Annotated in this window: 47 protein-coding genes (1 of these 47 cut by a window edge); 41 read left to right on the top strand and 6 right to left on the bottom strand. The window is 37.4% G+C overall.

Annotated features, from left to right (window positions below; translation table 11 throughout):
- The 33 genes from AACZ87_RS14825 to AACZ87_RS14985 form a co-directional block, all read left to right on the top strand.
- On the top strand, positions 1 to 2,323 hold the 3' portion of the coding sequence (locus tag AACZ87_RS14825) for a leucine-rich repeat domain-containing protein (RefSeq protein WP_339868339.1). It extends 158 nt beyond the left edge of the window; only the last 2,323 of its 2,481 coding nucleotides appear in the window; the start codon falls outside the window, past its left edge; it ends in the stop codon at positions 2,321 to 2,323.
- A gap of 576 nt (positions 2,324 to 2,899) precedes the next feature.
- Positions 2,900 to 4,426 carry a hypothetical protein gene (locus AACZ87_RS14830; protein ID WP_339868340.1) on the top strand — a complete coding sequence of 509 codons (1,527 nt, stop codon included), beginning with the start codon at positions 2,900 to 2,902 and terminating at the stop codon, positions 4,424 to 4,426.
- Positions 4,414 to 6,000, top strand: a complete 1,587-nt coding sequence (locus AACZ87_RS14835; protein ID WP_339868342.1) for a hypothetical protein — start codon at positions 4,414 to 4,416, stop codon at positions 5,998 to 6,000. The genes AACZ87_RS14830 and AACZ87_RS14835 overlap by 13 nt, the downstream gene beginning before the upstream one ends.
- Complete coding sequence (locus AACZ87_RS14840) at positions 5,997 to 7,202, top strand: hypothetical protein (RefSeq protein WP_339868344.1); 1,206 nt, start codon at positions 5,997 to 5,999, stop codon at positions 7,200 to 7,202. Before AACZ87_RS14835 ends, AACZ87_RS14840 begins: the two co-directional genes overlap by 4 nt.
- 260 nt (positions 7,203 to 7,462) lie before the next feature.
- Complete coding sequence (locus AACZ87_RS14845) at positions 7,463 to 7,816, top strand: four helix bundle protein (protein ID WP_339868346.1); 354 nt, start codon at positions 7,463 to 7,465, stop codon at positions 7,814 to 7,816.
- 147 nt (positions 7,817 to 7,963) lie between these two features.
- Entirely contained in the window at positions 7,964 to 8,470 is a 507-nt protein-coding gene (locus AACZ87_RS14850) for a winged helix-turn-helix domain-containing protein (RefSeq protein WP_339868347.1), read from the top strand.
- Between the two features lie 53 nt (positions 8,471 to 8,523).
- The gene (locus AACZ87_RS14855; protein WP_339868348.1) at positions 8,524 to 9,351 is read left to right on the top strand and encodes an ABC transporter permease; all 828 of its coding nucleotides are present in this window, start codon (positions 8,524 to 8,526) and stop codon (positions 9,349 to 9,351) included.
- 319 nt (positions 9,352 to 9,670) lie between these two features.
- Complete coding sequence (locus AACZ87_RS14860) at positions 9,671 to 9,946, top strand: GIY-YIG nuclease family protein (RefSeq protein WP_339868349.1); 276 nt, start codon at positions 9,671 to 9,673, stop codon at positions 9,944 to 9,946.
- 184 nt (positions 9,947 to 10,130) lie between these two features.
- On the top strand, positions 10,131 to 10,790 hold the full coding sequence (locus AACZ87_RS14865; RefSeq protein WP_339868350.1) for a GNAT family N-acetyltransferase: 660 nt from the start codon (positions 10,131 to 10,133) through the stop codon (positions 10,788 to 10,790).
- A gap of 306 nt (positions 10,791 to 11,096) precedes the next feature.
- Positions 11,097 to 12,026: a glycosyltransferase family 2 protein gene (locus AACZ87_RS14870; protein ID WP_339868352.1), complete on the top strand. Its 930-nt coding sequence runs from the start codon at positions 11,097 to 11,099 to the stop codon at positions 12,024 to 12,026.
- Positions 12,027 to 12,521: 495 nt separating this feature from the next.
- Complete coding sequence (locus AACZ87_RS14875) at positions 12,522 to 13,616, top strand: AAA family ATPase (protein ID WP_339868354.1); 1,095 nt, start codon at positions 12,522 to 12,524, stop codon at positions 13,614 to 13,616.
- Positions 13,617 to 14,018: 402 nt separating this feature from the next.
- Positions 14,019 to 14,708, top strand: a complete 690-nt coding sequence (locus AACZ87_RS14880; RefSeq protein WP_339868355.1) for a class I SAM-dependent methyltransferase — start codon at positions 14,019 to 14,021, stop codon at positions 14,706 to 14,708.
- Positions 14,709 to 14,715: 7 nt separating this feature from the next.
- The gene (locus tag AACZ87_RS14885) at positions 14,716 to 15,717 is read left to right on the top strand and encodes a glycosyltransferase (RefSeq protein WP_339868356.1); all 1,002 of its coding nucleotides are present in this window, start codon (positions 14,716 to 14,718) and stop codon (positions 15,715 to 15,717) included.
- On the top strand, positions 15,714 to 16,604 hold the full coding sequence (locus AACZ87_RS14890) for an NAD-dependent epimerase/dehydratase family protein (RefSeq protein WP_339868357.1): 891 nt from the start codon (positions 15,714 to 15,716) through the stop codon (positions 16,602 to 16,604). Before AACZ87_RS14885 ends, AACZ87_RS14890 begins: the two co-directional genes overlap by 4 nt.
- A gap of 214 nt (positions 16,605 to 16,818) precedes the next feature.
- Entirely contained in the window at positions 16,819 to 17,430 is a 612-nt protein-coding gene (cysC, locus tag AACZ87_RS14895; RefSeq protein ID WP_339868358.1) for an adenylyl-sulfate kinase, read from the top strand.
- A gap of 174 nt (positions 17,431 to 17,604) precedes the next feature.
- Complete coding sequence (locus AACZ87_RS14900; protein WP_339868360.1) at positions 17,605 to 18,474, top strand: FkbM family methyltransferase; 870 nt, start codon at positions 17,605 to 17,607, stop codon at positions 18,472 to 18,474.
- A 79-nt stretch (positions 18,475 to 18,553) separates the two neighbouring features.
- Positions 18,554 to 19,345 carry an FkbM family methyltransferase gene (locus tag AACZ87_RS14905; protein ID WP_339868361.1) on the top strand — a complete coding sequence of 264 codons (792 nt, stop codon included), beginning with the start codon at positions 18,554 to 18,556 and terminating at the stop codon, positions 19,343 to 19,345.
- Positions 19,346 to 19,517: 172 nt separating this feature from the next.
- A complete protein-coding gene (locus tag AACZ87_RS14910; RefSeq protein WP_339868362.1) occupies positions 19,518 to 21,242 on the top strand; it encodes a hypothetical protein in 1,725 nt (574 codons plus the stop codon).
- Between the two features lie 310 nt (positions 21,243 to 21,552).
- Entirely contained in the window at positions 21,553 to 22,830 is a 1,278-nt protein-coding gene (locus AACZ87_RS14915) for a polysaccharide ABC transporter ATP-binding protein (protein ID WP_339868447.1), read from the top strand.
- Complete coding sequence (locus AACZ87_RS14920; RefSeq protein WP_339868365.1) at positions 22,827 to 23,570, top strand: FkbM family methyltransferase; 744 nt, start codon at positions 22,827 to 22,829, stop codon at positions 23,568 to 23,570. The genes AACZ87_RS14915 and AACZ87_RS14920 overlap by 4 nt, the downstream gene beginning before the upstream one ends.
- The gene (locus AACZ87_RS14925; protein WP_339868366.1) at positions 23,567 to 24,280 is read left to right on the top strand and encodes a glycosyltransferase; all 714 of its coding nucleotides are present in this window, start codon (positions 23,567 to 23,569) and stop codon (positions 24,278 to 24,280) included. The genes AACZ87_RS14920 and AACZ87_RS14925 overlap by 4 nt, the downstream gene beginning before the upstream one ends.
- A 4-nt stretch (positions 24,281 to 24,284) precedes the next feature.
- Positions 24,285 to 25,262, top strand: a complete 978-nt coding sequence (locus AACZ87_RS14930) for a glycosyltransferase (protein ID WP_339868368.1) — start codon at positions 24,285 to 24,287, stop codon at positions 25,260 to 25,262.
- On the top strand, positions 25,259 to 26,047 hold the full coding sequence (locus tag AACZ87_RS14935) for a glycosyltransferase family 2 protein (RefSeq protein WP_339868370.1): 789 nt from the start codon (positions 25,259 to 25,261) through the stop codon (positions 26,045 to 26,047). Before AACZ87_RS14930 ends, AACZ87_RS14935 begins: the two co-directional genes overlap by 4 nt.
- Positions 26,037 to 26,939: a glycosyltransferase gene (locus tag AACZ87_RS14940; RefSeq protein ID WP_339868372.1), complete on the top strand. Its 903-nt coding sequence runs from the start codon at positions 26,037 to 26,039 to the stop codon at positions 26,937 to 26,939. Before AACZ87_RS14935 ends, AACZ87_RS14940 begins: the two co-directional genes overlap by 11 nt.
- A 6-nt stretch (positions 26,940 to 26,945) precedes the next feature.
- Positions 26,946 to 27,650 (top strand): acylneuraminate cytidylyltransferase family protein, encoded by a 705-nt coding sequence (locus AACZ87_RS14945; RefSeq protein ID WP_339868374.1) that lies wholly within the window; start codon positions 26,946 to 26,948, stop codon positions 27,648 to 27,650.
- On the top strand, positions 27,628 to 28,272 hold the full coding sequence (locus AACZ87_RS14950) for an HAD hydrolase-like protein (protein WP_339868375.1): 645 nt from the start codon (positions 27,628 to 27,630) through the stop codon (positions 28,270 to 28,272). The genes AACZ87_RS14945 and AACZ87_RS14950 overlap by 23 nt, the downstream gene beginning before the upstream one ends.
- A gap of 67 nt (positions 28,273 to 28,339) precedes the next feature.
- Entirely contained in the window at positions 28,340 to 29,002 is a 663-nt protein-coding gene (locus AACZ87_RS14955; RefSeq protein WP_339868378.1) for a glycosyltransferase family 29 protein, read from the top strand.
- Complete coding sequence (locus tag AACZ87_RS14960) at positions 28,977 to 30,251, top strand: DUF6056 family protein (RefSeq protein ID WP_339868380.1); 1,275 nt, start codon at positions 28,977 to 28,979, stop codon at positions 30,249 to 30,251. The genes AACZ87_RS14955 and AACZ87_RS14960 overlap by 26 nt, the downstream gene beginning before the upstream one ends.
- Positions 30,241 to 31,404 carry a glycosyltransferase family 4 protein gene (locus tag AACZ87_RS14965; protein WP_339868382.1) on the top strand — a complete coding sequence of 388 codons (1,164 nt, stop codon included), beginning with the start codon at positions 30,241 to 30,243 and terminating at the stop codon, positions 31,402 to 31,404. Before AACZ87_RS14960 ends, AACZ87_RS14965 begins: the two co-directional genes overlap by 11 nt.
- Positions 31,391 to 32,548: a glycosyltransferase family 4 protein gene (locus AACZ87_RS14970; protein WP_339868384.1), complete on the top strand. Its 1,158-nt coding sequence runs from the start codon at positions 31,391 to 31,393 to the stop codon at positions 32,546 to 32,548. The genes AACZ87_RS14965 and AACZ87_RS14970 overlap by 14 nt, the downstream gene beginning before the upstream one ends.
- A 120-nt stretch (positions 32,549 to 32,668) precedes the next feature.
- Positions 32,669 to 33,754 (top strand): glycosyltransferase family 4 protein, encoded by a 1,086-nt coding sequence (locus tag AACZ87_RS14975; RefSeq protein WP_339868386.1) that lies wholly within the window; start codon positions 32,669 to 32,671, stop codon positions 33,752 to 33,754.
- Positions 33,755 to 34,558, top strand: coding sequence for an FkbM family methyltransferase (locus AACZ87_RS14980; protein WP_339868388.1), 804 nt, complete (start codon positions 33,755 to 33,757; stop codon positions 34,556 to 34,558).
- Positions 34,559 to 34,582: 24 nt separating this feature from the next.
- Positions 34,583 to 35,773 (top strand): glycosyltransferase, encoded by a 1,191-nt coding sequence (locus tag AACZ87_RS14985; protein WP_339868390.1) that lies wholly within the window; start codon positions 34,583 to 34,585, stop codon positions 35,771 to 35,773.
- Between the two features lie 166 nt (positions 35,774 to 35,939).
- On the opposite strand, the gene AACZ87_RS14990 is transcribed toward AACZ87_RS14985, so the two are convergent.
- Positions 35,940 to 36,080: a hypothetical protein gene (locus AACZ87_RS14990; RefSeq protein ID WP_339868392.1), complete on the bottom strand. Its 141-nt coding sequence runs from the start codon at positions 36,078 to 36,080 to the stop codon at positions 35,940 to 35,942.
- Here AACZ87_RS14990 and AACZ87_RS14995 point away from each other — a divergent pair.
- Together AACZ87_RS14995 and AACZ87_RS15000 are read left to right on the top strand one after the other, a co-directional pair.
- Complete coding sequence (locus AACZ87_RS14995; RefSeq protein ID WP_339868394.1) at positions 36,066 to 37,181, top strand: hypothetical protein; 1,116 nt, start codon at positions 36,066 to 36,068, stop codon at positions 37,179 to 37,181. The genes AACZ87_RS14990 and AACZ87_RS14995 overlap by 15 nt on opposite strands.
- Positions 37,182 to 37,221: 40 nt before the next feature.
- On the top strand, positions 37,222 to 38,205 hold the full coding sequence (locus AACZ87_RS15000) for a polysaccharide deacetylase family protein (RefSeq protein ID WP_339868397.1): 984 nt from the start codon (positions 37,222 to 37,224) through the stop codon (positions 38,203 to 38,205).
- 1,758 nt (positions 38,206 to 39,963) lie between these two features.
- Here AACZ87_RS15000 and AACZ87_RS15005 read toward each other — a convergent pair.
- Positions 39,964 to 40,902 (bottom strand): GNAT family N-acetyltransferase, encoded by a 939-nt coding sequence (locus tag AACZ87_RS15005; protein WP_339868399.1) that lies wholly within the window; start codon positions 40,900 to 40,902, stop codon positions 39,964 to 39,966.
- A gap of 546 nt (positions 40,903 to 41,448) precedes the next feature.
- Between AACZ87_RS15005 and AACZ87_RS15010 the strand changes: the two genes are divergently transcribed.
- The 4 genes from AACZ87_RS15010 to AACZ87_RS15025 all read left to right on the top strand — a co-directional run bounded on the left by AACZ87_RS15010 (position 41,449) and on the right by AACZ87_RS15025 (position 50,410).
- Positions 41,449 to 42,267, top strand: coding sequence for a polysaccharide biosynthesis/export family protein (locus AACZ87_RS15010; protein WP_339868401.1), 819 nt, complete (start codon positions 41,449 to 41,451; stop codon positions 42,265 to 42,267).
- A gap of 5 nt (positions 42,268 to 42,272) precedes the next feature.
- Positions 42,273 to 44,732, top strand: coding sequence for a polysaccharide biosynthesis tyrosine autokinase (locus tag AACZ87_RS15015; protein WP_339868402.1), 2,460 nt, complete (start codon positions 42,273 to 42,275; stop codon positions 44,730 to 44,732).
- A 104-nt stretch (positions 44,733 to 44,836) separates the two neighbouring features.
- Positions 44,837 to 45,565, top strand: a complete 729-nt coding sequence (gene kdsB / locus AACZ87_RS15020) for a 3-deoxy-manno-octulosonate cytidylyltransferase (protein WP_339868404.1) — start codon at positions 44,837 to 44,839, stop codon at positions 45,563 to 45,565.
- Between the two features lie 504 nt (positions 45,566 to 46,069).
- Positions 46,070 to 50,410, top strand: coding sequence for a PAS domain S-box protein (locus tag AACZ87_RS15025; protein WP_339868406.1), 4,341 nt, complete (start codon positions 46,070 to 46,072; stop codon positions 50,408 to 50,410).
- Positions 50,411 to 50,427: 17 nt separating this feature from the next.
- On the opposite strand, the gene AACZ87_RS15030 is transcribed toward AACZ87_RS15025, so the two are convergent.
- The 4 genes from AACZ87_RS15030 to AACZ87_RS15045 all read right to left on the bottom strand — a co-directional run bounded on the left by AACZ87_RS15030 (position 50,428) and on the right by AACZ87_RS15045 (position 52,348).
- A complete protein-coding gene (locus AACZ87_RS15030; RefSeq protein ID WP_339868407.1) occupies positions 50,428 to 51,138 on the bottom strand; it encodes a LytTR family DNA-binding domain-containing protein in 711 nt (236 codons plus the stop codon).
- 2 nt (positions 51,139 to 51,140) lie between these two features.
- On the bottom strand, positions 51,141 to 51,464 hold the full coding sequence (locus AACZ87_RS15035) for a hypothetical protein (RefSeq protein WP_339868409.1): 324 nt from the start codon (positions 51,462 to 51,464) through the stop codon (positions 51,141 to 51,143).
- Positions 51,465 to 51,486: 22 nt separating this feature from the next.
- Entirely contained in the window at positions 51,487 to 51,873 is a 387-nt protein-coding gene (locus tag AACZ87_RS15040; RefSeq protein ID WP_339868410.1) for a hypothetical protein, read from the bottom strand.
- Between the two features lie 61 nt (positions 51,874 to 51,934).
- Positions 51,935 to 52,348 carry a response regulator gene (locus AACZ87_RS15045; RefSeq protein WP_339868412.1) on the bottom strand — a complete coding sequence of 138 codons (414 nt, stop codon included), beginning with the start codon at positions 52,346 to 52,348 and terminating at the stop codon, positions 51,935 to 51,937.
- Positions 52,349 to 52,727: 379 nt separating this feature from the next.
- On the opposite strand from AACZ87_RS15045, the gene AACZ87_RS15050 reads away from it, so the two are divergent.
- Both AACZ87_RS15050 and AACZ87_RS15055 read left to right on the top strand, forming a co-directional pair.
- Positions 52,728 to 56,315 carry a PAS domain S-box protein gene (locus AACZ87_RS15050; protein ID WP_339868414.1) on the top strand — a complete coding sequence of 1,196 codons (3,588 nt, stop codon included), beginning with the start codon at positions 52,728 to 52,730 and terminating at the stop codon, positions 56,313 to 56,315.
- A 588-nt stretch (positions 56,316 to 56,903) separates the two neighbouring features.
- A complete protein-coding gene (locus AACZ87_RS15055) occupies positions 56,904 to 57,449 on the top strand; it encodes a pyridoxamine 5'-phosphate oxidase family protein (RefSeq protein ID WP_339868416.1) in 546 nt (181 codons plus the stop codon).
- Positions 57,450 to 57,671: the final 222 nt, after the last annotated feature.

Raw genomic sequence — 57,671 nt, forward strand, 5'->3', positions numbered from 1 at the left:
GGTTCGCTTCTTGGAATACCTGCTTAACACCATTGGCTCAGCTGAAACCCAACCTAGGGACAAGGATGTGGTTATCCGTGAAAGCTACCTGAAGATTTTCCGCGATGGGGAAGTGCAGGTGGAAGATGATCTCCTGCTTGATAGAAAAGTAGTGACAAACAAAAATGTAACTGCCTATCTGAAAGACATTGAGTTTTTTTACAAGGATGTCAACTTCAAATTCAAAATACGAGAGGTGAAACCTCATCAGAAAGACAATGGAGACGTCTATTTTACAGCATCCCTAGATCGTACGATCACTGCCACAGGCATCAACAACGAAAAAATCACCAATACCAAACCCCGTTTTGTTGAGGTGAATTTGGATCCTAAAACCCAAGAGCTCAAAATCGCCAGCGTCTACACTACCAAAGTCAGCCGCGATGAGGAACTTGCAGAATGGTGGTCCGTACTAGACCCGCACTGGCAGAGTTACTTCAGAGATCGATTTGCCTTAACTGCATACGATTCTGTTAGTTTGGATCAGCTTTATAGATTTGTTGAAGTAGATTCTCTGGATATCTCCGGTACAGACTCCCTTTTGGATCTCAGCCCTATGGAGGCCATGCGCAGTCTCAAATATGTGAATCTCAGCAACACCCAGATTACTGAATTAGGCCCTATTTCCAATGTGACCTTTTTGGAATACTTGGACGTATCCAATACGCCAACTTCTGACATTCAATTTATTAAGTACTCAGACCGACTGAAGCACCTTGATATTTCTAACACCCAAATCAGAGATATCAGCGAGCTGGTAAACCTGAAATCAATCAGGTCCCTCCGAGTGGAAGAAACTCCAATCATGAGCTTTGCCGTTCTGAATGAATTCGATAGCCTTCAAAGTCTATATATTTCCAAAAGTGGGTTTAATAATACAGAGAACATCAAAGACCTGTCAAATCTGGAAAACCTTGATCTAAGCAATAATTATTTGGTCAACTTCAGTCAGCTTTCGGACTTGACTTCCATCAAGACACTGAACTTATCAGCTACCAATATTCAGGATCTAAGTCCGCTAGCAGAGCTCAAAAACTTGGAGGTGTTGGACATTACAGGTACAGAAGTATCAGATATCACCGCATTGAACGGAAAACCAGAATTGAATAAGGTCTTGGCCGATGAGACCAAGCTGTCTGTAATGGCCTCGGATAATTTCATCAGAAATAATCCAAAAGTCCTCCTGATACATCATGTGAAAGATTTAGAAAGCTGGTGGGCAGGATTGTCTGATGCATGGAAGTCTAGTTTGAAAAAAGCCAATCCAAGAATCACTACCGATAATCCAAGTGTGGAAATTCTTACCAGTACTATTGGTTTGGAAGAATTAGATCTGAGCGGGGCAGGAGTGGAAAGCTTAAATCCTATCACAAGATTTGTCAAACTCACAAAGGTGGATTTTTCAGACAACCCAATTTCTGATGTGATTTCCCTTAGCGAAGTGAAAACTTTGGAAGAAATCACAGGGAAAAACACACAGGTGAAAGATATTTCCCCTCTGAAATCAAATGAGGAATTAGTAAGAATTGATCTGGACGGAAGCCCGGTTTCAAGCATTATGGATGTTGTGAGTCTTCCTAATCTGACCTACTTGAATGTCAACGCATCGGGGATTTTCCCGGAGGAAGTTCCTGAAATACTTATCCAAAAGCCAACCTTGACAATTATCTACCGAACAGATGAGCTGAATACCTGGTGGTCAGAGCTAGACGTTTCCTGGAAGGAAATTTTCAGAAAGCAGTTTTCCTTACCTGAAGAGCCTTCTAATGAGCAACTTCATGCCATGACAGAAAAGTCTTCCCTGTCCTTCGAGCGAGTTTCAATCGGTGATATTTCTGCAATCACTGCTTTTGTGAATCTACGTTCCCTAGTGATTTTCGATGCTCCCTTAGGTAATATAGCGCCTTTAGGAGAACTCAAACTTCTGGAGAAAATCAAAATATCCCAGGTTCCAGTTGTAGATTTCTCCCCATTGAGAAGTCTCAATAAGCTGAAAGAACTCGATATCAGCAACTCTGGAATAGAAGATCTGGATCCACTTGCTGGGTTGATAAATCTGAAAACATTGAATATCTCAGGCACAAACCTGAAATCCCTGAAAGGACTGGAAGGATTAGTCAATCTGCAGGAATTGGATGTAGCAAGCACCAACTTGAGGAGCCTCAGACCTATAGAAGGCCTACCAAACCTTAAAAAGCTTTCCTGCTTCAATACAAGGGTGAATAGTAGATCAGTGGATAGTTTCAAAGACTCCAACCCTGATTGCGAGGTTAGATATTATTAGAATTGTTCCTCAACAAAACCCACATCAATAGGCCAGGGTTTTAACCCTGGAAACTAGGATTTTAACCCTAGGAATCAATAGGCCAGGGTTTTAACCCTGGAAACAAGGATTTTAATCCTAGGAATCAATAGGCCAGAATTTTAACCCTGGAAACTGGGGAATTGGGAATAAAAAAAAGGGATTAAAAAATAATATAAAAAATCCCTTTAATATTTTCTTAGAAAAAGTAGTGCTTGAAAAGTTGCTTAATCACCCTGACATAAAGGTATATAGTCGATCTCGTAAAAAAATACCCTGTACAGGGTATTTTTTTGTTTTATCTAGCTAAAGTTTTCCACAAAATATACTTTTTATAAGTAATGGTTGACTTATTCTTATTTTCTTATTAAAGAATACGTGCAAATAAAATTTCAAACCATACAATAAACCGAGAGATTCTACCGAAAACATGTACAATGACCCTACTTCATCCTGTCCCATCCTCCGACCACTGATTTCTATTGGGACAACCAACAACCAAAAATTATAACTCTCCGCACCCTTAAGGCTAATCATATTAAGTATTTTGCATCTGTCTTGAGCAAATCCCTAGCAACATTCACCTTATTATCCCTTTTATTGATCCTGTTGGGAATCAATCGTGGGTTTGATATCTCTGACGAAGGGCTTTATGCCTTGCTCGCAGTCCCTGCTCAGGAAAATATAGCCGGTATATTCAATTATGATTTATTCTTTAAGTTTTTTTATAAGATCTCAGGAATAGAGTTTGGGTTGGTTGGGCTGAGACTACTCCGCCTGTTTCTTTATTTTCTTGCAGGCGCCGCTTTGACAGTCTTTTGGGGAAATCTATCAGGCACAAAAAAGTTTTCTAGCAATCATTTTCTTATCGCCACCCTAGGTCTATTTGCTGGCTATGGATTTTTACCCCAGACACTTTCCTATAACTCACTCACAGTGGTGCTGGCCTGTTTCTGGTTAGCAGTAATCTCTACCCAGAAAAAAAATATGCTACAATATTTCCTTTTGGGCTTCCTACTTTCCTGCTTTGCTTATGTTAAAATCACGGCTTGTCTAGGATTGGGATTACTAACCCTGCTTTGGATGCTAAATAATAAAGAGATAAAGTTCAATCGCATGCTGGGTTTAATCATTCCTTTCATGATGATCGAACTTCTGATGTATTTATGCTTAGGTGATTTTGCGTTTTCAAGAATGATTGAAGCCAAGGAATTAATGGGCAACCGCAGCTCGTACTCGCTTTTATTCCTGGCAAAGTATGAGTTGGTAGGAGGGTTTTGGATTTTCTTAGCGGCAATTCCTTTTTTTTTAGCTGGATCACTTTTCCATTCTTCACCAAAATTGAAAATTGCAATTCTACTTACTGGAGTACTCGCCCTGAGCTACATAGCTTATTTTACTTCAATCACGCAGGAGTGGAACCATGTCATATTGTTAGTGACGGCAGCACTAGTTGCTTATTATATTCCAAAATTTCAGTTCACTACCACCTCACCCAATCAGCGCTTCCTTTTCCTGTCCTTATTTATTTTACCCTTCGTACTCCATTTCGGAAGTAATGTTTATTGGCTCCGCCTGGGAATTCACTTTTGGGTATTTTGGATATTTGCAATCTTATTTGTTTTTGATTCCATTCAGTTGAAGTTCAGGAATGCAATCCATTTTGCAGTAGGGGGGCTCAGTTTTCTCTTAGTACTTAATGGAATTTGGGTGCATCCTTTCGAGCAGGAATCTTTATGGAATGCAACGGAAGAGTGGAGCTACGGCAATGGAAACAAGCTCTTGCTTTCTCCTGCTCAGCTGGATTTATTAAATACCCTCAAACCATTTGTCCAGAATAGGAAAGAACTCTTGGCAGTTTATAGAATCCCCGGAATCCCTTACCTATTCAATAAAACCTCCCCCAAGACGCCAGGCTTTTGGGATAGAAGCCAAACAGACTATTTTTTTCCTTCGGATTTTCAGACTGACCTGCTTATATATTACCCCCTTGATTCCTTACCTTCCTTAGTGAAAGATGATTTTTCTGTAAAATATGCCCAGCTCCCTGATGGCAATAAAATTCAGATTTTATGGAAAAGGTAAAATCTAATGCTTTCCTTTTATTCTGGTCTTTACTTGGATTAGCAGCTATCATCATCATATGGTTTCTCCCTTGGAGATTCCAGGTAAATGATGATGTGATTATGATGTGGCTGGTTTCTGGGGCATATACTGGGGAACCTGAGCCCTATGCGGTGTTTATTCACCCTATTTTGAGTTGGGCTTTTTCCAAACTCTATATTTTTTACCCAGGATTTAATTGGTATGGTGCTACTTGGTTTTCAAGCATCTTTTTAAGCTATATACTATTGCTAAATAGAATTGTATCCACCAGATTCTCTCTACAGTGGAAATGTTTTTTTTCTTTATTGATTCTGATTATTTCATTACACTTCTCTTATTTCCCTCAATTCACACTAGTGGCAGGGTTTCTAGGCTTATCAGGTCTAATGACTCTATTCTATTCCTCTTATAAAAAATTTGATGTGAATTTATATTTGGGAATAATGGCTATTACCCTTTCCCTAGTCATAAGAGTTGAATCATTTGTGCTGGTTGGGTTGGGGTTCTTTTTGGGTGAGCTAATATTCTCTCAGAAGGCAACCATATCCAGCTACAGGACTAGATTCTTACTAGTGATGTTAATTTTTATCTGTTGTATAGCTAGTAAAGGGATTTACGAAAAGAACTCGTCATATGCCGATTACTTGGATTTCAATCAGTTTAGATCAGCAGTAATTGATCACCCTGCCTTTTATGATTTGGAAAGAAATAATGGTTTTGAGAAAGAGGGTGAATGGTTTTACTTTTCCCGCTGGATGTTTGAAGAGGAGGGAATCACAATTTCTGATCTGAAGAAAAAAACAAGTGAACTGAACCAATCATATTGGTCTATTGACCATTTTCTAAATTCAGTAGAAAGATTATGGTTGATTCAGCGAACAGAAATGTTTAAAAGTATGCTTATCCTATTGCTCATATTCTTGTTGTTTTGTAGTAAACCAAATGCCGTAAAACTAATCTTATATGCATCGGTATGGAGCATATTCTTCTTATTTTTTAATACTTATTTTTTGATCTTGGGTCGTGTCATTTTCTTGTTCTTTTTGGTCTTGATTTCATTGGTTATTAACTACGGTCACTATAAAAAGCAAAATTTCTTAGCCTATGGGCTAACCGCTTCTATCTTAATTTTTTTCTTTATACATACCACTAATTTTTTGAAGGAAGCAGAAGGTAGAAGAAAGATGAATTTGGAGTTAGCAGAAATGCAGGCTCTATTACCGGTAGGGGTACCTTTATTCCTAGAAGGGTTCTTTGAGTACAATCTCCCCTCAGTCTATAATTGGAATAACCCGATTCCAATGCTGACGTATGGCTGGATCTCCCGAAGTCCCTTCCAGGAAAAAGCCTTCCAGCGTTTTGGGTTTGATAAACTTTCTCAGCTAGAGAAATATTATTTCATCGGGATAAAGATTCCCGAGCCGCTTGTTTTTCCCGAGTATATTGAATCATTAGCAGGCCGTTTTGACCAAAAAGAACTCTCCAACTCATCATCTTTTGTTCTGTTTGAATTTACGAAGCAAACGATGGTGCAAAACAGCTCAGTTAAATGACGAGTAAGTCTAAAGAGGATTTATTAGTAGCAAAGTCGAGAAAGGCTTGGTGGATATTGTTGATCATTACTTCCATTTTAGTACTAGCAATAGGTATTGGTCTAATTTACTATATGGCAAGAAGGTGGGTTTTCTCTGATTATTGGGGACATATAGAGTTGTATGCTCTTTTTAATCAATACGATGAGATAATTTATCCTCCTCTATATTATTGGGTTTACGATTTGTTTGACAAACTCTTTTGGTATAAATATGATTTTGTTCTCAGTACCATTTTAATTCTGAGTTGTTCTATTCTTAGTAAGTACTTGCTTACCTATAGGTATTTAATTCACCCAAAGGTTAACTACAGTTCTTTAACTTATTTCATTCCATTGGGACTTTTAGTATTTTACCCAATCTACCTCTTTAATTTCGAAGGGAAATATCAATACCTGGGTAAATTCACTTCCAGTATTTGGCATAATTGCACCAGTACCTTTGTTTGGCCAATTTGTATTCTTCTCTTCCTTTTCACCATACGTTGGATTAAAAGTGAGGGCAATCAACACTATATACTCCTTTGGATACTTGGGCTGCTAATCTTCTTGGCTAAGCCTAGTTTTTTATTCGCTTATATACCTTCCTTACCTATTTTATTATTAGTCCAGCGAGTGCAGAAAGAAAAACTGTTCTATGCTTTAGGTTTGGTTTTAGGCCTCCTTATATTGGTGGGTGGAGCCAAGTTGATGGTTTACGACTTTGGCAATATGGATACGGTGATCATTTCCGGCGCAGAAAAGAATGCTGTGATTATTGATTTTTTTGGAGTTTGGAACCACTACTTAGAATACCCTCTTTTAGATGTGTTGTCGAGCTTTGCCTTTTTGATTTTTGCTATACTTGGATATTATAAGCATTTGGTGGCTCACCTGGAATTTAGATTCGCATTGATATTAGCATTTGTTGGCCTTTCAGTTTTTTTTGTGCTGGCTGAATCAGGTTATAGATATGGAGATATGAATTTTTATTGGCAAGTACCGCTCACCCTGTACATCCTCTATATGGTTGTTCTAAAAATTATGATTGAATCCAAAATTTTATGTCCTAGGAATTCATATGAAAAAATCAAACTCTCATTCCTAATGCTTCTTTTTTTAGCTCATGTCGCTTCGGGCATTTACTATATCCATAACTATTTTCTTACAGGCTATTACTTGTAATGACTGATAGAGTAGCTTTTGTGTGGCAAAAAAGCCATAGCATATTTGCATTCCTTTATTATAAATCTAAATTTGTTCAACTGAGTAAAAAAACTACTCAGTCAGCTAGTTTCCAAAAGTGGGAGTGACCGAGCATCGCTATTAAGAATTTGAAATGAATAATTACTTAATAGTAACTTCTATTGTTTCTAACTTTAATCGAATAATGGATTAATTACTAATTTTAAATTTTCCATTTTTTCATTTTAAATTCTTTCACTATGGCAAATATTATTGTTGACAAAACTTTCAAATTTGCTCAGGAAATAATCACTGTTTATCTGGATTTAAGAGAGAAAGGGCACTATAAACTTGCTGATCAACTAGTAAAATCCGGAACATCCATTGGAGCAAATGTAGAAGAAGCTCAGGCGGCACACTCCAAACTTGACTTTATCGCAAAACTCACAATTTCAAATAAAGAGGCACGAGAAACTAGGTATTGGCTATGTCTTCTAGACCGAAAAGAGCTGCTGCTAGAGCATGCTTCAATGCCTTATCTGAGATCAGAAATCGAAGAAATAATCCTGTTACTCAATTCTATTATCAAGAAATCCCGCGAAAACCTTAAATAGCTAATCTATTATCAGAAGCCAATAAAATTCGCCCCATTTTAAATTCTAAATTTTACATTTTACATTCTCCATTCCTCCATTATCAATTTTAAATTCCTAATTCTTTCATTTTAAATTTTACATTATTAATTCATTTTAAATTATTAAGTGCTCGAATCCCTCGTCACCTCCAAAACCCGCATCAAACTTCTCCTGAAGTTCTTTTCCCATGCCAATTCAGGCTACCTGCGTTCACTCGCTAAGGAGTTTGATGAGTCTACCAATTCCGTTAGGGTTGAGCTGAACCGTCTGACCGAAGCCGGATTGCTGGTGTCGGAAGATGAGGGCAAAACAAAAATGTATAAGGCCAATACCAATCACCCCTTCTTCGAAGAAATCAAAGGGATGGTTTCCAAATTCCTGGGACTAGATGACCTCATGGAACGTATTGTCAAAAGAATGGGGGAGGTAGACAAAGCTTATATCATAGGAGATTATGCCAAAGGAATTGACTCAGGCACCATTCAGATGATACTTATCGGAAAGGACCTGGATAGAGAATACTTGGACTTCATAAAAGAAAAAACCTACGAAAAAGTCCAACGAAAAGTAGAAGTTTCTATCCTCACCACCGACCCCGGTGATATTCAAGGTATTCTGGTTTACGGGAAGTGAACATTCCCCTCCCCAACCAACAACAACAAACAACCAACAACCAACAACCAACCGTGTCCCCAAAAGACAACATAAAAATCATCCAACCCACCTCAGGCTGGCAACTCATAGATTTCAAGGAACTCTGGCGATATAAGGATCTACTCTATTTCCTGACCTTAAGAGGAATCAAAGCCCGCTATGCCCAGTCAGTTTTGGGGGTAGCCTGGGCTATTATCCAACCCCTTTTTACTACTGTAGTATTTACAGTAGTCTTTGGCAACTTAGCTGATGTGGATTCAGACGGCATTCCTTACGCCCTGTTTTCCTATTTGGCCCTCTGGCCATGGAATTACTTCTCCGGCACTTTGACTGAATCGGCAAACTCCCTGATCCAAAATGCCAACATGATTACCAAAGTCTATTTCCCGAGAATGGTGCTACCCCTAAGTTCCATACTGTCCAAACTTCTAGACTTTCTCATTGCCTTTGTAGTAGTGATTGGGATGATGATCTATTATCAGATCACTCCAGGTTGGGGTTTGCTAGTTTTGCCTTTATTGATCATCCAACTCCTCATGTGCAGCCTAGGCGTGGGCATGATGCTTTCTGCCATGGCTGTGAAATACAGAGACGTGAAGCATGCGTTGACTTTTGTAGTTCAGCTTTTACTCTATGCAGCCCCGGTAGTTTACAGTACCACTGCAGTGCCTGAAGTTTACCAGAAATTCTATATCCTCAATCCCATGGTTGGAGTCATTGAAGGATTCAGAGCCGCATTCCTCGACCGTCCCATGCCCTGGGAATGGATCTGGCCAGGTTCTATCGTAGCCTTGGTCTTATTTATCTTCGGCATGATGTATTTTCGTAGGATGGAACGCATATTCGCCGATGTTGCTTAACCTCACCCCCAGCCCCTCTCCTAAAGAGAGAGGGGAGCGTTTCCGTTAGGTTGTTCTCTTTATAGGCTTAAATAAGCGATAGTCCTCTCGACGTTTTACGTTGTCATTTCGAAGGAGCTGCAAAATTGTTATTTGAAGAAAAGATAATTAAGCGACTGAGAAATCTCATTCATGATTAAATCCAGGTTTCTCCCCCTTCCCAATGAATTGGCCAGGCTGTACCTCATCTCGACGACCAAAGGGAGGAGAACCAAAACAGCTTCATTCAACGTCATTTCGACCAGCGGGAGAAATCTCATTTACTTACCGTGAACACATTATGTTCGTCTATATTCTAACAAACAAGACAAAGTCAACACTTTACATAGGTGTGACTAATGATCTTCAAAGAAGATTGTATGAACATAAAACTGCTATTGGATCAGCTAATTCTTTTACATCAAAATACAAGTGCTATTTCTTGGTATATTTTGAAGAATTTGCTTCCCCTAAAGAAGCCATCAGTAGAGAGAAGGAATTGAAAAAGTGGAGAAGGGAGAAAAAGAATAAGCTAATTGAGCTTGAAAATCCTAATTGGGAGTTTTTGGATATATAGGATAACTAATAACATTCGGTCATTTCGAGCGAAGCATGCGAAGAGAGAAATCTCACTATAGCAAATAGAGCTGACAATTGAGATTTCTCCTCTTCGAAATGACTCTATTCTCCATTTTAAATTCATCATTCTACATTTTCAATTCTCCATTTTAAATTCATCATTTTAAATTCTACATTAATAATTGATCTTCCCCCTTCCTTTCGACACCTCCCTCTTCAACTACCCAGTTGGTAAAATCACCATAGAAGATGATTGGAATGAACAAGAGTTCTTGAAATCAGCAAAGGATTTTCAGCTAGTCTATCTTTTCACTGAAGAGCCATTAGGGTTTTCCAGCCCTAGTATTAAGTTGGTAGACACTAAAATTACATTTCAAAAAAATCTATCTCCCTTAGATCAAATTGAAGATATTCGGAAGTTTAATAAACCTGCACTGAATGATGAGCTAATTGAATTGGCTTATTTAAGTGGTATATATTCCCGATTTAAAACTGACCCCAGACTCCAAAACCAAGAATTTGAAAAACTCTACAAACTCTGGATCAATAAAGCATTTGAAAATCAGGAGATATTAATAGCCCCTGAGCAGGCTGGAATGGTCACATACTCCGTGGATAAGGATATGGGAGCCATTGGTCTGATTGCAGTCTCCGAAAATCATCAAGGAAAAGGCTGGGGACGGAAATTGGTCCAGGCTGCAGAAAACAAAGCCCTTCATGCAGGAGCGAAAAAGATGCAAATCCCAACCCAAGAAACCAACATCCCCGCCTGCAAACTCTACCAATCCCTAGCTTATACCCCCGCAGAAATAGCTTATGTACATCACTGGTGGAAAGGATAAGTGTTCAGTAGACAGTCTCCAGTCTCAGTAGACAGTCTCCAGTCTCAGTAGTCAGTCTCCAGTCTCAGTAGTCAGTATGCAGTCTCAGTAGTCAGTATGCAGTCTCAGTAGTCAGTATGCAGTGGTCAGCTTGACAACCAACAACCATTTTAAATTCATCATTTTACATTTTAAATTCATCATTCATCATTCATCACCCATCATTCTCAATTCCTCATTTTAAATTTTTCATTTTAAATTCTCAATTCTTCATTTTAAATTTTTCATTTTAAATTCTCAATTTTTCCATTTTAAATTAAAAAAAAAGTGCTCCTCTCCATCATCTCTCCAGTTTACCAAGCCGAATCGCTTCTGCAGGAACTTGTAGAAAGAATTCGTCAGGCAGTTTCCGGAATTACCGATTCCTATGAAATTATTCTAGTTGAAGATGCCAGCAAGGACAATTCCTGGAACAAAATCGAAGAATTAGCATCTAGATTTCCCGAAATCAAAGGAATCAAGCTTTCCCGCAACTTCGGGCAACACTATGCCATTACCGCAGGTCTGGATGCGGCAAAAGGGGAGTGGATAGTCGTTATGGACTGCGACCTGCAGGATAGACCAGAGGAAATTCCAAATCTTTACCAGGAAGCCCAAAAAGGATTTGATGTGGTGTTGGCTAAAAGAGAAAACAGGCAAGATGGATTTTTCAAAAGACTCTCTTCCAAGGTTTTCTACAGGACTTTGGCTTGGCTTACAGGGTCCAAACAGGACGAGAGTATAGCCAATTTCGGAGTCTATCACCGCAAGGTGGTCAATGAGATCATAGGAATGCGGGAGTCCATCCGGTATTTTCCCACCATGGTGAAATGGGTAGGTTTTCGGCAAACAGCTATTCCGGTGGTCCATGCTGAAAATGGAGATAGAGGAAGTACCTACAACCTTAAAAGGTTGTTTAACCTTGCCTTGGATATCATGCTGGCATATTCTGATAAACCTATTCGACTAACTGTCAAACTTGGAATGCTGGTAGCCCTCACAGGATTCCTTTTTGCCCTCTATACCCTGTATAGATATTTGGATGGGAATATCATTGTGGCCGGTTATGCTTCCCTAATTATCTCCCTCTGGATGCTTACAGGCTTTCTATTAATTACCCTAGGAATGGTAGGCCTATACATCGGTAAAACCTTCGAAGGAGTGAAAAACCGACCGATTTATATTGTGGAGAAAAGAATTTCAAGAGATAAGACCTAAGACATAAGACTCAAGACATAAGACATAAGACAGAAGACATAAGACAGAAGACATCAGACAGAAGACAGAAGAGATAAGACAGAGGAAGAAGACACTAGAGATAAGACACAAGAATCAAGACCTGTTCTCAGCAACGTATCGCTATCCATTTTATATTCATTTTATTTTACATTTTAAATTCATCTTCCCCAACACCCAACCAACCAACACCCAAGACCCAACAACAAACAACCAACAACTAACAACAAACAACCAACAACTAACAACAAACAACCAACAAACAACCAACAACCAACAACCAACAACTTACAACTAACATCTAACAACCCCCAACCATCCAAAAAACGTACACCATAATGTACAATAATTCTATATATTTGTACATCATGATAAACAATAATGCAAGTCCTCTACGAACTCTATAGAAAACTTCTCACCAAAACAGACTAAGGTTTTCAAAGAAGTCTTATAGAAGATATTCATTGGAACAGACGTTTGATTGGAATTACTGGCGCAAGGGGAGTTGGTAAAACCACCTTAATTCTCCAATATTTAAAAAATGAATTTTTGGGTAGGGAAGAGCAATCCCTCTATGTATCACTAGATCATATTTGGTTTGCTACCAATTCCTTAATCGATCTTGCAGATCAATTTTCCAAGCAAGGAGGAATACAATTGGTACTGGATGAAGTTCATAAGTACCCCAATTGGTCCAAAGAAATAAAAAATATCCATGATTTTTATCCTGAGATAAAGCTAATATTCACAGGTTCATCTTTGTTGGAGATACTTAATGCTTCGGCAGATCTAAGCAGAAGAGCCTATATCTATAAGATGCAAGGACTTTCATTTCGGGAATATGTGAATCTGGAGACAGGATTAAAAATTCCCAGAATCAGCCTAGAGGAACTATTCACTAATCATGCAGCATTAGCAAGTAACATATCCAGTCAAGTTAGGCCTTTACAATATTTTCCAGCCTACCTAGAAAATGGATATTACCCATTCTACCGTGAATTCGATGACTTTACAGCTCATCAGATTAGAGCTGTAGTTAATTTAATCCTGGAAGTAGAACTTCCCCAACTAAGAAAATTTGATATAGCTTACGTTCCAAAGATCAAGCAAGTACTAAGTATCATTTCAGACTCAGTTCCATTTATTCCCAACGTATCTAAGCTAAGTCAGAAAATAGGTATCAATCGTACCACACTGCTTACCTATCTGAACTACCTGCATGAAAGCAAGTTGACCACTAATTTATATTCATCTAGTACAGGGATTTCTCTTTTGCAAAAGCCCGAAAAACTCTACCTGGAAAATACAAATTTAGCTTACTCGCTAGGTAGCAACGTCGATATCGGCAACCTTAGAGAAACATTCTTTTTGAATCAACTGACACATAGCCATTCAGTTACTCTGCCAGCAGACGCAGATTTTAGAATAGATCAAACCTGGACAGTGGAAGTAGGAGGGAAAAACAAAAAATTGCCAGATTTAAGTTTAACTGATCATTATATCGCTGCAGAGGGTATTGAAATAGGTCTTGGTAAAAAAATCCCCCTTTGGTTGTTTGGGTATCTATATTAAATCAGCTAGAATGGAGAACTAAGAATCAAGATCCAAGAACCATTGAATCAGTTGTTAGTTTTATATCGTCAGTAACCCGAGATCAACCACCAACCAACACCTATCCGCCGTGGCAGAACCAACAACTAACAACTAACAACTAACAACTTACAACTTACAACAACCACCAACCCCCAACTAAAAACCAATAAAATTTGCGAATCCAACCCAACCGAGTAAATTTATTACTCAGTCAACCCCTAGCCCCTAAAATGGGAGCTATTGGCAAGGAATTAACGAGAACTCTAATATTAAGTGGGAGTGAAAGGGCGAAGCTGTGATCGAATGCCCCCTTTAGGGACTAGAGAGGTATTTTTGAAATCATATAAATTAAATGCGGACATTTTTAACGTTTACAATAACTTGAAAAATTCAGAATTTGATAAATATGCTGAAGATTACAGTGCTAATCTGGGGAAAAGCACCCAAATTTTCGGAGAGGAGATTGATTTTTTTGCAGAGTATAAGGTTCGGGATTTAAATGAATTTATTTTAAAAAATAATAGGAAGAAGGACTTAATTCTAGATTTTGGATCGGGGATTGGAAATTCAATTCCTTGGTTCCGCAAGTATTTTCCAGAATCAAAATTGATATGTTCGGACGTTTCAAGTAAGAGCTTAGAATATTCTGAGAAGAGATATCCAGGGAAGGAAAATTATCTGCTTATTGAGGATAGATTTGATTTAGCCGAAAATTCTATAGACATAATTTTTGCCACTTGTGTCTTTCATCATATCCCAGAAGATGAACATATGTACTGGCTTGGTGAAATGAAAAGAGTTTTAAAAGAAGATGGAGTACTTTGTGTCTTTGAACATAACCCTCTAAATCCTCTCACTCGAAGAACAGTTAATCAATGCCCTTTTGATGAAAATGCAGTATTGATTTCTAAAAATGATTTCGTGCAAAAACTGCAAAATGCAGGGTATAATAAAATTGAATATTCCTATAGGTTGTTTTTCCCAAATCAATTAGCTTCTTTGAGACCCTTGGAGAAGTACATGAAACGATTTTTTCTTGGTGCTCAATATTCAGTTATAGGATTGAAATAATAGCTATATGATTTATTTAAGCACGGTTACCCCTGTATATCAAGGCGCTGAATTTTTGGAAAAGTTGGTTTTGGAAATTGCTAAAGTAAGAGATGAGTTGGAGTCTATTGATGCCCCAATTCGAATCCTTGAAAGCATTTTTGTAGATGATGGTTCTACAGATGGTAGCGATTTAGTTCTTGAAAAATTATCCAATACCTATCCTTGGTTGGTTGTAATCACCTTATCAAAAAATTTCGGACAACACCCTGCCACCACTGCGGGGATTTTGCATTCCAGCGGTGATTGGGTTATTACATTAGACGAAGACTTACAGCATCACCCTAAATTCATCGCCACCTTATTAAAAACAGCTGTATTTAATTCCTCAGATGTAGTTTATGCAAATCCTGAAGAATCTGTACATGAATCAAAATTCAGGGATTATTCATCAAGGCAATTCAAAGTTTTGATTTCAAAGCTCACCAGAAACCCCTCTATAGTGATGTTTAATAGTTTCAGATTGATGAGGGGAAGTATTGCAAGAGCCGCAGCCGCTATTTCTATTGATCAAACCTATTATGATATTGCACTAGGTTGGTTTACAAATCGAATAAGTCAAATTTCCTTGCCCTTAAAAGATGATAGATTTATTAAATCTAAATCTAGTGGCTATTCTTTGATCAAATTGCTATCCCATGCTAGAAGACTTGTCCAAAGCTCTGAACTTAAAATACTTAGGGTAGGAACAATTCTTGGTCTTTCTGCCACAATTTTCGGATTGTTCTTTGCCCTTATCGTGATCTTTGTCAAAATCTTTTATCCAGAAGTAATAGGGGTACAGGGCTGGGCTTCAGTGATAATATTGACTTCTATACTAGGAGGTATAAATGCATTATTAATTGGCCTAGTCTTAGAACATATTTCAATTCTCTTGATGCAATCTCATGGAAAACCTAAGTTTTTTGAGGTGGAAAGAAAAGATGATAGCATCATTTTAGAATGGTTTAAATTGAAAGATTACAAGTGATCTTACTAAAACCAGAAAATAGCAATAAGTTGATTGTTGTAATTGGTTTGGGCCTAATAGGGAATGCTATCTTATCGAGATTTAAAAAGTTAAACTGCGTAATTCAGGATCAACAAAAGGTAAATTGGGAAGACAGCAGTTTTTTTAAGATTGAATTTTTGAACTGGATTTCTGGTAATTTAAATCCTACTATCAAAAATTTGGACATAGTTTGGTCTGCCGGAAAATCTGGGTTTGGATCTACTGAGCAGGAATGTTTATTGGAAAATCTTCACTTTAATAATTTCCTTGAATCACTTGAAGAACTTAAATCAAAGGCTTCAATTGATCTCAAAATTCTTTTGATCAGTTCGGCAGGAGCCCTTTTTGAGGGACAATTGGGAGTTAATTACTCATCCAAGCCTAATCCCAAAAGACCTTATGGATTTGCCAAACTCGTCCAAGAACAGCTTCTCGCTTCTAAATTCCCAAATTCCTATTGTATCTATAGACCATCCAGTGTTTATGGCCATGTTCAACTAGGTAAAAGATTTGGATTACTAAGCCGAATGGTGGAAAGTATCTATCAAAATACCGAGATTAAAATTTTTGGAGGAATAAGCACTTTAAGGGATTTTATTTGGGTAGATGATGTTGCAAGGCCAATTGTTGAAAATGTAGTATTGAAGTCATATGAAAAAAATCAAATTATTTTTTTGGTTGCCGCTAAGCCAACCTCTATTTTGGAAATAAGTAGATTAATAACCAAGGTGACAGGTAAAAGGGTTTTATATAGTTTTCAAAGCAAACTTGATTTTACTTCTATGAGTTTTTCTAATCAAGTAAAAACTAACCCTACAATTAATCTTGAGTTGGGAATTAAATTTATTGCTATTAGTAATAAATGAATAGATTAAACTTGATATTGGGTATAAATTAAAGTCATATGAAGAATTTAAATTTTATCCTGATAGCTTTCGAAAACCCATCATTTTAAATTCATTTCATTTTAAATTTTCCAATCTTCACTGCTCACGACAACTGTACGGGAGGCGCAGAGCTCGGAAAGTAGGATCGTAAAAGTCTATTCAAAGCACCAAACAACTAATTTCAAATTCTCTCTTGTCTCAAAAAAATCACATCTACCCCAGCGCTCCCAGGATCACCAAGGAAGAAAGAGTGCAACTTATGGGGCAGAAACCTTTTTTGGTATGGTTTACAGGCTTATCCGCCGCTGGGAAATCTACCTTGGCAAACCATCTGGAAGTAGCATTGCATCAAAAAGGTTATAAGACGTACTTGTTGGATGGGGATAATTTACGAATTGGTTTAAATCGGGACTTGGGCTTCTCCCAAAAAGACAGAGATGAGAATATCAGAAGGGTAGGGGAAGTCGCCCGTTTGATGATGGATGCTGGTCTCATAGTGATTACTGCCTTTATTTCACCAATGGAAAAGGAAAGAGAGTTCCTCCGTAAACTAATCGGTGCAGACGATTTTTTTGAAATCCATGTTGACTGCCCAATAGAGGTATGTGAAGCTCGTGATCCGAAGGGGATTTATAAAAAAGTAAGAGCAGGTCAGATTCAAAATTTCACTGGGATTGATTCCCCTTACGAAGTGCCTTCAAAACTGTTTTTATTAGTAGATACAGAAAAAGAGTCTCTATTAGAGTCCGTAAATAAAATCAAACAGGGACTTAAATCTGTTCTGTTATCAATTTCTAATTCCTGAATTTTAAGTACTTTCAACTAATAATTAAAATCTACCTGCCTAGCCGAAAACTGGTACGCCATGGCGGAATTAATAACCAAAGATTGCTTGTCAACTCTTTCACCTTCCTGAATCTCCTGCCCATACTTTTAATATTATAATGTTTTCTAGAAAAGAAAAACTTGATGTACTGAGGTGATTAAATTCGCCAAACCTGAAGAGTTACTAGAAAGAATTATTGCCACTGATTTACAAAAAAAAATATTTTGCATTTCAATTGTACTTAAAAACAGGTTTTCTAAAAAAAAATCTCTGATTATGAAGCAACTAATAATTAAGAGCTTAAAGAAACTTGGATATAAACTAGCTAAGGCACCAATCATGCTTAATGAATTGGAAGTAAAGTATGACTTTATTCCAAAGCATCGTTGGATTCTTAACTATAAATTCTCCTTTATAATAGATGTTGGAGCAAATAGAGGCCAGTTTGCGGCTAGATTTCGAGCGCTTTTCCCAGAGGCAATTATCTATTCATTTGAGCCTATTCCAGAAGTTTATGATCAATTATGTAAACGATTTGAAAAGGATGCTAATTTCAAAGGTTTCAATTTGGGGTTAGGCAAGGAATCTGGTGAAATAAATTTCTTTCAAAATGAGTTTTCCGATTCTTCAAGTGCATTGCCAATGAAGAATTTGCACAAAGAAAATTTCCCTAAAACTACTAACGAGAAGCAGATTGAAATAAAGGTAGAATGTCTCGACACAGTAATGAAATCAATTTCTATATCTCATCCCTTGCTGATTAAAATTGATGTTCAGGGATTTGAAGAAATGGTGATAATAGGAGGGGAAAAAACGATTAGATCCGCTTCAGTTGTAATTGTAGAAGTTTCATTTCGTGAACTATACGAAGATCAAGTCTATTTCAAAACTATTTATGATCATATGCAAAGACTTGGCTTTTCATACAGTGGGAATTATGGCCAATTACTTTCACCGATTGATGGAAGTGTGCTACAGGCAGATTCAATCTTTATCAATAATAATTTGGCGACAGAGCATTAGCGAAAATAGATTATTTAAAATTTCTCTTAAATGTTTATGAAATCCTATTCCTAACTGCCATAAGATTAAAACTATATCTATGCTCAAAAGAATAAAAAAGTCTATCTACCATTGGATCACAAATAATCGCAATAACCGTATTGGTAAACTACTTTACTCTTTTAGTTCTACTATTAATGAAGCATTAGAAAACAAAAACAATGACTTCAATACCAATGGAGAAAAGTGGTTAATCGATAGTTTAGATGCTAATCAATCCCTGATCGTATTCGATGTAGGAGCCAATATTGGGGATTGGACAAAGCTTGTTCACCATAAAAATTGTCAGGCACAAATTCATTCCTTTGAGCCGATACCAACTATATTTGAAAGGTTGGCAAATAATACCAAAGAGATAGTTCAAATAAAGATAAATAATCTGGCTTTGGGTGAGTTTTCTGGAATTATACAAATGAACTATTATCCTCAAGCTCCGATATTCTCTTCCTTCTATAATCATCCACTAGGCAAAAATATGGGGAAAGTAACTAGCGTAGAAGTAATGACTGGTGACGAGTACTGCCAAATAAATCATATTGAATATATTGATTTTCTTAAGATTGATGTGGAAGGCTTTGAGTCTAAAGTTCTTTTAGGCTTTGACAAAATGTTTTCAGAACAAAGAATAAGGATGATCCAATTTGAGTATGGTGATTTAGTTTTAAAAACTGGGTTTTTATTAAAAGATTTCTACGAGTTTTTTGAGAAAAACAACTATAAAGTTGGTAAGCTTTTCCCAAGGTTTATTGAGTTTGGAGACTATAATTATAAAAAAGAAAATTTCTTACCTTCTAATTTTGTGGCTGTTTCCAATTCTGAATTTGCTCTATGATCATATTACATTTTGTGTAATATAATAGAGAAGTAGACGGCTAGGATCCAGCATAGTAATTGCTTCTTACCTCTTATACCAAATGTATCTTTTTCCTACAGAGATATATTTAAGTGATTTATAATATTTCAAAAAGTCTCATTATGTTGTATGTTATTAATAAAAAAATAAATTGGAGATTGTACTAGCATTTTTCGTTTATTTTTTAATTGTATTTGGGATTTGTTCTATACAGTTTAGAAACGGCGGGAAGTTCGAAAATATAATTATTGTTTATATTTTTTTTATTTCAATTTATGCTATTTTAAAAACAAATGGAGAGAGTTTGTACTGGGCCCCATTTGTTTTGATAATAATCTCAATATTCAAATTGGATTTAAAATTTAAACTATCTTATCCAAAAATAGATGATATTGTTTCCTCAATTGTTATCTGGGGATTGTTTTTTGGTTTATATTTTGTCCTTAATAATTTTAAATTCGGTGTGTTTCATGAAGATTATATTATTTATTCAAGAATTGCTCATTACAATGATGTGATTGGAGTTGAAAATACAAAATCAATATATAATGTTTTTCAATCTGATATAAGTAATGAGGTTTACCATTTCTCGGAATTATGGGGCATTGCTATACTTAGGTGTTTCACATCTCTATCATTATTAGTTAATTATGTTTTTGTATTAGCCCCTATCTTTTCATTTATTATTTATTTAGGTTTTAAGGATGTTTTCCCATCTTCTAATTTTTGGATAGCATTACTTGCTATTATAATTTTACTATTCGTATCGTCTCCTTATGATAAATTAGTGCGATTGTTTGATATGAATTTGCCAATGTTGGGTGTTGGTGATTCTATACTTACAATTAAAAACATATTTATAATTCCAATTTTTTTGTATTTATTTATTTCATTAAGAATTGATAACTTTAATTTTTTAAAACTTTCTATTCTTATATTTATGTATCCTTTGGTTATTCCTGTTGTTGTTCCATCTATTTGCATATACTTTTTGGTTGTTAACAAATATCCTATTAAATATTATTGTTATCCAATTTTTGTGATTCTATTCTTCTTTGTATATAGTTTTATTTTTTCCTCTGGAGCACAGCTTTTAAATATTAGCAATTTTTTTAATTATAGTGTTTTAGCTAAAGTTTTTTTTATTGGTTTATGTGTTGGATCATCAATATTTTTTATTAATTGGAAATTATTTAATAGTGATAAAGAAGATAAGGACTATTATTTTATTTCAATTATAATTATTATCATCTCTCTTTTACTTTGGGTTTTGTTTTATCAAAATATTAATTCTAATCAATTTTTCCGCAATACTTTTCATTCTTTAATCTGTATTCAGATTACATATATAATAGTAAATAATCTCTTTAGAATGAAATACTTAGTATCTGTTTTGTTAATTGTTGTTTTTATTGTGCCTTTTGTTTTCAATGATTTTAATTTTGTTGTTGATTCGCTTGCAGAAGAAAATATAGATATTTCATCTCTTACCAAGAATTCTAATATTGTATTTATTCCTGATATTAATAAGGAGCAGTCTATTTATGACTATATTGATTACATGTATAATGATTTAAATACTTTTTATTTTCATAATGAATATTTAAATATTTTAAGTGTTTCAGGTTCTTTTCCAATTAGTGAAAAAATAGATTCGAGAATTGAACTAGATTTGTTGTCTTACTATCGTGGATTCTCTCCTTTTTTTAATACTTGTGGAGAATTAAGTTTAAATAACTTAAGTTGTCTAAGAAGTTTTTGTTTAGATCATAATGTTGAATTCATTATTTCTAATATCAAAAATGGTCCACTGGAGATAAATAACCCTAAGATTTTTCTTGGTCAATATTATATTTATAATGTGAAAAATTTTTAATGTTGATTAAACATATAGTTTTATTTTGTGTATATTCTAATTAATTGATTTTTTTAATAAGTTTTTGTGTATATAATTTAAATTTATTTTAAAATAATTAGATTAAAATATTTCCTTCTTTCATATGTTATAAGATTTTATTGGAAAGCTGATAGGAATTAATTTTGAATCTATAATCTCCAGTTTAATATAGAGTTAATTTGTATTTTGGTAGCTGGTTGATTCCGAAATTATTAGGTTATAGTTCAATGAGATTATTTTGTTAACCCCTTATCGTTTAATTGGTTTATTACATCATTAAATTAATTCAATAGTGAATGCAGTAATTAAGGTCTCTAATTTGTCCAAGAGGTACCGTCTAGGACTTAAAGAAAAAACAGATAAAACTCTGATTAATCGGATTGGTACTGCCTTAATATCGCCTTTTAAGAATTATAAGATGTTACGTCAACTTAGTCATTTCGGGAAAAATGATGAGTCGATATTTTGGGCATTAAAAGATGTTAATTTTGAGGTAAATGAGGGTGAGGTATTAGGGATCATTGGTAATAATGGAGCGGGGAAATCCACTTTATTGAAGATCCTTTCTCAGATCACAGAACCTACTTCTGGTAAAATTGAAATTAAAGGAAGGGTAGCATCATTACTTGAAGTTGGAACTGGATTTCATCCCGAACTTTCTGGTAGAGAAAATATCTACATGAATGGAACAATTCTCGGGATGACAAAGCGGGAAATAGATTACAAATTGGACGAGATAATTGATTTTTCAGGGATAGATAAATTTATAGATACTGCTGTTAAATTTTATTCTTCAGGGATGAAAGTCCGATTGGGATTTTCTGTAGCTGCGCACCTAGAGCCTGAGATTTTGATTATAGATGAGGTACTTGCAGTAGGAGATTATGAGTTTCAAGCAAAATGTTTGAGGAAAATGGAGTCTGTGGCTGGACTTGGTAGGACAGTTTTATTTGTTAGTCATAACTTAGAGGCAGTTAAGTCTCTTTGCAATAGATGTGTTGTTCTTAATAAAGGTCAGATTAGTTTTAATGGATCAGTTAAGCTAGCTATTCAAAATTATTTAAGGTCGGACCTTATTAAACCTACTAACAGTATTGATTTAAAATCTCATCCTGAAAAGAAAGATCCAGAATTAGGTATTGTTGGAATGAAAATTTATATAGATGGGGAAAAAGGGAATGAAATATATGCTGGTCAAGAGTTAAAAGTTTCTATAGATTATCAAGTGTCTTTTGATCATTTGGGTATTCCTATGGACGTGGGTTTTGGCTTGTTTGATCAAGAAGGAAAAGGAATACTAGCTTTTAATAATTCAAACTTTAAGAAAAAAGTTATTTTGAGTAAAAACAAAGGCTCTATTGATATCATTATTTCTCATTTTCCTCTATACAGATCAGAACAACTTAATTTTCATTTGTATTTTGGTTATTTAGGAGATTACTATGAAGTATTATCTAGAGTTGCCATGATCTCCTGCCTTCAAAATGATTTTATAAATTCGGGAAATCGCTTAAATGAAAGTTTAAATACTGTATATATATCAGATGTAAATTTTATTTTAAATTGAAAATATTACGAAAAATTTCTATTCCCATAATAAATCTACTTCCGATTAATTTTAAATGGAAGCTTTATTCAACATCTTTTTTTAGGAGAAAACTTCGAGTTAATTTTAATTTGACTCGATCAAATGTACTTACTGGATATTCAAAAATTATTGTGGTTGGAGGAAATGACGGTTTAAGCTTTGATGATTTATTTCAGTCCTTAGATCCGAAATTAATAAAAGGAGTTGTTATTGAGCCATCTGAAAAGTATTTCAATCAATTGAAATTTAATCTAAAAGAATTTACCGGCCTTAAGTTTTTAAGATGTGCTATTTATAAGGAGAATATAAAATTAAAGCTTTTTCAACTAACAGATGCTGGTCTTAAAAAATTACCAGATTGGGGGCAAGGTTTGGGATCTTTTTCTAAAGATCATCTTTTGAAATATAAGGGAATTATTGAAGAAGATATAGAATTTGAATATGTTGAGGGGGTGTCCTTTCATTCTGTAGTAGCCAAATATTCTTTAGATCAAGTGGATTATTTGCAAATTGATACAGAAGGGTTTGATGGTGAAATTTTAAAAATGATTGATTTTAATAATTTTCAATGCAAAATAATTAAATTTGAAGTTGCTAATTTAAATAAATTTGAAATTAATGAGGTTGCTAATAAACTCGATGATTTTGGGTTTAAACTTAATAAAATAAAGGGGGATATGATGGCTTATTCTAAAAACGTAAATCCTATATTTTATTGATACCTAAGATTATACATTATTGCTGGTTTGGTAATGGTGAATTATCATCATCGGAAATTTGTTGTATTGAATCATGGAGAAAATTTTGCCCGGATTTTGAAATTAGACTGTGGAATGAAAGTAATTTTGATATAAATTTTTGTGAATTTACTAAAATAGCCTACAAACAAAAAAAGTATGCTTTTGTATCTGACGTAGCTAGGATTTACGCATTGTATTCAGAAGGAGGAGTATATCTGGATACAGATATGTTACTTATTAACCAATTGCCAGAAAAATTTTTAAGTTTTAATTTGTTTTTAGGGAAAGAGTCTAAAAGTTTATATAATGCAGCAATTTTAGGGTCTGCAAAAGAGAATATTATACTAAAGCAGATGCTTAATTATTATATTAATTCAAGTTCATCTATCTTTCAAAATCAGTTAATACCTCAAATTATTACCAAGGAGCTATCAAGCTATAATGAAAGCGTTGATTTTAATTCATTTCCCCCTGATTATTTTTACCCACTTCCATATCAACTTAGGTATTTCCACTATAATCAATTTTTGACAAGAAATACAATAGCAGTTCATCTATGGAATTTATCCTGGAAAAATACTCCCACATTATCGTTAAGAGATAAATTTCTAAGGTACATAAAATATTGTGTTTCCTATTTTTATATACCTCAATCATTTAAGGATTTTGCATCCAAATCATTTTATTAATTAAATGAGCCTAGGAATTTCAATAATTGTTTGCTGCTTTAACTCAGCTAAGCGACTTCTTAGTGTATTATCCTTCTTGGACAAATTGGAAGTTAAAGGTTTTGAATATGAGGTAATAGTAGTGGATAATCTGTCTACTGATTCAACAGTGGAGTTAGCTACTTCGTTCTTTTCTAATTCTAATTTACAAGGAAGGGTAGTTCATGAACCAATTCCTGGTCTTGCAAACGCAAGAAGAAAGGGAGTCTTTTCAGCTGCCTTTCCGATTGTTTTATTCTGCGATGATGATAATTATCTGAAGTCGGATTACTTGATCATAGGATTCGATCATTTTATTAATAATGAAAAACTAGGATGTTTGGGGGGGTATGGTATTGCCAAAGTCTCTATTGATCTTCCTTATTGGTTTGACCAATTCTCAAGTAGCTATGCTGTTGGAGCTTTGGGGAAGTCTACCGGAATTCAGAATAAAGGAGTCATTCATTATGGTGCTGGATTATTCTTTAAAACTGAGGCTTTGAAGAGTTTTTACCGGAAATCAATCGATTCTCCAATAACTGATAGAAAGGCGAATCAGCTTTCCTCGGGAGGTGATGGTGAATTATGTCTTGCTGTACAGCTAGAGGGATTTGAGATAGCATATGACTCCAAATTGAATTTCTACCATGAGATAAATGTTGAGCGAATTTCGGAGGCCTATTATTTAAAATTGAGAGAAGGGATTTTGTCTAATTATCCCATACTTACTGCCTATGAGTTTTTGCTAAACGAAAACGAGGGTAACTATAAGCTTTATTTAGTCAAACAATTTCCCGTTCTTCTCACAGGAGTAGTTAAGACCTATATCACCTTCCTAACAAAAAGTGATTTTATCTCTAGAGTCTATTGCTATAATTTCATCTTCAAGTTCAAGTATCTCTTAAGTAATTATTCCAGCGCTATCGATCTTTATCACCAGTTAAAAAGTAAGTATTCGCTATGATTCTGACCGTTGTAACAATTAACTATAATAATGCAGCAGGTTTGAGAAGGACAATTGCATCGGTAGCAAATCAGACTTTTAGCGATTTTGAATATGTAGTTGTAGATGGATGTTCCACAGATGGGAGTGTAGCAATAGTTGAGGAGAACAGGTTAAATATTGATCAATTAATTGTTGAGTCTGATACTGGAATTTATCAGGCAATGAACAAGGGAATATCTCTTTCTCAGGGTGAGTATATACTTTTCTTGAATAGTGGTGATGAATTCGCTTCAGAGCACCTTTTGGAACATATTCACGGCTATCTGAAAGGCAATGATATCATCTATGGAGATGTGATTTGGAGGGATGGTTTGGTTACTTGTTATCCGTTTTCCCTTCAATTTTCCTTTCTTAAAAAGAGGTCCCTACCGCATCAGGGCAGTTTCATTAGGAAATCTCTATTTAATACTTGTGGCTATTATGACGAGACCTTATTGATAACTTCAGATTGGAAATTTTTTCTTTTGAGTATTTGTAAGTTCAATTCTACCTATTCCAAAATCCCATTTGTTATTTCAAAGATGGAACCCGGCGGTATTTCTGATTCAAAAATCAGAAATACCAGTTCTATCATTTTCAAAGAAAAAGCCAAAGTTTTGTCAGAGAATTTCCCGGCTTTTTTGGTTGATTACGATCAGTATTCAAATAGATTAAAAGGTTTTCGATTTTTCAACCTCAAATTTTGGAGAAGGTACTTTTCTCCATATCGTAAATCTACTGCTGTATCAGAATATGATTGGTAAAAAACTAGGCTCATTTATTATTACCTATGAGCGCACTACTCACATTAAGGAGACTATTGCCATTATTAAATCCCAAACTATTAGGTCATCCGATATTCTAATAGTGGATAATAGTATTACTAGCAATGTAACAGATTCGCTACATGCGGATTTGGGAGAAAATGTAACTATTTATAAGGTCGGTCAAAACTTAGGTCCAGCTGGCGCAGCTAAAATAGGACTTCAAAGAATGACTGATGTTGGCTGTGATTGGATCTACTGGGGAGATGATGATGACCCACCAGAAGATAAATTGGTTTTTGAAAGACTATTAAGCTTGACCAAAAAATATCCGAAAGCTGGTGCGGTAGGTTTGGGAGGAGGAAAATTTAACCCATATACGGGCAGAACCAAGCGACTTCAAAATTCTGATCTTTCCCTTTCGGATGAGGTAGATTTTATTCCAGGGAATAAGTCATTTCTGATCAATGCTACACTGGTAAAGCAAGGCATCCTTCCTTCTCCTGAGTTGTTTTTTGGGTTCGAGGAGTTGGACTATTGTTTAAAAATAAAAAAAGCTGGATTCAAGCTCTATGTAGATGGAGATTACTGGCTAGAGCAGCGTAAAAAAATGGGTGCAGGAAATCCTGACCAACAATTTAAAAGCACCCACTGGGGTAAAAAACTTCCTAGTATTAGGACTTATTATTCAGCAAGAAATATGTTGACCATTCTCCTGAAAAATAGACTATACTTTGCTCTGATTTATAATTTTCTGAAAATCTTATTCAAAGCCATTAGCGGATTTAGGTTTGGTCTTGAATATGGAAAACTATCATGGAAAATGAATATGATGGCGCTTACTGATTTCCTCCGTGGGAAACTAGGGATAAAAAATATGCCACTTTACTAACAATATATGAGTGAAAAACCAACTGTTTCTTTCTTCCTTCCTGTGCGTAAAGGAAGTCAGCGTGTCATTAATAAAAGTACTAGACCATTTGCAGATCTGTCAGGAGGTCTATTGGAGCTGAAGCTTCGGCAGTTGCTTTCGTCTCAGCACTTGCATGAAATAGTTCTTTCTACCAATGATGAGGAAGCCATACGGATTGCTAAAAGTATTGAGGACCCAAATAAAAAGATCCGTATAGAACGGAGGCCAGATCATCTCTGTGTGGATACCACTGCTTTGTCTGATCTAATACTTTACGTTCCCAGTATAATCCAGCAAGGACATATTTTATGGGGACATGTTACGACTCCATTTGTGCTTGGAGGGGATTATGATCAGGTGATTGAGCAATATTGGATAGAATTGGGAAAAGGACATGACTCGCTTTTATCAGTATCTACTTTTCAAAATTTTCTGCTCAATTCCCAAGGTAAAGTGTTTAATTCAGATTCAGACGAATTTCAATGGCCTAGGACACAGGATTTGCCCACCTTATATGAGGTTAACCATGCTGTATTTATGGCGCCAAGAAGTATTTATATTGAAAAGAACAATAGGTTGGGTGTAAATCCCGCATTGTATAAAATGGATAAAATCAAATCTTGGGATATAGATTGGGAGGATGATTTCACTATGGCAGAAGCTATTTATGAAAAACTTAGAAAGTTATAAAGTTCTTCTTTGGGACTTTGATGGAGTCATTATGGATTCCATGCCGATACGTGAACTAGGTTTTAGAAAAGTTCTGGAAGACTTTCCTGATAAAGAAGTAGAAAAATTAATACATTTTCATAGGGAAAACGGTGGTTTGTCAAGGTATGTGAAGTTTAGGTATTTCTATGGAGAAATATTAAAAATGACTATTGCGGAAGAGGAGTTCAATCAATTGACTCAGAAATTTTCAGATATTATGCGAGAACTCTTAATCTCATCTGAACTTTTGATTAAAGACTCATTGGAATATATTCAAGCGAACTTTCAAAAACTTCCAATGCACGTAGTATCTGGATCGGATGGAGAGGAGTTACGTTACTTATGTAGTCAGTTGGGACTCTCAAAATACTTTAAATCTATTCATGGTTCACCCACCACAAAAATTAAACTAATTAAAGAACTATTAGAATCTGAGCATTATAATGAGAGCGATGTATTGATGATAGGAGATTCACGCAATGATAAAGATGCCGCATATACTAATGAAATTGCTTTTGCTGCTTACAATAATGAATTACTTCGTAGCACTGATTATTTGTACATAGATTCCTTTCGAAAATTGTTGAAAGCAATTGAATAAAGTCTTAAACAATCTCCGAGGCGTAGGTCTCTTAGCGCTTCATTTTAGAACTTTTGATTTTTCCTTGTTGAAAGGAAAAAGAGTAGCTATTGTTGGCCCTGCAGATTCAGCTTATTCCACTGGTCTAGGAGATTATATCGATGGCTTTGATTTTGTAGTAAGGGTAAATCGTGCTCCCTATATCGTCGCTACAGGAAAATTTAAGGCGGATATTGGTACTCGCACAGATATATTGTTCCACAGTTTTCATGAAAATGATGAATCGGGAGGTGGAATACTGGATTTTGATATGTACAAAAAGCAAAGCCTCAAGTACCTTATTAATCCCCGTAACAACCGAGCTGGAATTCAGATGACTCTAAATTTCTATAAGAAATACCATCAGAGTCAAAAGGTTTTCACTTTGCCTAAAAAACTTCATCAATTGGTGTGTGAACCTCTTGGTGAATTCAGGCCAACTATAGGCTACCTCGCACTAATGAGTTTGCTACATAGTCAATTTTCAGAATTATATATTACAGGTTTTACTTTCTATAAAACTGACTTTGGGGCTGGCTATAGAGATCATATAAAGACAAAGGAGGCAGCTAAAGATTTTATTAAGAAAGTGGGAGTTCATGACATAAATATGGAGTTTTATGGATTTCGAGATCTCGTAACCATTATGACTTTAAATAAAAAAATAATTTTAGATTTAAAATTAATTGAAATACTTCAAGCACATAAATAGTTTTGAGAAAGTCGTCTTTATAATCTCAATCATCGGAGTTTTAATCACATTTTTAATTTCCTTCCAAGCTTGGCTTATAAATGATGATTTTTTATTTATCACTAACTTAAGGAAGTTAGGTGTTAGTAATTTTCTTTTTGAAATGTATCTTAATTGGGATGGTAGGCAATTAACGCCAGCAGGATTTTTTCAATCTGTTTTTGAATTGTATTTATACCCTTATCTATCTGTTCCGATTTATTTGACAGCATTCTATTTTTCTGTGTTTAATTTGTTGAAAATGCTGTTTCGATTAGCGTTTAAAGAGATATTTGTTTTGACTTTTTTGTTTACTTTCTCAATGTTTCCATTTTTAAAACATATTGTATTTTGGCAAAATGGTGGTATTTATTCATTGTTTTTACTTCAAGGTGTATTACTTCTAATAATTTTTGAAAGGAAACCAATTGATAATTTGTTATGCCTTTTTATAATTGGATTGATTTTGTCTCTGACAACTCAGAATTTATTCATTCCAATTTTCTTATTTGTATTGATCAAAGTTTTGCATGATTTTTATTTTCATAATAAATTCAATTCAAAAGATTTAATTATACTTGTGAGTATGATTGTTGGGATAGGTATAGTTTCATTCGCACCTGGAAATTTTTCGAGAATAATAGCACAGACTGAAGTTAATAGTGTTTTAGATTCGATAAAATTTATACCCTCACTATATTTGTCAGTTATTGGATACGCTAAATATCCACTAATTATTGGATTTATTTCGTTTTTTTATTTCGGTTCTAATCTTTCAGGAATGCATTCTAATTATTCAATTAATAAGTTTATATTTCTGTTTTTCTTCCTTTCGTTTTCATCAATCCTTATATTTTCTAGATACCCACATTTAGCTTTTCCTAGATCCTTGTTTATGGCATCATTTTTATGTTTCCCTTTAGGAGCATTCTGTGGTTCTCGCTTAAGTAAATACCTTCATATAATTATGAGAAGAAGCAGTATTGTGCTACTTCTTGGGGTTTCTTTAATGTTCTTTATCCATCAATTTTATTACATATATAAATGTAGTGAAAGTATAGAAACTAGACATAATTTTTTACTAAGTAAGTCTGGGTCTAGCGAGACAGTAAATTATGAGCTGATAAAATGTTCGAATATTTTGATTTTTATAGTTCCTTCTCAGCAACCAATTTGGCAACCTTATCTGAAATCATATTACAATATTGAAAATTTAAGATTTGAAGATTAAGATAAGTTTGCTTTATTATTCAGTTGTTTTAGATTCATCTCATGGAGGGAGTAATCATGCAAATCAGTTTTTGAAGTTTGCGGGTAAGCATGCTGAAATAGGTCAAATACTTACTTTTCCAAAGCTAAGTCAAGGAATAAATGTTTCTTCTGGACAAAAATGGAAATGGGTAAAAGGGAATAGATGGTTTCTTCCTATTCGTTTTTATAGGAGAAACTCACATTATTTTAAGGAATTGGTAGAGCTAATTAAAAAGGAATTACCTGATGTGCTTATCATGAGGCCTGATAATAATTTTCTTCAGATTGGTCGCTTGAAGAAGCTATTTCCTGACTTGTTGATTGTATCTGAAATTAATACTTCAGCATTTTCAGAAAGCTATTTGCAAATTCCTTTTCGATCTTGGTTTAGGAAGCTGGAACAAACCACATATACCGAAGCAGATTTGAACTTTTTCGTTTCTGATGCCCTTTGTGAGGACATTTTAGGAAATAGGAAAGATAAAAAAAGAGATTTCGTGGTTTACAATGGGGTAGATCCTTTGAAGTTTAAGCGAAAGCATGATATTAACCATTACAAGCAAAAAATAAACTTAAAAGGAAAAACCGTTTTAGGTTATTTAGGCACCTTGGATATTCACAAGCATGTGGATGTTTTAATTCGAGCTTTTTCATTATTACGGGAGGATTATGAAGACTTGGTGTTGTTAATCGTTGGTGATGGGCCTGAGAAAGAAAAGCTGGATAAATTAATTAACGAGCTGAGCCTGAAAGATGTAATCTACATCACGGGATGGAAGAATGCAGAGGAAGTTCCGGCCTACGTTTTCTCTTTTGATATAGCGATACATCATTTTGCCAATTCTTATGGCTGTCCTCAGAAGTTACTGGAATATATGGCTGCGGGTATCCCATCTATTGGTCCGGATATACCTTTTGTGAATGATAATTTTGAGGGTGGCAAGCATTTACTTATTACCAAATTTGAAACTAGGAAGATTGTAAACTCTATTAAAAATTTACTTGATGATCCTGTTTTGGCAGAAGAATTAGCAAGATCGGGAAAAGAGTATGTAGCTGGAAAATTTACTTGGGAGAAAAGTGCTGATGAAATTATTAAACAAATTGTATTGAAACTTAATGAAGAAAATTAGAGTAGGTACAATAGGTTTGAGCTATAACCACAGGAAAAATTTCTTTGGCCTTGTTTCCACTGAAGTTGCTTATTCCAAGGTCTTGGATTTGATTTCTCCATATCGATTTATGATGCGTTCTCCCAGGCTTAAGAAACTGTTGGCTCATCCTATAATGAAGAATATTCATTATGCTCCATTTCAGAAAAAAGTTGATCTCTTTCATTTTTTCAATGCACTTTCACTTTCAAAGACTCCTTGGATCACCACCTTTGAAACCTCACTACCTCGCTGGGGAATCGATAAATTTGGGTTAAAGACAATCATTTCAGATTCATGTAAGGGGATAGTTGCTATGAGTGGCTGCGCAAAATCTATTATGTTAAAACGCGTCGAGGAAGAGTTTCCTGAATACCTTCAAAAGATATCTGAGAAATTAACAGTGATTCACCCTTCACAACACCCCAACCTTGGTTCTTGGGAAGAAAAAGGAGTAGTCCTTGAGGATTCATTGGTTTTTACATTGATTGGAAATGATTTCTTTAGAAAAGGCGGAGCAGAGACTTTAAGGGTTTTCGATCGTTTAATTTTAGGAGGAGCGAATGTTCAATTAAGGATTATAAGTAACCTAAAATTCAATGACTATGCTTCTAAAACTACCCAAGCAGATCAGGAATGGGCTTTGAAAGTTATTTCAAGATATCCTGATCAGATTTTTCACTTTAAAAACATCCCAAATACAGATGTCCTTGAGCTATTGAAATCGACTCATGTGGGTCTACTCCCCACCTATGCTGATACATATGGGTATTCAGTGTTGGAATACCAATCTATGGCCTGTCCTGTTATTAGTACAAATATCAGAGCCTTACCGGAGATTAATTCTAATGAAAAGGGCTGGGTAATAGAAGTCCCCAAGGATGAATATGGAGAGGGCTTATTTAGAAAGAATGAGGAGCGGCAACTGTTGTCTAGAATTGTAGAAGAGGCATTGGAAAAGGTAATACTTGAGATACTTGCGGATGCATCAATAATTTCCAGCAAAGGAGAGAAAGCTTTGCAAGGACTTAAGGAAAAGAATAATCCCAAAAAAAACGGAGAGGCTTATTTGGAGATATATAAGAAAGCTTTGAACCGTCTTGATACCGTCTATTCAACCCCCTAGAAATTGAAAAAGCAATTTCTATATAATTAGGGAGATAGCCTCAGTCATAACTTCTTCGCAATGACGTTTAGACAGATTGTCGCGCTCGTGCCTCGCTGGCAATGAGGTAAATGAAAAAAAATGAAAATCATTCAACTTATACAAAAGCCTCAGCGAAGAGGAGCGGAGATCTTTGCAGCTCAACTAAGTGAGCAGCTTAAGCTTACTGGAAATGAGGTTTTGTTGATTAGTATTTTTGAAGGTGAATCTGACCTACCTTTTTATGGGAAATGGATAAGGTTAAATAGACCGATTGGATATCGGTTTTTTGATTTTAAAGGGTGGAAACAATTTTCGAGAATTGTCAAAGATTTTAATCCAGATATCATTCAGGCAAATGCAGCTGATACCCTTAAGTTTTCAATTTTCTCCAAAAGGTTATTCAAATGGAAAAATCCTTTAATCTATCGCAACGCAAACCAGATGGGGGATTTTATCAGAAATGGTTTTCATAAAAGCTTCAATCAATGGCTTTTAAATCAGGTGGCGGGAATAGTTTCGGTATCAAAAGCCTCAGCAGAAAACCTTCATAATACTTTTTGCTACCCTTTGACTAAATCAATCGTAATTCCAATTGGAATAGATTTGAATGAAATTGATCTTAAGCAGAAAGAGAAAACATTGATCAACTTACCTGAGAACTTCTTACTGCAAATTGGAGGTCTAGTGCCTGAGAAAGATCCTTTAGGTATGTTAGCTATTTTCTCAAGGATTTCTGCAACTCACCAAGATTTACATTTAGTCTTTCTGGGATCTGGCATTCTTCGTGAGAAATTAGTAGAAAAAGTAGAAGAGCTAGATATAGAATCTAAAGTGATCATGATTCCTGCCCTTGAAAATATTTTTCCCATTTTAAACAAAGCCACAGCCTTGGTATTGCCTTCTAAAATAGAAGGTCTACCGGGAGTTATTTTGGAAGCTATGTATTGCAAAGTTCCTGTGATTGCTTATGATGTAGGAGGCATTGGTGAAGTAGTAAATAAATATAGAGGATGGTTAGTGTATTCTGGGGATTCTAAATGTTTTGAAAATGAATTGAATCATCTAATTCACACTACCGATTCAGAACGTTGTGCTTTGCTCTCAACAAGTTCGCAATTCATAGAGGAGCACTACTCTATTTCCAAAATTTCAACTCAATTCGAAGCGTATTTTAATCAATTATAAATGAGGCAAAAACTTTTAAAAATTTTTCGATCCAAGGTGCTCCAGCCTTTATGGATAAAATTACACCACATTTCCTTGATAGGAATGAATTATTTTGGAGGAGCTTCTCTGAATCATAGCGGTGAGATTTTCGCTTTGAATTATATGAAAGAAAAATTGAAAGGGAAGGGTAAGATTCTGATTTTTGATGTTGGAGCGAATTCAGGTGAATATTCTATCCTAGCAAATGCATTATTTGAGGATACGGGAGTAATACACGCATTCGAGCCATCTAGTTTTACCTTTAAGATATTAGAGGAAAAAACAGAGAATTATCCTCAAATAAAGCCGCATAAATTAGGGGTAGGAAGTGAAAACACATTACTGAAATTGTACTCAAGTGGGAAAGGTAGAACAACCGCTTCAGTTTATAATTTAGCTTACTCACTAAATAATTTTAGTGAAGAATTTACTGAATCAATAGAAGTGACATCCGTTGATACGTTTTGTAGAGAGAATGATATTGAAGCTATTGATATTTTAAAAATAGATATTGAAGGCCATGAATTAGCTGCTATTAAAGGAGCTAAGAATATGATTGAATCAAATTCCTTGAATTTTATACAATTTGAATTTGGCAAATGTCACATAGATTCAAAAGTCTTCTTCAGAGACTTTTACGAACTATTGTCCCCTGGATTTAAATTGTTTAGGATAGTTGCTGATGGATTATTTGAAATTAAAAATTATGATTCCAGCTTAGAAATTTTCCATACGGCTAATTATTTAGCTGAAAGGAAAACTCCTTTTAAAAGTTCAATTTAAATTATAGGAAATAAGTAATTTTTAGTGATACATAATAAAATCAAAATTCTTCATTTAATTAAGAGTTTAGGTAGAGGGGGCGCTGAAAAACTCATTCCAGAAACAGCTTTGGTCCATGATCAAAAAAGATTTGAATTCCACTGCCTGTATTTCTATCATCAGAAAAATAACATAGTGGATGAACTGGAATTAGCCGGGATAAAGGTGCATTTAATTCCAACAGGAAATTTGGGCTTGTTTTTTCAGGTAAATAAAGTTAGAACTTTTGCGAAGGAATTGGGTATCGATATTATCCATGCTCACTTACCTTGGGCTGGGATTTTAGCTCGTTTTGTAGGGAATAAATTAAATATCCCAATTGTCTACACTGAGCATAATACCTGGGAGCGCTATAATAAGCTTTCGTATTGGGGTAACCGCATGACCTTTAAGCAACAGGATATAGCTATTGCTGTTTCCAACGAAGTTGCCCTCTCCATGCAGCTCAATTCCATGATTGATCCTTACCAGCGTGGCGGCAGAATGAAGATTAAAGTGATCCAGAATGGGGTGAATACAGATGTGTTTAGGAGAATAGATATCGGGATCTCCAATCCGGAGCAAACTCCCCCTTTAAAAAGGGGGGCAGGGGGGATTTTCACGGATCAGAAAGTCGAACTCCAAATCCCACAAGACGCCCAAATCATCGGCATCGTCGCCGTTTTCCGGGATCAAAAGCGCCTCTGGCTTTGGATTGAAACAGCATTGAAAATACTGGATATTTGTCCTGATACACATTTTCTTATAGTAGGAGATGGGGAGTGGAGATCAAGGCTGGAAAGACAGATAGAGGAATCAGGAAAATCAGCTCATTTCCACTTGGTAGGAGTGCAAAAACAGGTGATCCCCTATCTATCCATCATGGATATTTACCTCAGTACATCTGAATTTGAAGGTTTGCCTATTGCTATGCTGGAAGCCATGTCCTGTGAAGTACCCGTAGTAGCTACCAGAGCAGGAGGAATAGGCGAGGTGATTCAGCATGGCGTCCAAGGTTTCTTATCTGAGATCGATGAATACCAGGAATTGGCAGGATATTGCATGCAACTCCTAAATAATGAAAGACTTCAAAAATCCATGTCCCATGCTGCCCGTGAGCGTGTAGTAGCTCAGTTTAGTATGAAGAGAATGGTAGAGGAATTAGAGGGGGTATATGAGTCTGTGATTGCCAAATGACTTATTTTAGAAAAAGTAGCGTAATTGGATTTCTGTCAGATAGAACCAATTCGTGTCAGGTTGAGCGTAGACGAAACCCACACCACTGCCTTTCTGTTTTCCGCCAATTCCAATTTGAATTCCTTACCTTAATTTCAAATTCAACAATTTCAAATTTCAAATTCAATCATTTTAAATTCACGAAGTGCTCGGTGCCGTAGTCCTTATCCTCCTTCTCTTTGGTATTAGCCAACCTATTCTGGGAAATCTCCAGAAAGAGCATAATTGGGTTAAAGCGGGTTTGCTCAACCAGATGTTCTGGTATCATATGTTTTTTGGATTAGTGTATTGGACTTATAGCCAGTTTAATAGATCTGATTCTCAGATGTATTATTGGTATACAAAGACCTCTACTAATTGGTATGACAATTTTCACGCTGGGACTGAATTCGTTCATTGGCTGTCATATCCTTTTGTAAAATGGTTTGGGTTCAATTATGATATGATGATGTTCCTCACTACCTGGTTAGGGTTTTGGGGCTTCGTTTATTTCTACCTATTTTTTAAAGAGAACCTGAGATTTAATCCAAAATTTGAGGGTTGGGATGCCATTACCATCTTTATGTTTCTACCCAATATGCACTTCTGGACCGCCTCTCTGGGAAAAGGAGCGGTTATTTTTGCAGGGATTGGGTTTTTAGTTTATGGTCTTTCCTGGCCCATAAAAAGGATTCCTCATATTGCATTTGGGAGTTTTCTTTGCTATATGGTAAGACCACATATTCTCTTTGCAATTTTGATTGGAATGGGAGTAGGCTTTGTTTTGGGGCGTGAAAAAGTACCGATCTATCAAAAGTATTTGGTGGTCCTATTTGCGATAGGAATGAGTATTTATGTGTATGAAGATTTGATTAAATTTTTGGGTTACGATCCAAATAATCTGGTAGATAGTTTTGAGGAGGAAACTGCCTTAAATAGAGGTAGACTAGTAACTTCGGGGTCAGGGGTAGATATGGGGTCTTACAGTATGCCTATGAAGCTCTTTACTTTCTGGTTTAGACCCCTGTTTGTTGATTCTCCAAATGCCTTAGGAATAGCAATTTCTTTTGAGAATGCCCTTTATATCTACATGTTTAGTAAGATTGTTCGTAAGGACTTTCTAACCTATATCAAGATCGCTCCCGCCATGGTAAAGATGTCTGCGGTAGTATTTATCTCCATCTCCATCTCCATGACCTTTGTGATGTCAAATCTGGGCATTATCATTCGCCAAAAATCCCAGATCATGTACTTTATGCTCTTTGTGGTAGTCGCCTTTATGGATTGGCAAAAAACCACCCGCATCAAAAAACGCGGCGAGATCTTTAATAGAATAGTGGAGGAGGAGCGAAAGAATCTGGAGCTAGCGGAATCAACAAATAACAACTAACAACTAACAACTAACACCCAACAACTAACAACTAACCCCCATGTCCCCCGGCACCTTCACCATCTCCCTTGATTTCGAACTCCTATGGGGAATCTTCGATAAAATTGGAACTGCCTACAAGCCCTCTTACTTCCTAAATACCCGGCAGATTGTGCCAATTATGTTGGAGAAGTTTACCACAGCTAATATCCAGGCTACCTGGGCTACTGTAGGGATGCTCTTTGCAGAAAATGAAGAAGAGTGGAGAGCATATTCCCCGGAGTTTTTACCATCCTACCGTGATAGAAAATACTCCGCCTATGAATGGGTGAAAAAGAATGGCATTAGACCTGAAGTTCATTTTGCGCCAGATCTGATTCAGCAAATCATTGATACCCCAGGTCAGGAATTGGGCTCCCATTCCTTTGCCCATTACTATACCCTGATGCGTGGTCAAAGCCCCGAACAGTTCCGTGAAGACCTAAAGGCCACCCAAAAAATCTCCCAGGATAAGTTTGGGAAGAAACTTGAATCCTTGGTTTTTCCCCGCAATCATATAAATGAATTGTATCTGGGGATCTGTGTGGAGGAGGGGTATAATTATGTGCGCGGGAACCCAAAAAATTGGTTTTGGCAGGAGACCCAGCATGAGAATTTAAGTAAGAAAATATTCCGCTCTGCTGACTGCTTTTTTCAGGTTGGGGCTAAGACTTCATATCCACTGGATGAGGTGAAGATTTTCGAGGATGAACCAGTAATCATCCCAGCATCCAGAATTCTTCGGCCACAACAGCAGAGTAATTTTATAATGAACAAGAGTCGCATGTTACGTATTAAGTCAGAAATGGAACATGCAGCAAAGAATAATGAAGTCTATCATTTGTGGTGGCACCCACATAATTTCGGAGCAAATCCTGAAAGTTCTTTAGCTGAATTGGATGAGTTGATTACGCATTTTTCCCAGCTACAAGCGGAATATGGCTTCCAATCCAAGAATATGCGTAGAGTAGGTCAGCAAATAAAAGAGATGGCTGTAACAGTCTAGTTTATAATTGCCCAATATTTCAAAAACCTCAGACCCCAGGATCTGAGGTTTTTTTGTTTCCATATCCATGTAACCTTTGAGGTGTCATCCCGAACTGCCATCGGCAAGAGAGGGATCTCCTCGAAGGTTTTTTGATTTGAACATTACTTTTGTCACCAGTCCCCCGCCGCCGTTCGTGTCCGCAGCCGTTCGTTTCACGAATGGCCCCAGCAAGCGCAAGACCGCTGTTCGGGATTACAAATCCCGAACCATTATCGTAGGATTTCCAATCCGACAACAACCAACTAGCGCAAGTCTCATGACTTGTGCTTTTGATATTGCAGTCTCCTGACTGCCTCCTCTGTTGTCCTGCTTCTCGAGAAGCTGGACTCAACTGTTATGGATTTGTAATCCCGAACCATTATCATAGGATTTCCAATCCGACAACAACCTTCCTTTCTTACCAAAAATCGTCCATCCCACATCCGAAATCCGAAATCGATTCAGTTTTCATCTTGCTGGCATAATGCCTTCGTCTCCGAATGACGATTTCGGGCCAGCGCTGGTTAACAATTACAACCTTATTCCCAGGGTTGAAACCCTGGGCTACCAATAGGTCGTCCCTACAGGACTTTTTCATATTGGTATTTATCAACGATGTAGGGGCGAATCAACATTCGCCCGTTAGAACAGGGCCTCTGTTGTCCCACGATCCATGGTCTGTGTCGCACAGACCACCTAGCGCAAGTCTCATGACTTGTGCTTTTGATATTGCAGTCTCCTGACTGCCTTCGTTTTAATATTTTTGCTCACAGATCATTTCACAATGGATCCGTTTTCCATCTTGCTGGCACCACGAATTCATCTCCGAATAATGATCCTGGGCCAGCGCTGTTGAACGAATACAACCATATTTCCAAAGTTGAAACCCTGGGCTATTACTGTTGCATGCCTTCAGCATGCTCTTCATATCCAACTATCGCCGCAAACGCCAACCGCTAACCGGCATCCGCGAAACGAAAATGCAATGGTAAAACCTCCGCTGTTCGTAAGGGTGCGGTGGGAAGCTGAAATAGCGGGGCAGGCGGCTGGAATTCGGGTTGAAGCATTATTTCAGCAAGCCTTTTGGTTACTTTTGGGCTCAAAAGTATCAGAGAAGATGATATGGATCTCACATCCGAAATCCTATATCGATTCGGTTTCCATCTTTTGCCTGCCCGCCGTGGCGGGGCAAAATGCCACATCTCCACTAGAGGATTCCGAGCCAGCGCTGTTGAAATATCATGCTCCGTTTCAACCTAGGGCTGCGTCGTACCTCCTTACCCTGGGCTATTAATATTGCATGCCTTCAGCATGCTTCTCATTTCCAACTATCACCGCAAACGCCAATCGCCAACCGACAACTTTCATTCATTTTAAATTTTAAATTCCTTCATTTTAAATTCTTAATTTCCTCCGTTTCCATCTTGCTGGCTTGACGTCTTCGTCTCCGAATTATGATCCTGGGCCAGCGCTGTTGAATTATTACATCCTTAAACACCGGGTTAAAACCCGGATCTACCCATCTTGAATACCTACGGCATGCTCTCCAAATTCCAGATCTCTTACCATTTTAAATTCTTAATTCCTTCATTTTAAATTGTAACAACCCACACCTGTCCGCCGTGGCGGAACCCACAACCAACAACGAATATCTTCCACCAATTTTAAATTCTCAATTCTCAATTCCTCCCACACCTGACACCTGACACCGGTCACCGGTCACCCAACAACCCACAACTAAAAAACCTCCAAATCCCCCAAACTCCAACCCCAAGGCTGCTGTAGTAAATCCTCTGAAAGTGCTACTTTCCTAAGCGTTACCTCTGGACCTATAGACATCACAGGCATTAAACCCATTTCTATAGGCAACTCTTTTCCAAACTGTAAACCAGAATAGGAGGTGAACCTGACTTTCTCATTTTTTTCAATAGTTTTCAATAGTTTGTTCAGCTGTTTTTTTTCATTTTGACTAAATGCTGGCAGTGAAAAGAAATCAACTATTCTAAGTTCCCTGCCAATCTTTCCTTCCTTAATTCTATAAATCAAGAGATAAGTTTCCCCATCGCTAATAAAATGGTAAGGGAATAATGGACATAGCACGTAGCGCCAGTGTATGTAGCCTCTGACTAGATTTGTGCTAATTAATTCAGAAGTTTTTTTCGAATGTTCTATTTCTTGGATCAGTTGACTGATGCTACTCCAGTTGCTTTCCTGAGTATGGCTTTCACTTTTTCCTAGACTTAAAGGGAAATGAATTTTCAGCGGCAACTTCCCCCATTTTTCCCAACCCATCTTCAGGTATCCCGACATACTCTGGACATTGGGTGTGTTATAAATCAAATCCACTCCTTGATTTTTGATTTCCTCTATCAGTGAAAGAGTGAGCTTTTTAAAAATCCCCTTGCCCTGATACTCAGGGTGAATTGCTGTGTCTACCGCCCTGCAGGCTTTGAAGATTTTTTCCCCCTGGTGAAATTCCCATCGTAAAAATACCCGTACACCACAGATGATTCCATTTTCCTCTGCCACGAGCACAGGCGATTCTCCAAATGGATTTTCCACATGTTTCCAGTTCCAAAGAGCCTCTGATTTTGGGATTAGACTTTCACCCAAAGAAGCCTTTAAAAGATGAATAATTACGGGTAAATCGCCTGGAATAGCCTTTCTGATCTGCATGGGTTGAAGATAGGAAGATTTTTTATTTGGGTTTAAGAGAGCTTTGAATGGATTTATAGCTGAAAGATCATTTGTGTGATTTCACTTGCGCTAGTCCTAAAGGGTACTTGCCGCAGAATGTTGCTGCAATTAAATAATCTAAAAGGCTAATCGTCTAACTGAATTCCCGTTTCCATCCTCCTGCTTTTACTTTCTTATTAGAATAGGAGAATTCCGGGCAGGAGGGGGGAATACGTTAATCTATCCGACTACAATGGATTGATCCCTTTGGGGCCATTATGTTGCTTTCACCCATCGGCCATCCAACACCCAACATCCCACATCGGTCATCCGTCATCCAACACCCAACATCGGTCATCGGCCATCCAACATCCCACATCTCACATCCTATTTTAAATTCATAATTCTCACATTTTAAATTCCTACATCGGTCATCGGCCATCCCACATCGGTCATCGGCCACCCAACAACAAACAACTAACCCCCATACCCCTTCTCCTGAAGTATTTTTATATATTTGATCCAAGCTAAATTTATGCTTCTAGAATGAAGAAAATCCTTTTTGTACTCAGCATTGTGATTTTTGCCACAAGTTGTATCAGTAACAAACGAATCACCTATCTGCAAAATCTTCCAGATAATACCCCTATAGATCTAAATGAATTTATTCCATACGCAGAAGTTGACTATCAATACGTATTGCAACCCTATGATATTGTTTCGATTGATTTTGCGACTTCTGACCCTGAATTGATTGAAGCATTTTCCTTCCAAAATTCTCAGAGTATGGGTGGTATGGGAGGTAGCGGAGGCGGTGGTGGTGGAGGTTCTGACCCCTTGTATTTCCGAGGTTATTCCATAGATCAAAAAGGAGATGTGGAAGTTCCAAAACTCGGGAAAATCAATATCGCTGGACTAACAGAAGAGCAAGCCAAAGACAAAGTGCAACTTGAAATCAACAAGTTTTTCAAGGAAGAGATCTATGTCAAACTAGGAATTGCAGGCATAAGATATACCACGCTTGGGGAGTTTAACTCAGTAGGTGTCAATGTGATATATAAGAATAGGGCAACTATTTTTGATGCCCTGGCTAACTCTGGTGAAACCACCCTCTTGGGTAAAAAAAATAAGCTATTCATCATCCGCCAGTACGACGGTGGAACTAAGATTCATCAGATCAATCTAAATGATAGAGCACTATTGGCAAGTCCATTTTATTTCATCCAACCTAATGATATATTATATATGGAACCAATGAATATCAGGCAATTTGGTAACGCAGATAACCTGACCGCATCCCTAGCTCTTTTTGCAGGTTTGCTAGCTTCCACACTTTTAATTATTAATTTGGTAACGGGTAATTAGTTGATATGGAGAAGTTAGACTTAAGCCAGTTAGATAACGAAGAAAAAGCACTGGAGATCAGGTACGTGGTCGCCAAGTACATTCGCTATTGGCCTTGGTACCTACTTTTTATTACGATCTTCCTCATCGCTACTTTTCTTTTTCACCGCTATACAGTGGACGAATATGAAGTGTCAGGCTCCATGGTGATCAAAACTAACACTTCTCCTGAAGCTCGTATTTTAGATAGATCTAATATATTCTCTACAGGACTCAATCTTGAGAATGACATCCTGCGGTTAAGATCAAAAGGTTTGGCCCACCAAGCACTAGAAAAACTTCATTTTGACGTGGAGTACTATGCCAAAACCAACATAAAAGCGATTGAATTGTATGACCGCTCTCCAATACGCATTGAAGTAGACTGGAATCATTTTCAGGTGTCAGATGTCCCTATTCAGCTGGAGATATTGTCGGAGAATACCTTTCGCCTCACTAAAGAAGAGAGTGGATTTATGGATTTTAATTCCGCCATGGCCGCTGGAGATGAATCCATTTATGACAAGACCTATTCTTTTGGAGAGAAAATAGAAACTACCCGATCTAAATTTATTGTGCACTTGGTAAATCCAGGAAGGACGAATGAGGTCTTAGTTTTTAAGCTTAGAAACCCAAGTTCCCTGGAAGATACCTACGCTAGATCAGTACAGGTGAGTTTGCAGAATGAATACAGCTCAGTGCTTCGATTGAGTACTACCACCAAAGTAGTAGAAAAAGGAAGGGATTACATCAATGCTTTGATGGAATCTTACATAGCATTTGACCTGAGCGAAAAGAATAAGATTCAGGAGAATACACTGGCCTTTATCGAAGAACAACTAGGCTTTTTGGAAGATTCCCTACAGCAAAAGGAACGGGAATTACAGGATTTCAAGGTTGAAAACAAACTATTGGATGTTTCAGCTGAGTTTTCCAACATACTCGGCAAGATGAATACCCTCGATGAGATGAATGCCGAGATTGATTACCAATTGGAATATTTCGAGCAGATCCGTAGCTATATGGAGCAAAAGAGTCGGGATTTTTCTGATGTGATAGCTCCTTCAGTCATAGGAATTCCTGATCCCTTGTTGAATGGGCTGATTCAGACCCTGGTTACCCTCTCTCAAGAACGTAGAAAGTTGCTTGCTACCGTCAATGAAAATCATCCGGAAGTGCTGAAAATCGATGTGCAGATGGATAAAACGCAGGATTTTCTTTTTGAGAATGTGGTGAATCTTATTGAAAACACCAAGCAGAAAAAGAAAAGCATCCAACGGGATATCCAGGTTTACGATGCTGAATTTTCTACACTGCCGGAATCCGAATCTAAATACTCAGGGATTTTCAGGGAATTCAAACTCCGTGAATCTCTCTATACCTACCTCCTTGAAAAACGAGCTGAAGCTGGAATTGCAATGGCCTCCAATGTTTCTGATAACGCCATCTTGGATGCTGCAAGACGAGGAACTTTGATATTCCCTAAGAAGCAACAGAACTATGGTTTGGCAATTGTCCTAGGCTTTTTGATTCCTTTTGGGTTTGTGGTAGTGAGGGATATTTTTGACGATACCATCAAAGATCAGCGTGATCTGAAAAAACACTTCATGATTCCTCAGCTGGGAATCGTAGGATACAGTCTTAAGGATACTAATAAGGTGGTATTGGACTTTCCTAAATCTGCAGTTGCAGAATCCTTCAGATCTCTTCGATCGGCAATTACCTATTTGGCAAGTGGAAAAAACACCAAAATGATCTTGGTTACCTCCTCTGTGTCAGGAGAAGGCAAGACGTTTACCTCCTTAAATCTGGCTTCGGCCATGGCCTTAGGCTCTAAGAAAACGGTGGTAGTAGGAGGGGATTTAAGAAGACCTAAACTTGCTTCCTATTTTGGGGAGTCAGATCGAGTGGGGTTATCTACTTACCTCATTGGAAAAGTTGAGGCGGAAGCAATTGTGATGCCTTCCACCCATGAGAATTTATGGTTTGTTCCTTCAGGAGTCATTCCTCCTAATCCTGCAGAATTGCTGCAGACACCAAGACTTATAGAGTTTTTGGAATACCTAAGATCCAATTTTGATGTAGTCATTTTTGATACTCCTCCAATGGGACTGGTGTCAGAGACGATTGATTTAATGAGGCTTTTTGATATCAATCTATACGTCGTAAGACAGAATTACACAGTAAAAGATCACTTGGTGATGATCAATGACTTATTTAACAATAAGCAGGTTAAGAATGTATATGGAGTTTTTAATGGTATTGTGAATTCAGGGTACCATTACGAAGGTTACAATTATGGTTATGGTAATACTTACTTGTACTCTCAAAACAATAAATACATGTACAATTACTATGGGGATGACTTGGAGACCAAAAAGAAAAAGATCAAAAAAAGTAATAAGAATATCCTTCAGCGTCTGAAAAAGGCCTTTAAGATGAAATGAGACAGGTTAATACACTAAATCACAGGAGTTAGGTCAGCTTTTCCAGTTAACCTACTCACCTTTGCACTCTTAAATAGGAGTTTGCCAAACAATCAGTTAAGATTATGCTTACCACAGCCGCTCTAATTCCCGCCAGATACGCTTCTACACGTTTGCCTGCCAAACTTATCCAGGATCTTGGAGGGAGGTCTGTAATTCAACGAACCTACTTAAGCACCTTGGCTACAAAGGTCTTTGATGAAGTGTGGGTGGTAACAGACCATCCCGAAATCCAAAAACAGATTGAGGAAGTTGGTGGGAATGTGTTTTATAGCGAAACAGCCCACGAAAGTGGCTCCGATAGAATAGCGGAGGCTCTGGAAAAAGTGGAAGCCGGGATCATTGTGAATGTGCAAGGAGACGAACCCTTTCAGGACAAGAAGTCTTTGGAGGATTTGGTGGCTGTTTTTGAGGATAAAGCAGTAGAAATAGCTTCCCTGAAAACCCTGATTTCGGAGGATGAAGCACAAAACCCAAATTTTGTAAAGGTTATTTCGGATTTAAAAGGAGATGCCCTGTATTTTTCAAGATCACCAATTCCATACAATCGGGATAAAATCAGAGAACTTCAGTATTGGAAGCATATTGGAATTTATGCCTACAGAAGGGAAGCCTTGGTTCATTATACTTCATTGGAGAAAAGTACGCTGGAGAAGGTTGAAATGCTTGAGCAATTAAGGCTGCTTGAAAATGGGTTTAAGATTAGGATGGTTTCCACAGTTCATCATTCAGTTGCCATAGATACCTTGGAAGATTTGGAAAGAGCCAGAAGTATTCTGGGCTTGAGGAATTAAGGGTCAAGGGGGGCGATTATCTGACATCGGTCATCTTGCTGGCAAAACGCCACATCTGCCAAAGACATCTCTGGGCCATCGCTGATGAACTGACCTAATTTTTTTCACTGGGTTAGCCCCGAGCTATCGGGGCCTTGGCTACAAAGGTTAGATCACTAAGAGGCCATTATGTTGCTTTCACGCATCCAACACCCAACATCGGTCACCGGACATCCAACATCGGTCACCGGACATCCAACATCCGTCACCGGTCATCCAACATCCGACATCGGTCACCCAACATCGGTCATCCGACACCCAACATCGGTCATCCAACATCCGACACCCAACTCTCTCCTCCCCATTAGGGGTCGGGGGAAACACCCCACAACCAAGCCTCAAAATAACTCCCAACCAAAAAACTAAATTAGTTTCTACTATTTATTTACTCATTTACTGGATAATTTACCTTTCGGATTGTTTTCTAAATCCGCTATATTTTTAAAAAGTAACCAATAACCACAAATGACCAATACTTCATCACCATTGGAAGACGGTTCTAAATTGAATTCCCCAAATGGCATACAATTTTTGAATAAGGATACAGAAGTTGAGTTTGATGGCATTAGCAAACTTGCCTGCATGCTCACCACCTGTTCTACTTCCCTCATTTATTTTTTTGAGGATACAAAGGCTTGGATTAAATCTAGCTACGGCAATAAGGAGGGTATAAAATCAACAGATTTAGATTATAGTTTTGATGAGTTGAAGGATACAGATATCCTTTTTCTGCAAACTAAAGAGCAATCCTTAGCTGATAAAGGGTTTAATTTTTTTGCAGCTATTCCAATTAGTAGTAGCAAGGGAGAGATTATGGGGGCTTTAGCTGTACTGGATAAGCAAGAGAAGATACTTCATGACGAGCAAATCTCAGGGCTTCAGATTCTAGCAGGCGGATTGAAAAGCTTGCTGAGAGATAAAAGTACCAATCAGGAGCTAACCCAATATGAAAAGCTCTTTAATTTATCTTCAGACCTAGTTTGCGTTGCGGGAACGGATGGATTCTTTAAGAAAATAAGCCCTTCCTTTCAAGACATCCTTGGTTGGGGAGATGATATCCTATTAGGTAAGTCTTTCTTTGAATTGATTCATCCAGATGATCTGGATAAAACTGCTCAAGAAATAGAAAAACTTTCCGCAGGTATTCCCACCATCAATTTTTCGAATAGGTTTTCCACGCTGCATGGTTCCTACAAAGTAATCCAATGGAGAGCTTCTCCTGAACATGAAACCGACTGCATTTTTGCAATAGGAAGGGATATTACTGAGGAGAGAAAAAGAGAATTAGAGCTGGTGGAAAGTGAGGAAAAACTTCGGATGTTTTTTGAAAATTCCCAAGGCCTCATGTGCACCCATGATTTGAAGGGTAGGTTTCTATCAGTCAATTCTTCAGGAGCTGCGATTTTAGGATATACAGTGGATGAAATACTTTCTAGGACGCTTTATGATATTGTGCCCAAGGAAAAGTATCCCGACATGGATAGTTATTTGGAAACTGTGGCCACTAATGGGAAACTAAAAGGGCAGATGCAAACTCTCCACAAAGACGGTTCAAATCGGTTTTGGCTTTTCAACAATATTCTAGATAAAGGCAGCAGAGAAGGGGAGCCATATGTCATCGGAAATGCTATAGACATCACAGAAAGAGCTAGACTTGAAGAAGATCTGAAAGAGGCTCGATGGCTATTGGAAAAGACTGGAAAGATGGCTAGGGTAGGTGGCTGGAATGTGGATCTAGTCAATCAAAAAGTAATTTGGTCTCCGGTGACAAGGTTAATTCATGAAGTAGCCGAGGATTATATACCTGACATTGCAAAGGGAATCGAATTTTATAAAGAAGGAGAAAGCCGGGATGCAATCATAGCAGCAATGGATAATGCTGTTGTGAATGGAGAGCCTTGGGACCTTGATTTGCAACTCGTCACAGCAAAAGGTAACGAGTTGTGGGTTAGAGCTATAGGTCAGGCTGAATTTAAAAATGGAGTTTGTACTAGGGTCTTCGGAACTTTTCAGGACATAGATACCAGTAAAAAAAATGAACTTGAAATTGCCAGCGCTAGAAAATTATTGGACAATGTTTTTAGCGCCACTTCTGAAGTAAGCATTATTGCCACAGACCTGGATGGTGTCATTACTATTTTTAATGTAGGGGCCGAAAAAATGTTTGGCTATTCAGCTGAAGAAATCGTAGGGAACTATACCACCTCAATTTTTCATTCTCCCGAAGAGACCGAAAAGCTCTCTACTGAGCTATCAAAGGAATTTGGAAGGCCAATTACAGGTTTTGATATTTTCAAATCCAAGTCGGAAAGAGATGGCTCTGACAAGCAAGTTTATACTTTTATTACCAAAGACGGCAAAGAGCGTATCGTTTCTTCAGTAGTAACTCCAATTAAGAATGCCAATCAGGAAAGTATAGGTTACTTAAATATCGCCATTGATATCACAGAAAATAGAAAAATCGAACTCGCTCTTTTCAATGAAAAGAGTAGGTTATCTGCCTTTGTCGCGCATACCCCAGCTGCTGTGGCCATGCTGGATCAGGAAATGAAATACATCGTGGTAAGTAATAGATGGGAAGAGGAATATAATTTCAAGGCAGAACAGGTGATAGGCAGATCACATTATGAGATTTTCGGAGAACTCATGAATGAAGAACGTCTTTCTAATTACTCACGGGTTCTCGATGGCGAAGTCATAACTAGAGAAGAAGAGGAAATTGTGTTTCCGGGAGAGATAGAGCCTAAATTCATTTCCTGGGAGATGCGACCTTGGTACTTACATACTGGAGATGTGGGGGGCATGGTGGTTTTTACTCAAAATATTACCCCTTTAATAGCGCAGCGCGAAGAGTTAAAGCGTGCCAAAGAAGCCGCTGAAGAAGCCAGTGTGGCAAAATCTGAATTTTTGGCCAATATGAGCCATGAAATCAGAACTCCATTAAATGGGGTAATAGGATTTTCTGATTTAGTGCTGAAAACCAAATTGAATGAGACCCAGCATCAATACCTCTCAATTGTCACCCAATCAGGAAATGCCCTACTGAGTATCATCAACGATATTTTGGATTTTTCCAAAATAGAAGCAGGAAAGCTGGAGCTGGATGTAGAGAAATGTGATCTGTATGAAATGGCCTCACAGGCTACAGATATCATTATCTATCAGGTTCAAAGTAAAGGATTGGAAATGCTTCTCAATATATCAGGTGACCTACCTAGGTTTATCTATGCGGATGCAGTTCGCCTAAAACAAGTCTTGGTAAACTTGCTGGGCAATGCATCCAAATTTACCGAAAAAGGAGAGATAGAGCTTAAGATCGAAAATCTAAACATAGTGGACGATCAATACACCATTCGGTTCTCTGTACGAGACACTGGAGTTGGTATAAATCCGGTCAAACAAACCAAGATTTTCGAGGCATTCTCACAGGAAGATAGCTCTACTACCAAAAAGTATGGGGGAACTGGCCTTGGACTTACTATTTCAAACCGCCTTTTGGGCTTGATGGGGACGCACCTTCAATTGATATCCAGTCAGGGGAAAGGGAGCACCTTCTTTTTTGATGTAACCTTACAAGCGGAGGAGGGCGAACCTGTAGACTGGGTGGATATAGCTCAAATCAAGAAAGTACTGGTGGTGGATGACAATGAAAATAACAGACTCATAGTCACCCAGATGCTGCTATTGAAAAATATTCAGACCAGCGAAGCTACCAATGGCCTGGATGCTCTTCAGTTATTAGCTACTGGTGAACGATTTGATGTCATCCTAATGGATTATCACATGCCTTTTATGGATGGACTGGAAACAATCAAAAAGATTAAGGAGATTTTTGTGGAGGATTTGGATGAGATGCCAGTCATTTTGTTGCAGAGTTCATCTGATGACCGAAAAATCATCCAAAGCTGTAAGGAATTGGGAGTGAAGCATCGCTTGATTAAGCCTTTGAAACTTCAGGATTTGTACCACGTGCTGTCTCGCCTGAATTCTCATAAGGAAGAGCCAGTTCAGGTACAGGGCGAGCCTGTTAATCAGAAAGAGTTCAGGTTTAAAATCTTGTTGGCGGAAGACAATAAAGTCAATATGATGCTTGCTGAAACAATTATCAAGAATAATTTCCCTAGGGCTATCCTCCTGAAAGCAGTCAATGGACTAGAGGCAATAGAGACTTTTAAACTGGAACAGCCAGATATTCTCCTCATGGATGTGCAAATGCCTGAAATGAATGGCTATGAGGCCACCCGAAAAATCAGAGAACTTACTGACTATAAAAAGATACCTATAGTAGCCATCACAGCGGGAAATGTAAAGGGTGAACGAGAAAAATGTTTGGCGGCAGGGATGGATGATTTCGTGGTCAAACCAATCGTGGAAGAGGTTCTGCTCAATGTATTTGAAAAGTGGTTGGACTTTCCGAAAACTGCCCCGGTAGATTCTAAGTCAGCCGAGAAGCAGATGGAAGAAAATCGGTATGACCCAGGGGTATTAATTAAGTATACAGGGAATGAAACCTTGGTATTGGCAAGAATTTTAGAGATTGTAGAAGACGAATTGATTGATTTTCTGGAAGATACCAAAGAAAAAATAGCCAAAGAGGATTTGGAAGGACTCAATGAATCTGGGCACAAACTCTACGGTACTTCCGTATCATCTGGAATGTCTGTTTTGGCAAAAATGGCAACTGACCTGGAGACGCTCAAGCAATTCGATAAACAGCATGAATTGGACAGGTATGAGCTTTTTCGCAAAGAAATAGAGTGGATAATCAAGCAAATCCAATCCCAAAGGGAGGGTTTGGATTCCTGACTTTCCTTACTAAATCCTTAAATTAAATTAAGTTTCCCCATCAGTTCAGCTCTCTTCGATCTGCTGATTGGGATCACTGATTTCTGGATTAGGATAGTATTGTCTTGTATGTCTATGATTTTCTTGAGATTGATCACATAGGATCGATGCACTTTGAAAAAAATGTCTACAGGAAGTTTTTCGATGATCTTGCTGAGCGTTGTGTGAACTCTGTATTCTTCCTTGTCTAATTTGATCAAGACATAGTCACCTTTTGCCTCGATAAAGTTCACTTCACTGGTGTTTATGTTTATCAGGCGCTTGTCAATGTTGATATAAAATTGATGCTCACCTGTTTTCGTTGGATTTTCACCTTCCGACGAGTTACCTGTAGAGTTAATTAATTTCTCTGCCTTTTTAATCGCCTTCTTAAATCGAACCTGGTCAATTGGTTTACTCAGATAATCAATAATACTTTCATATTCGAACGCTTCAATAGCAGAGTTCCGATCTGAAGAAGTCAAAATAATATGTGGAGGGTTCTTTAGCGTTTGTACAAAATCAAACCCAGTAAACCCTGGCATGTGGATATCTAAAAATATCAAATCCACCTTTTCCTTATTTAGAAATATAAATGCCTCCATGGCATTGGAAAAAGTCCCCGTCACTTCCCAATTAGTTTCCCTACTGCATAGAAATGCCAAGATCTCTCTAGACACGCGTTCATCATCAATGATAATGCAGTTCATAGTTAATCATAATGTTCAGGAAGAAATTTAAGTATTTTAGTTACGATTTCCTGAAAATCTGATTGATATTTTAGTTTTCCGCTTCTTAGAGAGCTTTCGTGCTCTTCAGAAATGGAAACAGAGGCATGCATCTGAAAGAAGGCTACCTTCTGCTTGATTTTGTGAACGATATCAGCTGCCCAATAAAAGTTCTTTGTACGAATAGCATTTTGGTAAGCATTGTATTCCTCGGGTAACTCCTCAATCAAAATTTTAAATATTTTCATTTCAAAAGTTGAATTGCCATTCGATAATTCTTTTAAATACGTCAGAGAAGGTTTTTCCATGTTTACTCGGATTAGTGAAGCCTCACCAGGGTTTAAATGGGATGGATAGGGTATAATCATTCATTGTGGATTCTAGAGATAATTGTCTGATCTCATATACCTCAGATTGAAAATCCTGAAACAGGAAGGCAAAAACCCAAGATTTCGATTTTTTTATATGCACTAAATTTATCTCGCCTGCGTGTGATTCCATGATTTGGACTGCACGTGCGATAAAACTCGTGAAGAGTTCTGTGATTTGGAGTAGGTTTCCTTGGATGATGGGAAGGGTATTGTCCACCTTGATCTTTAAGGAGGCTTGCCCCTCAAACTCAACAAGAATTGACTTGATCAACTGATAGCTGTCTATAATCTGATCGCTGGTTACATGTTCCGGTTGGAACAAATGTAGGTCTGTTGAATTTACCATACTTTCTTGTTTTATAATTTGATGGGGCAAGCGGGGGGGTGACAAACAACTTACTCTCCTCTTACTTAAACTGAATTAGTTTTTTCCAATACTTAAATATCTGAATAACAGTGCTTTTATATTGTGTTGATGAATGTGACTTGAGAATATAACTCGCAACTCCCAGCTCATAGCATGTCCTGATATCCTCTGGGTCATTAGATGTAGTAAATGCAATGGTCGGGATATAATTGAGAGCTGGGTTAGCCTTTAATTCCTTAAGAAATTCAAATCCGTTTTGGCCTGGCATATATAAATCTGTCAAAATCAAGTCTGGAAGTTGCTTGCTTCTTTCTAAATGATTCATAGCTTCATGGCCATCACCTACTATATATAACTCTGCTGTTATAGCCAATTGCTCGATTGTTTTCATAAATCGAAACTGCTCCAGTATATCATCTTCTAGTAATAGGACTTTCACTTCTTTTTTTCTCAAAGGTCGTAATTGAGAAATGGTCAATCTGTGAAATAAGGCAGGATAGGGTAGCCTGAAGGTGAAATGCCAGTACCTATCGACGAATGGTTTTCGAAAGAACTTGTTTTAGAGTGTCTGGTACTCAGAACTATAGTCAGACCACTTATAAAACTCATGGATGCTTGTGTAATGTTGGATTGCACTATAGGTTTAAAAATCCTTATATTTTCACTTAGTTAAGAAGCTGAATGATTAGTAAGACTAGTTGCAGGAGAATTTATGCCAACACTTTTTCCTAAAGACCATCAAAAAGTCATTTTCCAATTATCTAATAACTTGTTGAAGCTAGTCTGCTAGCATCCTTTTTAGCTAGCTTTGGTATTAATAAACCCCATTCTTAGTGAGCGCATATAATAATAAATGGAATTTTCCTTCAGGCGACAGCAAGCTGTTGGAGCTATATAAAACTAACAATTGGTCAGATACTTCCTTAGGCGATCCTCAATCATGGCCAGTCGATTTGCGCGCTATGCTCAATATGACTCTGGAGAATCCCTTGCCGATCTGTATTTTTTGGAGTGGCAAGTTTATTCAGTTATTTAATGAAGCATACGCAGGGATACTGGGAGATGGTAACTGTGCCGCAGTTCTAGGTAAGGAAGCAAAAGAGATTGGCTTGCAGAAATGGCAAAAGATTGCTCCAATTTTGGAGAAGGTGAAAGGTGGAGAATATGTCCGTGTTTCTGACTCCAATCTATCTGCAAAAGACGGGTATTTGAGTGAGAAATTTTTTGACTTTACCTACAGTCCTATCCGGGATACTGCAGGAGTAGTAGCTGGAGTAATCTGCATGGCTGTGGAGATTACCGAGCGAAAATTAGTGGAAGAAAAGTTAGTAGAAAGTAGGGAACTCCTGCATTTTGCCATAGAATCAGTGGATTTGGGTACCTGGGATTACAATCCCCTAAGCAGTAAATTCTCAGCAAACGATATTCTCAAATCTTGGTTTGGCTTGACTCCCATGGAGGAAATTGATTTGGAGCTTGCCTTGAACGTTATTGCTCCAGAAGATAAAGACCGGGTTTCCAAAGCAATAGAAACTGCCTTAAAATATGAATCCGGGGGTAAATATGATATAGAATACGCCATAGTTAACCCCTTGGATTCAGAAAAGCGAATCGTGCATGCCAAAGGAAAGGCTTGGTTTACCGACGATAACGTGTGCTACAGACTGAACGGTACAATGGAAGATGTCACACCGCAAGTATGGAATAGAAAAGCTATACAAGAGCAGGAAAAACGGATTCGCAGTATTGTAGAGAATGCACCCTTTCCCATAGGTGTCTACGAAGGGGATGATCTAATTATTACATTGGCCAACCAGTCAATTTTAGATGTTTGGGGAAAAGGTAATGACGTAATAGGGAAGTCTTATCGGAGTATTCTACCCGAACTGGAAAGTCAAGAAATATTCGAGCAAGTTTATGGAGTCTTTGCTTCAGGTGTACCGTTTCACGCAAAAAACCAACAGGTTGATTTGGTTATAAATGGTGAGCTAAAGCCTTTCTATTTCAATTATAGCTTTACTCCGCTGTATAATACTTCAGGTGAGATCTATGCAGTCATGAACACGGCAGCTGAAGTGACCGATATGCACTTGGCCAATCTCATGCTTGAGGAAAGTGAGAAAAGGTTTAGAAATTCTGTTCAGCAGGCTCCTCTAGGTATCGCAATTATTAGAGGGGAAGATTACCTAGTTGAAATGGCCAATGAAAATTACCTGCTTTTGGTGGACAAAAGTGAAGAGGATTTTATTGGTAGACCCCTATTTGATTCTCTTCCTGAAGTGAAAGAGGATGTGGAATATATTTTTGAGGATATAAAATCCAGTGGTAATCCTTTTTATGGAAATGAGTTCCCAGTTACGCTCAATAGATATGGGAAAAAAGAGCTGTGTTACTTCAACTTTGTCTATCATCCTCTAAAGGAACAAGACGGGGAAATCACCGGAATCATGGTAGTAGCGACTGAGGTCACTGCCACTGTAGAAGCCAAACACCTACTTCAAGAAAGTGAAAAACACTTCCGGAATATGGTGATGCAGTCGCCGATTCCGATGACTATTCTTCGTGGTGATCAATACATTATTGAGTCGGCAAATACAGCCATGTTTGAGACTGTATGGTACAAAAAGCCTGATGATTTGCTCGGGATTTCACTCTTGGATGCATTTCCAGAACTGAAGGATCAGAAATATCCAGAATTACTTCATCGTGTATTTACAACGGGAGAAACGCACAGCGAAAAAGAATCGCTGGCCTTGGTAGAAGGTGATGAAGGTTTAAAACGATTCTATTTGGACTTCGAATACGCCCCTATGTATGACATGGATGGAAATGTGTCTGGGATTATGATTACAGTTCATGATGTGACCGATATGGTCGAAGCTAGGCTGAAGGTGGAGAAAAATGAGGAGCGCCTGAATATTGTAGTAGCAGCTAGCGAATTGGGTGTTTGGGAATACGATTTAGCAACCACAAAAAGCATCATTTCCGGCAGATGTAATGAGATCTTTGGGTTTTCAAGAGATGAGTCCCTTCCATATTCTGTGATGGTAGATGAATTACATCCGGAGGATTTGCAGAAGGTAATGAAAGCTTACGAGCAATCCTATAGCACAGGAAATATCCATTACGAATCCAGGATAATTTGGAAAGATTATTCCACCCATTGGATTGAAGTCCGTGGCAGGGTGTTCTTTGATCAGGAAGCAAAGCCTGAGCGTATGGTGGGTACCATCAGAGACGTGACTGCTGAAAAGAATTTCCATAAACTTCTTTTGGAAAGAGAAGAGAAATTCCGACTGCTGGCGGACTCCATGCCTCAACTCATCTGGACCTCAGATGAAAATGGTGTCATGAATTACTACAACAAAGCAGTTTATGATTATTCTGGACTCACCTTCAATGATCTTGCTGGTGATGGTTGGGCAACAATGGTACACCCGGATGATAGAGAGAAAAATATGAGCAGTTGGCTACATTCTATTTCCACAGGTGAAAAATACAATGTAGAACACCGATTTAGGAATGCAGAGGGAAATTATCGCTGGCATTTGAGTCGCGCATTGCCTCAGCTCGACGATCAGGGTGAGGTCAGAATGTGGGTGGGGTCCAGCACAGACATTCAGGAGCAAAAACTCTTCACTGAGGCATTGGAAGAGCAGGTAAAAGCCCGTACCATAGAATTGAACAAGAAGAACGTTGACCTTGAGAAGATGAATAAGGAGTTACAATCCTTTGCTTATATCTCTAGTCATGATTTACAAGAACCCCTGCGGAAGATCCAAATGTTCTCCAGTATGCTCTTGGAGGATGAATATGAGAATATGAGTGATAATGGTCGGGACATGTTTGATCGTATGCAGAATTCGGCTAAAAGAATGCAGACTCTGATCCAGGATTTATTGGCCTATTCCCGTACAAATAGTCATGAGCGAATATTCGAAGTAGCCAAGGTAACTGATATCATAGATGAAGTAACAGATGATCTGCGGGAAGAACTTCAGCAAAAAGGAGCCATCGTAGAAGTAGATGCCATATGCTCAATCAAAATTATCTCGTTCCAATTCAAGCAATTATTATCCAATCTCTTCACCAACTCACTTAAGTTTTCTTATCCTACCAAAGCTCCAGTGATCAAGATTTCCTGCCAACCGGTGTCTGGGAAGGAAACTGGGAGAAAGGATCTGGTTTCCAAACAACTATACCATCATATCTCATTCTCTGATAATGGGATTGGTTTTGATCCTGAATACAGCGAGAAGATTTTTGATGTATTTCAACGACTTCATAGCAAATCCGACTATGTGGGCACTGGTATAGGTCTATCTATCGTGAAGAAGATCGTAGATAATCATGGTGGATTCATCTATGCAACGGGTGAATCCGGGAAAGGAGCATTATTTGATATTTATATTCCTGCCTAATGGCATAGTAAAAACCTTCTATTGAAGTATTTATAATGTATATCTGCATTTCTGCCAGAAAAAGGATTCTATCCTGATTTTAATGGAGTTGACTTTTGATCAGTTGATGCTGATGGTTTCCGGAGGTTATCCTCCGGATGAGTAGGCCTTTTAGGAATTTTAGGTTTTGTACTGGATAGAATGCCGTTAAGTAAATGACTTGGGCCAGGTTTTGGGAGGGAGTTATTTTTAAGAGTGAGATTCAGTAGAAAATACCGCTGTCTTGCTGTTTAAAATGAATAAGAAAAGGTAACAGCGGAAAGAAATGACCGAGGCTCAGGGCTTTTTGCTTACTTTTTGGCTGCCAAAAAGTGACAAACATAAAACCAATATCAAACGGAAGAAGGTGTAAAGAATGTTGAATTTTTGAAGAAAAAAATTAAACAATGATAAACAGAAGCTATATAAAGGATTATAAAAAAAAGTTCATCAGTAGATTTGAGAACACTTCTGTCACCAGTATCGCATAGGTGGAGGTTTTCTATCTATTTGATCAGAGGAATTTTTGCTTCTGCCATCATTGCGAATACTAACTTTATTTATACACTTATGGGAAAGCAATTAGATTCTATCACTCCTGAATTGATGGAGTTTATTTCAGAGCAAAAACTATTTTTTGTAGGTACTGCCGCGGCAGATGGGAGGGTGAATGTATCTCCTAAAGGAACTGATTCATTCCGGGTAATAGATGGTAATAAAATCATCTGGCTCAATTTGACAGGGAGTGGGAATGAAACTGCTGCCCATCTGCTTAAAAATACCCGGATGACAATAATGTTCTGTGCCTTTGAAGGGAAGCCTATGATTTTGAGATTGTATGGTCAGGCAAGGATCTTCCATGTGCGTGATCAGGAATTTCAAGACTACATCTCTTATTTCCCGGAAAATACTGGCTCAAGACAGATTATAGAAATGAGCGTTGACCTTGTCCAGACTTCCTGCGGATTTGCTGTGCCTTTTATGGATTATAAGGCAGAGCGGGAAACATTAAATTCCTGGTCTAACAAGCAAGGAAAAGAAGGAATAGCTCAATACTGGGAGAATAGAAACACCAAAAGCATTGATGGTTTTGAAACCAACATACTCCAAGACTGAACAGTAGTGTCGCTCAAACCTGGTTAATGGAGAAACCCATTATAAATTCAATAGGTATATCCGCTTTTCTACCAGTCAGATGGCAATAGCAATGTAAGAAATGTTAAACGTAAGAATTGAGGCCACTTCAGCCTGTCCCACCACGATGGGAGTCTTCGGTCACTTGTACTGAGCGTTACCGAAGTATCGGTCTTTCACCCTGATAAGCAAAGAATCTAAGAT

It is taken from the genome of uncultured Algoriphagus sp. (assembly GCF_963974365.1).
GTDB lineage: Bacteria > Bacteroidota > Bacteroidia > Cytophagales > Cyclobacteriaceae > Algoriphagus.

What these genes read in the sequence shown, in the direction of transcription:
- AACZ87_RS14835 (WP_339868342.1), top strand. Translation starts at nt 4,414, where the DNA reads ATGGAAAAGGTAAAATCTAATGCTTTCCTTTTATTCTGGTCTTTACTT.
- AACZ87_RS14840 (WP_339868344.1), top strand. Translation starts at nt 5,997, where the DNA reads ATGACGAGTAAGTCTAAAGAGGATTTATTAGTAGCAAAGTCGAGAAAG.
- AACZ87_RS14845 (WP_339868346.1), top strand. Translation starts at nt 7,463, where the DNA reads ATGGCAAATATTATTGTTGACAAAACTTTCAAATTTGCTCAGGAAATA.
- AACZ87_RS14860 (WP_339868349.1), top strand. Translation starts at nt 9,671, where the DNA reads ATGTTCGTCTATATTCTAACAAACAAGACAAAGTCAACACTTTACATA.
- AACZ87_RS14885 (WP_339868356.1), top strand. Translation starts at nt 14,716, where the DNA reads ATGATTTATTTAAGCACGGTTACCCCTGTATATCAAGGCGCTGAATTT.
- AACZ87_RS14905 (WP_339868361.1), top strand. Translation starts at nt 18,554, where the DNA reads ATGCTCAAAAGAATAAAAAAGTCTATCTACCATTGGATCACAAATAAT.
- AACZ87_RS14930 (WP_339868368.1), top strand. Translation starts at nt 24,285, where the DNA reads ATGAGCCTAGGAATTTCAATAATTGTTTGCTGCTTTAACTCAGCTAAG.
- AACZ87_RS14935 (WP_339868370.1), top strand. Translation starts at nt 25,259, where the DNA reads ATGATTCTGACCGTTGTAACAATTAACTATAATAATGCAGCAGGTTTG.
- AACZ87_RS14940 (WP_339868372.1), top strand. Translation starts at nt 26,037, where the DNA reads ATGATTGGTAAAAAACTAGGCTCATTTATTATTACCTATGAGCGCACT.
- AACZ87_RS14945 (WP_339868374.1), top strand. Translation starts at nt 26,946, where the DNA reads ATGAGTGAAAAACCAACTGTTTCTTTCTTCCTTCCTGTGCGTAAAGGA.
- AACZ87_RS14950 (WP_339868375.1), top strand. Translation starts at nt 27,628, where the DNA reads ATGAAAAACTTAGAAAGTTATAAAGTTCTTCTTTGGGACTTTGATGGA.
- AACZ87_RS14970 (WP_339868384.1), top strand. Translation starts at nt 31,391, where the DNA reads ATGAAGAAAATTAGAGTAGGTACAATAGGTTTGAGCTATAACCACAGG.
- AACZ87_RS14975 (WP_339868386.1), top strand. Translation starts at nt 32,669, where the DNA reads ATGAAAATCATTCAACTTATACAAAAGCCTCAGCGAAGAGGAGCGGAG.
- AACZ87_RS14980 (WP_339868388.1), top strand. Translation starts at nt 33,755, where the DNA reads ATGAGGCAAAAACTTTTAAAAATTTTTCGATCCAAGGTGCTCCAGCCT.
- AACZ87_RS14995 (WP_339868394.1), top strand. Translation starts at nt 36,066, where the DNA reads ATGTTCTGGTATCATATGTTTTTTGGATTAGTGTATTGGACTTATAGC.
- AACZ87_RS14990 (WP_339868392.1), bottom strand. Translation starts at nt 36,080, where the DNA reads ATGATACCAGAACATCTGGTTGAGCAAACCCGCTTTAACCCAATTATG.
- AACZ87_RS15000 (WP_339868397.1), top strand. Translation starts at nt 37,222, where the DNA reads ATGTCCCCCGGCACCTTCACCATCTCCCTTGATTTCGAACTCCTATGG.
- AACZ87_RS15005 (WP_339868399.1), bottom strand. Translation starts at nt 40,902, where the DNA reads ATGCAGATCAGAAAGGCTATTCCAGGCGATTTACCCGTAATTATTCAT.
- AACZ87_RS15010 (WP_339868401.1), top strand. Translation starts at nt 41,449, where the DNA reads ATGAAGAAAATCCTTTTTGTACTCAGCATTGTGATTTTTGCCACAAGT.
- AACZ87_RS15015 (WP_339868402.1), top strand. Translation starts at nt 42,273, where the DNA reads ATGGAGAAGTTAGACTTAAGCCAGTTAGATAACGAAGAAAAAGCACTG.
- kdsB (WP_339868404.1), top strand. Translation starts at nt 44,837, where the DNA reads ATGCTTACCACAGCCGCTCTAATTCCCGCCAGATACGCTTCTACACGT.
- AACZ87_RS15025 (WP_339868406.1), top strand. Translation starts at nt 46,070, where the DNA reads ATGACCAATACTTCATCACCATTGGAAGACGGTTCTAAATTGAATTCC.
- AACZ87_RS15030 (WP_339868407.1), bottom strand. Translation starts at nt 51,138, where the DNA reads ATGAACTGCATTATCATTGATGATGAACGCGTGTCTAGAGAGATCTTG.
- AACZ87_RS15035 (WP_339868409.1), bottom strand. Translation starts at nt 51,464, where the DNA reads ATGGAAAAACCTTCTCTGACGTATTTAAAAGAATTATCGAATGGCAAT.
- AACZ87_RS15040 (WP_339868410.1), bottom strand. Translation starts at nt 51,873, where the DNA reads ATGGTAAATTCAACAGACCTACATTTGTTCCAACCGGAACATGTAACC.
- AACZ87_RS15055 (WP_339868416.1), top strand. Translation starts at nt 56,904, where the DNA reads ATGGGAAAGCAATTAGATTCTATCACTCCTGAATTGATGGAGTTTATT.